46 protein-coding genes and 1 pseudogene (1 of these 47 only partly in view) are annotated in these 57,671 nt (G+C 70.4%); 17 read left to right on the forward strand and 30 right to left on the reverse strand.

Features of this window, described 5'->3' with window-relative positions:
* Positions 1 to 74: 74 nt before the first annotated feature.
* From AB0F15_RS21515 to AB0F15_RS21525, 3 genes are all read left to right on the forward strand, one after another.
* Positions 75 to 2,150, forward strand: a complete 2,076-nt coding sequence (locus AB0F15_RS21515; protein ID WP_360272866.1) for an alpha-L-rhamnosidase C-terminal domain-containing protein — start codon at positions 75 to 77, stop codon at positions 2,148 to 2,150.
* Between the two features lie 37 nt (positions 2,151 to 2,187).
* Complete coding sequence (locus AB0F15_RS21520) at positions 2,188 to 3,192, forward strand: GDSL-type esterase/lipase family protein (RefSeq protein ID WP_360272869.1); 1,005 nt, start codon at positions 2,188 to 2,190, stop codon at positions 3,190 to 3,192.
* A 118-nt stretch (positions 3,193 to 3,310) separates the two neighbouring features.
* Positions 3,311 to 4,195, forward strand: coding sequence for an alpha/beta hydrolase (locus AB0F15_RS21525; RefSeq protein WP_360272872.1), 885 nt, complete (start codon positions 3,311 to 3,313; stop codon positions 4,193 to 4,195).
* A 187-nt stretch (positions 4,196 to 4,382) separates the two neighbouring features.
* Here AB0F15_RS21525 and AB0F15_RS21530 read toward each other — a convergent pair whose 3' ends face one another.
* The 10 genes from AB0F15_RS21530 to AB0F15_RS21575 form a co-directional block, all read right to left on the reverse strand.
* Positions 4,383 to 4,877, reverse strand: coding sequence for a hypothetical protein (locus AB0F15_RS21530; RefSeq protein WP_360272875.1), 495 nt, complete (start codon positions 4,875 to 4,877; stop codon positions 4,383 to 4,385).
* A gap of 33 nt (positions 4,878 to 4,910) precedes the next feature.
* On the reverse strand, positions 4,911 to 5,216 hold the full coding sequence (locus tag AB0F15_RS21535) for a hypothetical protein (RefSeq protein ID WP_360272878.1): 306 nt from the start codon (positions 5,214 to 5,216) through the stop codon (positions 4,911 to 4,913).
* Between the two features lie 11 nt (positions 5,217 to 5,227).
* On the reverse strand, positions 5,228 to 5,410 hold the full coding sequence (locus AB0F15_RS21540; protein WP_360272881.1) for a hypothetical protein: 183 nt from the start codon (positions 5,408 to 5,410) through the stop codon (positions 5,228 to 5,230).
* A 1,170-nt stretch (positions 5,411 to 6,580) separates the two neighbouring features.
* The gene (locus tag AB0F15_RS21545; protein WP_360272884.1) at positions 6,581 to 6,994 is read right to left on the reverse strand and encodes a hypothetical protein; all 414 of its coding nucleotides are present in this window, start codon (positions 6,992 to 6,994) and stop codon (positions 6,581 to 6,583) included.
* 173 nt (positions 6,995 to 7,167) lie between these two features.
* Positions 7,168 to 9,927 carry a bifunctional YncE family protein/alkaline phosphatase family protein gene (locus AB0F15_RS21550; RefSeq protein WP_360272887.1) on the reverse strand — a complete coding sequence of 920 codons (2,760 nt, stop codon included), beginning with the start codon at positions 9,925 to 9,927 and terminating at the stop codon, positions 7,168 to 7,170.
* A gap of 5 nt (positions 9,928 to 9,932) precedes the next feature.
* Positions 9,933 to 11,291, reverse strand: coding sequence for an ABC transporter permease (locus AB0F15_RS21555; RefSeq protein WP_360272890.1), 1,359 nt, complete (start codon positions 11,289 to 11,291; stop codon positions 9,933 to 9,935).
* Positions 11,288 to 12,229 (reverse strand): ABC transporter ATP-binding protein, encoded by a 942-nt coding sequence (locus AB0F15_RS21560; RefSeq protein ID WP_360272893.1) that lies wholly within the window; start codon positions 12,227 to 12,229, stop codon positions 11,288 to 11,290. Before AB0F15_RS21560 ends, AB0F15_RS21555 begins: the two co-directional genes overlap by 4 nt.
* Positions 12,230 to 12,441: 212 nt before the next feature.
* Entirely contained in the window at positions 12,442 to 12,840 is a 399-nt protein-coding gene (locus tag AB0F15_RS21565; protein WP_360272896.1) for a VOC family protein, read from the reverse strand.
* Complete coding sequence (locus AB0F15_RS21570) at positions 12,837 to 13,613, reverse strand: metalloregulator ArsR/SmtB family transcription factor (protein ID WP_360272899.1); 777 nt, start codon at positions 13,611 to 13,613, stop codon at positions 12,837 to 12,839. Before AB0F15_RS21570 ends, AB0F15_RS21565 begins: the two co-directional genes overlap by 4 nt.
* A gap of 90 nt (positions 13,614 to 13,703) precedes the next feature.
* Positions 13,704 to 14,084, reverse strand: a complete 381-nt coding sequence (locus AB0F15_RS21575) for a metalloregulator ArsR/SmtB family transcription factor (RefSeq protein ID WP_360272902.1) — start codon at positions 14,082 to 14,084, stop codon at positions 13,704 to 13,706.
* A gap of 100 nt (positions 14,085 to 14,184) precedes the next feature.
* Here AB0F15_RS21575 and AB0F15_RS21580 point away from each other — a divergent pair, with 100 nt between their 5' ends.
* From AB0F15_RS21580 to AB0F15_RS21595, 4 genes are all read left to right on the forward strand, one after another.
* Positions 14,185 to 15,216, forward strand: coding sequence for a cation diffusion facilitator family transporter (locus AB0F15_RS21580; RefSeq protein WP_360272905.1), 1,032 nt, complete (start codon positions 14,185 to 14,187; stop codon positions 15,214 to 15,216).
* Between the two features lie 74 nt (positions 15,217 to 15,290).
* Positions 15,291 to 15,710 carry a hypothetical protein gene (locus tag AB0F15_RS21585; protein WP_360272908.1) on the forward strand — a complete coding sequence of 140 codons (420 nt, stop codon included), beginning with the start codon at positions 15,291 to 15,293 and terminating at the stop codon, positions 15,708 to 15,710.
* Between the two features lie 62 nt (positions 15,711 to 15,772).
* Positions 15,773 to 16,384 carry a DUF305 domain-containing protein gene (locus AB0F15_RS21590; protein ID WP_360272911.1) on the forward strand — a complete coding sequence of 204 codons (612 nt, stop codon included), beginning with the start codon at positions 15,773 to 15,775 and terminating at the stop codon, positions 16,382 to 16,384.
* A 165-nt stretch (positions 16,385 to 16,549) separates the two neighbouring features.
* On the forward strand, positions 16,550 to 17,623 hold the full coding sequence (locus tag AB0F15_RS21595) for a hypothetical protein (protein WP_360272914.1): 1,074 nt from the start codon (positions 16,550 to 16,552) through the stop codon (positions 17,621 to 17,623).
* Here the strand turns inward: AB0F15_RS21595 and AB0F15_RS21600 are convergent.
* Positions 17,613 to 20,381, reverse strand: coding sequence for an AAA family ATPase (locus AB0F15_RS21600; protein ID WP_360272917.1), 2,769 nt, complete (start codon positions 20,379 to 20,381; stop codon positions 17,613 to 17,615). The genes AB0F15_RS21595 and AB0F15_RS21600 overlap by 11 nt on opposite strands.
* On the opposite strand from AB0F15_RS21600, the pseudogene AB0F15_RS21605 reads away from it, so the two are divergent.
* Both AB0F15_RS21605 and AB0F15_RS21610 read left to right on the forward strand, forming a co-directional pair.
* Positions 20,269 to 20,805 (forward strand): annotated as a pseudogene (locus AB0F15_RS21605) (LacI family DNA-binding transcriptional regulator); the annotation flags it as partial. The gene AB0F15_RS21600 and the pseudogene AB0F15_RS21605 sit on opposite strands and share 113 nt — an antisense overlap.
* A 14-nt stretch (positions 20,806 to 20,819) precedes the next feature.
* Complete coding sequence (locus AB0F15_RS21610; RefSeq protein WP_360273017.1) at positions 20,820 to 21,290, forward strand: hypothetical protein; 471 nt, start codon at positions 20,820 to 20,822, stop codon at positions 21,288 to 21,290.
* A 104-nt stretch (positions 21,291 to 21,394) separates the two neighbouring features.
* On the opposite strand, the gene AB0F15_RS21615 is transcribed toward AB0F15_RS21610, so the two are convergent.
* The 6 genes from AB0F15_RS21615 to AB0F15_RS21640 form a co-directional block, all read right to left on the reverse strand.
* Positions 21,395 to 22,678, reverse strand: coding sequence for a ricin-type beta-trefoil lectin domain protein (locus AB0F15_RS21615; RefSeq protein WP_360272920.1), 1,284 nt, complete (start codon positions 22,676 to 22,678; stop codon positions 21,395 to 21,397).
* Between the two features lie 98 nt (positions 22,679 to 22,776).
* Positions 22,777 to 23,787, reverse strand: a complete 1,011-nt coding sequence (locus AB0F15_RS21620; protein WP_360272923.1) for a GDSL-type esterase/lipase family protein — start codon at positions 23,785 to 23,787, stop codon at positions 22,777 to 22,779.
* A 144-nt stretch (positions 23,788 to 23,931) separates the two neighbouring features.
* Entirely contained in the window at positions 23,932 to 25,281 is a 1,350-nt protein-coding gene (locus AB0F15_RS21625) for a sugar ABC transporter substrate-binding protein (RefSeq protein WP_360272925.1), read from the reverse strand.
* 20 nt (positions 25,282 to 25,301) lie between these two features.
* Positions 25,302 to 26,186 carry a carbohydrate ABC transporter permease gene (locus tag AB0F15_RS21630; RefSeq protein ID WP_360272928.1) on the reverse strand — a complete coding sequence of 295 codons (885 nt, stop codon included), beginning with the start codon at positions 26,184 to 26,186 and terminating at the stop codon, positions 25,302 to 25,304.
* Entirely contained in the window at positions 26,183 to 27,061 is an 879-nt protein-coding gene (locus AB0F15_RS21635) for a sugar ABC transporter permease (protein WP_360272931.1), read from the reverse strand. The genes AB0F15_RS21630 and AB0F15_RS21635 overlap by 4 nt, the downstream gene beginning before the upstream one ends.
* A gap of 10 nt (positions 27,062 to 27,071) precedes the next feature.
* Entirely contained in the window at positions 27,072 to 29,231 is a 2,160-nt protein-coding gene (locus tag AB0F15_RS21640; RefSeq protein WP_360273011.1) for an alpha-galactosidase, read from the reverse strand.
* Positions 29,232 to 29,357: 126 nt separating this feature from the next.
* Between AB0F15_RS21640 and AB0F15_RS21645 the strand changes: the two genes are divergently transcribed.
* Together AB0F15_RS21645 and AB0F15_RS21650 are read left to right on the forward strand one after the other, a co-directional pair.
* Positions 29,358 to 30,521 (forward strand): ROK family transcriptional regulator, encoded by a 1,164-nt coding sequence (locus AB0F15_RS21645; protein ID WP_360272934.1) that lies wholly within the window; start codon positions 29,358 to 29,360, stop codon positions 30,519 to 30,521.
* A gap of 101 nt (positions 30,522 to 30,622) precedes the next feature.
* Positions 30,623 to 31,720, forward strand: coding sequence for a ricin-type beta-trefoil lectin domain protein (locus AB0F15_RS21650; RefSeq protein ID WP_360272936.1), 1,098 nt, complete (start codon positions 30,623 to 30,625; stop codon positions 31,718 to 31,720).
* Between the two features lie 45 nt (positions 31,721 to 31,765).
* On the opposite strand, the gene AB0F15_RS21655 is transcribed toward AB0F15_RS21650, so the two are convergent.
* From AB0F15_RS21655 to AB0F15_RS21690, 8 genes are all read right to left on the reverse strand, one after another.
* Positions 31,766 to 32,767: a LacI family DNA-binding transcriptional regulator gene (locus AB0F15_RS21655; protein WP_360272938.1), complete on the reverse strand. Its 1,002-nt coding sequence runs from the start codon at positions 32,765 to 32,767 to the stop codon at positions 31,766 to 31,768.
* 134 nt (positions 32,768 to 32,901) lie between these two features.
* Complete coding sequence (locus AB0F15_RS21660) at positions 32,902 to 34,353, reverse strand: glycosyl hydrolase (protein WP_360272940.1); 1,452 nt, start codon at positions 34,351 to 34,353, stop codon at positions 32,902 to 32,904.
* 263 nt (positions 34,354 to 34,616) lie between these two features.
* Positions 34,617 to 35,462, reverse strand: coding sequence for a substrate-binding domain-containing protein (locus AB0F15_RS21665; protein WP_360272942.1), 846 nt, complete (start codon positions 35,460 to 35,462; stop codon positions 34,617 to 34,619).
* Positions 35,463 to 37,901 (reverse strand): glycoside hydrolase family 2 protein, encoded by a 2,439-nt coding sequence (locus AB0F15_RS21670; protein WP_360272944.1) that lies wholly within the window; start codon positions 37,899 to 37,901, stop codon positions 35,463 to 35,465.
* A gap of 128 nt (positions 37,902 to 38,029) precedes the next feature.
* Entirely contained in the window at positions 38,030 to 38,992 is a 963-nt protein-coding gene (locus AB0F15_RS21675; protein WP_360272947.1) for an oligopeptide/dipeptide ABC transporter ATP-binding protein, read from the reverse strand.
* Positions 38,989 to 40,803, reverse strand: a complete 1,815-nt coding sequence (locus AB0F15_RS21680) for a dipeptide/oligopeptide/nickel ABC transporter permease/ATP-binding protein (protein WP_360272950.1) — start codon at positions 40,801 to 40,803, stop codon at positions 38,989 to 38,991. The genes AB0F15_RS21675 and AB0F15_RS21680 overlap by 4 nt, the downstream gene beginning before the upstream one ends.
* A 14-nt stretch (positions 40,804 to 40,817) precedes the next feature.
* On the reverse strand, positions 40,818 to 41,807 hold the full coding sequence (locus tag AB0F15_RS21685) for an ABC transporter permease (RefSeq protein WP_360272952.1): 990 nt from the start codon (positions 41,805 to 41,807) through the stop codon (positions 40,818 to 40,820).
* A gap of 10 nt (positions 41,808 to 41,817) precedes the next feature.
* The gene (locus AB0F15_RS21690) at positions 41,818 to 43,500 is read right to left on the reverse strand and encodes an ABC transporter substrate-binding protein (protein WP_360272955.1); all 1,683 of its coding nucleotides are present in this window, start codon (positions 43,498 to 43,500) and stop codon (positions 41,818 to 41,820) included.
* 195 nt (positions 43,501 to 43,695) lie between these two features.
* On the opposite strand from AB0F15_RS21690, the gene AB0F15_RS21695 reads away from it, so the two are divergent.
* Positions 43,696 to 44,973, forward strand: a complete 1,278-nt coding sequence (locus AB0F15_RS21695) for an ROK family transcriptional regulator (protein WP_360272958.1) — start codon at positions 43,696 to 43,698, stop codon at positions 44,971 to 44,973.
* A gap of 5 nt (positions 44,974 to 44,978) precedes the next feature.
* Here the strand turns inward: AB0F15_RS21695 and AB0F15_RS21700 are convergent, their stop codons facing one another.
* The 3 genes from AB0F15_RS21700 to AB0F15_RS21710 all read right to left on the reverse strand — a co-directional run bounded on the left by AB0F15_RS21700 (position 44,979) and on the right by AB0F15_RS21710 (position 48,867).
* Positions 44,979 to 46,214: an AGE family epimerase/isomerase gene (locus AB0F15_RS21700; RefSeq protein ID WP_360272961.1), complete on the reverse strand. Its 1,236-nt coding sequence runs from the start codon at positions 46,212 to 46,214 to the stop codon at positions 44,979 to 44,981.
* Between the two features lie 111 nt (positions 46,215 to 46,325).
* Positions 46,326 to 47,831, reverse strand: coding sequence for a family 43 glycosylhydrolase (locus AB0F15_RS21705; RefSeq protein ID WP_360272963.1), 1,506 nt, complete (start codon positions 47,829 to 47,831; stop codon positions 46,326 to 46,328).
* Between the two features lie 73 nt (positions 47,832 to 47,904).
* Complete coding sequence (locus AB0F15_RS21710) at positions 47,905 to 48,867, reverse strand: arabinan endo-1,5-alpha-L-arabinosidase (protein WP_360272965.1); 963 nt, start codon at positions 48,865 to 48,867, stop codon at positions 47,905 to 47,907.
* A gap of 291 nt (positions 48,868 to 49,158) precedes the next feature.
* Here AB0F15_RS21710 and AB0F15_RS21715 point away from each other — a divergent pair, with 291 nt between their 5' ends.
* The 3 genes from AB0F15_RS21715 to AB0F15_RS21725 all read left to right on the forward strand — a co-directional run bounded on the left by AB0F15_RS21715 (position 49,159) and on the right by AB0F15_RS21725 (position 53,357).
* On the forward strand, positions 49,159 to 50,214 hold the full coding sequence (locus tag AB0F15_RS21715; RefSeq protein WP_360272969.1) for a LacI family DNA-binding transcriptional regulator: 1,056 nt from the start codon (positions 49,159 to 49,161) through the stop codon (positions 50,212 to 50,214).
* A 264-nt stretch (positions 50,215 to 50,478) separates the two neighbouring features.
* On the forward strand, positions 50,479 to 51,879 hold the full coding sequence (locus AB0F15_RS21720; protein WP_360272972.1) for a glycosyl hydrolase: 1,401 nt from the start codon (positions 50,479 to 50,481) through the stop codon (positions 51,877 to 51,879).
* A 20-nt stretch (positions 51,880 to 51,899) separates the two neighbouring features.
* Positions 51,900 to 53,357 (forward strand): ricin-type beta-trefoil lectin domain protein, encoded by a 1,458-nt coding sequence (locus AB0F15_RS21725; RefSeq protein ID WP_360272974.1) that lies wholly within the window; start codon positions 51,900 to 51,902, stop codon positions 53,355 to 53,357.
* A gap of 352 nt (positions 53,358 to 53,709) precedes the next feature.
* Here AB0F15_RS21725 and AB0F15_RS21730 read toward each other — a convergent pair whose 3' ends face one another.
* Both AB0F15_RS21730 and AB0F15_RS21735 read right to left on the reverse strand, forming a co-directional pair.
* Positions 53,710 to 54,375: a polysaccharide deacetylase family protein gene (locus AB0F15_RS21730; RefSeq protein ID WP_360272977.1), complete on the reverse strand. Its 666-nt coding sequence runs from the start codon at positions 54,373 to 54,375 to the stop codon at positions 53,710 to 53,712.
* Between the two features lie 23 nt (positions 54,376 to 54,398).
* Positions 54,399 to 55,694, reverse strand: a complete 1,296-nt coding sequence (locus AB0F15_RS21735) for a PHB depolymerase family esterase (protein WP_360272979.1) — start codon at positions 55,692 to 55,694, stop codon at positions 54,399 to 54,401.
* 422 nt (positions 55,695 to 56,116) lie between these two features.
* Here AB0F15_RS21735 and AB0F15_RS21740 point away from each other — a divergent pair, with 422 nt between their 5' ends.
* Positions 56,117 to 56,986 carry a hypothetical protein gene (locus tag AB0F15_RS21740; protein WP_360272982.1) on the forward strand — a complete coding sequence of 290 codons (870 nt, stop codon included), beginning with the start codon at positions 56,117 to 56,119 and terminating at the stop codon, positions 56,984 to 56,986.
* Between the two features lie 166 nt (positions 56,987 to 57,152).
* A protein-coding gene (locus tag AB0F15_RS21745; RefSeq protein WP_360272984.1) for a GNAT family N-acetyltransferase crosses the window boundary here: on the forward strand, positions 57,153 to 57,671 show its 5' portion. The gene runs 30 nt beyond the window's last position; 519 of the gene's 549 nt are visible here — the first part of the coding sequence; the start codon lies at positions 57,153 to 57,155; the stop codon falls past the right edge of the window.

Below are 57,671 nucleotides of genomic sequence, written 5' to 3' on the forward strand. Positions count from 1 at the left end.
GGACCAAGTAAGCGCTTTCCCATTGCCGCCGGCCGACGCGGTTGTCCGAGACCCTCACCATGAGAGGACCGACGATGAGCAGACGATCGAGTCGCCGTCGAAGCGGACAGCTCGCCGCACTTTCGGTGGTGGCGCTGGCCGCGGCGATGGTGAGCGGCGGCCGGGCCGCCGCGGACTCCTCGCCCTGGCCGGCGAACCCCGGCTGGCAGCAGTACGTCCAGGGACCGGCCACGCCGAACGTGGCCCCGGTCGCCGTGGTGCGCACCTCGGGCACCGTCACCAACCCCGGCGCGCTGGTCTCAGGTGGGAGCGGCAGCACCAAGCTGACCATGATGCCCGGCGGCCCCGCACCGGTGATTCTCCTCGACTACGGCAAGGACGTCGGCGGCTTCCCGTACTTCACGGTGACGGCAGCGAGTGGCAGCCCGGTGTTGCGCGCCGCCTACAGCGAGGGACAGCAGTTCATGAGCGCCAAGGGTGACGGCGGGGGCGCGTTCAACGCGGGCGACAAGTCCCGAGCCAACAGCTACACCGTCCGCGCGCCCGGAACGATCACCCACAGCTTGATCCAGGGCGGCGAACGGTTCCAGGAGATCACGCTCACCTCCCCCGGCTCCGTCACGATCAGCGCGGCCGGCATCCGGTTCAGCGCTTACCGCGCGACCGCGAACGAGTACCAGGGGTACTTCATGTCCAGCTCGGACGAGCTGAACAAGATCTGGTACGCCGGCGCCTACACCAACCAGCTCAGCATGCTGCCCCCGGGGACGGGGGGCGTCAGCCCGTTGCCCCTGATCCTGGACGGAGCCAAGCGGGATCGCAACGTCTGGATCGGGGACATCTATGCGGAGGGCCCGACGAACTACGTCAGCCTGGGCACCAACGGTAACGAGTACCTCAAGCAATCCCTCCGGCTGCTCGGCAGCCACCAGCTCAGCAGCGGCTTCGTCACCGGGTGCCTGGCGCCGCAGACACCCGTGCACACCGGCCCGCCCATCCCGGGCACGACCTCGTGCTACTCGACGAGCTACTCCCTGTACTTCACCCCCGACCTGGCCGACTACTACCGCGCCACCGGCGACCTCGCCTTCGCCCGGCAGCAGTTCCCGATCGTGCAGCGGCAGCTCGGCTGGAACGCCTCACGGCTCAACTCGCTGGGCCTGCTGGTCACCGACACCAGCGACGGCCTGGACTGGGACTGGTACGACGGCACCAAAACCGGCGCGGTGAGCATGTACAACATGTTGTACTTCCGCAACCTGACCGAGGCCGCCTACTTGGCGCGGGAGACGGGGCAGCCCGATCTCGCGACGCAGTACACGAACAAGGCGGCGGCCCTGCGCACCGCGATCAACACCACCCTCTTCAACTCCCGCACCGGCGTCTACGACCTCAGCGACAAAAAGCGCGGCACCGTCGCCCAGGACGCCAACGCCGCCGCGGTCACGTTCGGCGTCGCGCCGGCCGGCGCCGTTCCCGGCATCCTCACCAAACTGAAGTCCGCCCTCTGGGGACCCCACGGCCCGCAGCCCTTCTCCGCCGACACCGGCTACTCCAAGCTGGTCAGCCCGTTCGTCTCCGGATTCGAGTTGCGCGCCCGGCTGACCGCCGGTGACACGACCGGCGCGCTGCAGTTGCTGAGTGATGTCTGGGGCCAGATGGTCAGGCCCGGCCCGAACCACACCGGCGCCCTGTGGGAGAACCTGAACCCCGACGGCACCATCCCGAAGGGCAGCACGAGCCTGGCACATGGCTGGGCGTCCGCCCCCACCTCGGAGCTGACCGCCCGCGTGCTCGGCGCCCGGCCGGTCGGCGCCGGGTACGCCACCTGGATCGTCCAGCCGCAGCCGGGATCACTGACCTGGACCGTGGGGCAGGTGCCCACCCCGCACGGGCCGCTGGCGGTCAAGTGGGGCCGCACGAGTGGCGGCGGGTTCGACATGGACGTCACCGCCCCGAACGGGACCAGCGGCACCATCGCCGTCCCGGCCGACGGCCCGAACGTTGTCATCACCGTGAACGGAACGAGCGTCTGGGACCGCGGAACATTCACCGCCGGTGCGGGAGTCAGCAGTGCACGCAGCGACGGGTCCTACGTCTCCCTGTCCATCAGCGCCCCGGGCACCTACCGCGTGGCCGCTGATCGCTGAACCCCAACGACCACATCCTTTCCACTCAGGAGACACCATGCTCATCCCCGTCGTCGGCGCACTGCTCGCCCTGTCCGTGCTTCCCGGCTCCGCCACCACGGCGGACGCCGTCGACTACTCCTTCACCGTCGCGCCCGGCGACTACGAGGTCACGGTGACCCTGGGCAGCGCGAGCCAGGCTGCGCAGACCGGTGTCCAGGTGGAGGCCCGCCGCACCGTGCTCGCGCCCGTGAGCACCCGTGCGGGCGAGTTCCGCCGGGAGGTGCTGGCGGTGAACGTCCGCAGCCCGGAAAGCATGCCCACCGGCGAAGAAGGGACGGGGACGCCCGGCCTGCAGGTCCACCTCACGGGGAGCCACCCGGCCGCGATGAGCGTCTCCGTCGCGCCCGTGCGGCGGCCGCGGCTGTTCGTGGTGAGCGACTCCACCGCGTCGGACTGGCTCAAAGGCCCGAAGCGGGGCTGGGCGCAGGAACTACCCCAGCTGCTGCGCCCGGGGATCGTGGTGGCCAACTACGCGGACTCGGGCGAGAGCACCGGGAGCTGGTTGAGCAATCCGCGGCTGTTCGCCACCGTGAAGCCGTTGATCCAGCCCGGCGACGAAGTGCTGATCCAGCTGGCGCACAACGACAAGACCACACCGGAGAGCACCTTTCGGGCCAACCTGGGCAAGCTCGTCGACGGCGTCCACCAGCGTGGCGGGCTGCCGGTCCTGGTCACCCCGCCGGTACGACACTCCTTCGGCTCCACCGGCAAACTCACCCCGACCGGCCTGATCGTCAACAACCTCGGCGTCGACCTGCCCGCGGTGATCCGCGACGTCGCGGGCAAGCTGCGCGTGCCGCTGATCGACCTCACCGCACGCAGCCAGGCGCTGCTGGAGCAACTCGGCGAAACCGCGTCCTGGCCGCTGTACCTGACGGTCCAGCACGACGGTGTTCAGGACTACGCGCACTTCTCCGAATACGGCGGAACGGTCATGGCCGGTCTCACCACCTCGGGCATGGCCGACGCGCACCTGCCCGCCGCGGCGTTCCTGCGCTGAGGCGCCGCTGCAGTGGACCGCGACCGGCGGCGCCCAGCAGCAGTGGCAGGTGATCCGGGCGTAACGGTCCGCCCCGTCAGCACAAGAGCCAACACCACCAACCCACACGGAGTCGTCCATGACCATGCAACGACGTACTTTCCTGCGTGCCGGCGCCGCCGGAGCAGCGGGCCTCGGCCTCGGCCTGCTCGGCGCGGGACAGGCACTCGCCACCGTCACGCCGCTGGGCGCGCCGGCCACCACGTTCGCCGTGGGCGTCCGCCAGTACAACTGGACGCGCGGCAACCGCCCGATCACCACCTACGTCTACTACCCCGCCAAGGGCACGCCCGGCGGCGGACCCGTCACCAACGCCCCCGTTGCCGACGGCGTGTTCCCCCTCTGCGAATACACCCACGGCAGCGGTGGCAGCCCGCAGGGCTCCCTCTCACACATCCAGCCCCTGGCCGCAGCGGGCTTCATCGTGCCGGCACCCTACTTCCGCAACGCGAACATCGGCGACACCTACAACGGCAACCTCGGCAGAGACGTCTCCGAAGTCATCACGAGGACCTTGGCGCTCAACACGGCCGACGACCCGCTGCGGGGCCACCTCAACACCACGCCGGGCGTAGGTGTGTACGGCTACTCGATGGGCGGCATGACCACGCACAGCCTGCTCACCATCGCACCCGACCCCCGGATCACCGCAGCCGTCGCCATGTCCTGCGTGGACATGGGCAACCCAGCCCCCTCCGTCAAAGCCAAAGTCCTCTTCATCCACGGAGACCGGGACCAGCTCTGCCCCTACTCCTCCGCCCGCCAGGCCTACCGGGAACTGCCGCGGCCCAAGGCGTTCCTCACCATGCGTGGCGCGGACCACAGCAGCTACTTCCGGGACACCCGCGCCCGCAACACCTTCGTGGACTGGATGCGCTGGGGCCTGTACGCCGACACGACCGCCCGCGACCGCCTCCGCACCGACGCCTCCTCCAGCGGCACCACCTGGGAAGCAGAACTGTAGCGAGGAAACGCCGACGTCACCCCCGTAGCCGATGGCCACCGGGCCACCTAGCACGTCCGGGACCTCAGCTCATCTCGCGGACCGCGGCAGTCGCAGCGGTCGCGAAAGCGCAGAGGCATGGTTTTCCTGGTGCCCGGTTGGGCGACAACCACGTGGTCGCCGGCCTCGTGGTTGTCGCCGGTTGCCTCTAGCGGACGGCCTGGAACTGGGCGGTCCAGGTCGTGTGGAAGGTCATGGCCTGGCAGCGAATGTCCGTGTCGTCCTTCATCTTCACGGCGTCGGTCAGCTTGTACGGGAAGTTGGCCTCGCTCACCGCGAGCGTGGGCAGTAGCGGGTCCGCGCCGGCCACGGACAGTTGGAGCTGACCTTGGCAGTAGGGTTTGTCGGCGACGTTCCCGACGGTGTCGATCACGACATCACCGGGGGTCACGGACAACAGCTTGATCTTCACGTTGGCGTTCGGGTTGGACAGGGTCAGGGTGACGTAGGCCTTCTCGCCGGGCAGCAGCGTGCCGACCTGCGCACCGGTCACCGTGGCGGGGGTCATCGCCTCGGCGGAGCCGGACACGCCGCTTGCGGTGCTGTCCTGAACGAAGGCGGCGACCGCGAAACCACCGACTCCCACCAGTGCGCCGACAGTGGCGACGACGAGAGCGGACTTGGCCTTGTTGTTGATTCGCATGGAACTTCTCCTTCGATTGACTGGGCTCGGTGCTCAGGGTTCGGTCGTTGGTGCCGGTTCGCTGGTGCTGGGTGTCACCTCGGTGGGCGTGCTGCTTGTCGGCGTGGCTGTCGTGGCAGGGATGACCGGCTCCGCCGACTGTGTGGCGGACGGCGTCGTTGCTCCGATCTCCGGCGTCGGTTCCGGCGTGGCGGATCGGCCGGGTCCCCAGTTGCCGGCCTTGCCGTCGACCGTCGCGGTGACCACGATCAGATCGAACCCCGTGGCCCCCGCCACGCCAGTGGCGGAAAAGGCAACGGCCATCAGGGCAATGACGCCGGTTTGGCGGAAGGTACGCATGGGCATGCCCTTCAGGGCTGGATTTCCGGCGTTATGACGCCATCCTGGGGATCGAGCACTGCGGGCTCATATCGGGTTTCGGTGCTGTTCGATGCGCTCGTCGTCTCGGCCGCAGCCAAGCTTTGAACCTTTTTCTTCGTATCCCATACGTCGGGGTCGCGACGTTCTCTGTTACGAATATCGGTGCGCGACACCGAAATCGTGATAAATGTCGTCAAATTCGCGTTGAAAACGAACTGTACATGAAATGCGTTCGTGAACGCACCGGGCCGAGGCCGTGGGCGCCGGTCGTGCCAGGCCGCGCACCACCTGCCGAGGCTCGCCGGAGAGTGGGCGTGCGTCCGTTCAAGGGACAGCACCGGAGCCGACGAAACGTGGGTCAACCCGGGATCGACCAGAACGGCCGCGCCTCGAGTGAAAGCGCGGCCGTTCCGCGCTGGGGGCGAGGTTTGCCTCGAATTCCGCGCGTGTTGCCAATACGTCGAGTGGCGTTATCCGCCGACGCTGCGAAAGCCGGTTCTGCCGTCGGTGGCGATTTGTTCTCGTTCGGATGATTGACCGCGGTACTCCCCATCAATCCGGCTGAGGCGTTGAGGTGTGCCGGCCGGATTCGGCGCTCTATCAGCGCCGAAGGGTGGTGGCCGACGCAGTGAGCACGGTGTAGGCACGAAGCCGGAACGACCGGAAGGTCGTGGAGCCCCCGCAACCGGCCGCACCTCGCGCAACGCTGACTACGCGTCGCGGGCTTCGTCGGCGCGAACACCACCTCGAACCCGCGGCTCCCATCGGCGGAGCAGGCGGCGACCTGGTAGCTCCCGTCCTCGCGGCGGTGCAACGAAGCCGCTCCCCCGTAGCCGAGCGCGAGACCGTCCGAACTCACCGACACCGGCTCGGTGAGCACCCGTTCCGGAAGGATCGACACGTCCTGGTCGAGCACCTCCAGGTGGCCCGACGCAGATTGGGCTCGACCATGTCGTTCTCACGCAGCAGCTCACGACCGATCCGAAGACCGGCCGGGGACAACGCGGAGTTCCAGCCGTACCGGCCGGCCGCCACGTCGTACAGGCCCCAGGTGACCACGTGCCCCCGCACCACATCCGCTGACCCGCCCGCGTCGTCCTGATGAGCGGAGGCGACGAACACCGCGAACCCGGAGAATTCCCGGCCGTCCGGATCGGTCACGTGGACGCTCGGACGTGGGCGCAGCAGCAGTCGTCATACCTGGACTTCTAGCAGGGCACTGGCCACATCCCACACTCCACAACGGAAAGATCCCTCCGCGGGGCAATCCGTCACGCGAACGGACGATAGCCGTCGACATCGGACGGTTTCCGGCTTCGGGGAAACTTCGATTCACCGCTGGGTCAGGGCCGGTGCAGGTAGCCGGACACGCGGATCCGCAGGTCCCGGATGTCCGCCGCCGCCACGGTGAAGCAGGTGACCGCCTGGTAGCCGGCTGCCGGACCAGCTCGCCCGGCCGGACCGGCCAGGTAGACGAATCCGTCCTCGGTGTCACGCCACGGCGTTCCCCAGGCCGGCCCCGGCCGGCTCGCCGCCCGCCCACGCCAGTACCCCGGTGTCTTCATCACCTCACCCAGCGCCGCCCGCAGCCCCGGCAACGAGGTGCCGAGCACGCCCAGCCCCCGGCCGGGCCACACCCGCGGCAACTCGCCCAGCGCGGTCAGGTTCTCGGACGGCGGACTGAACCGGAAGATCGCCCGGTGGTCCCGGACCTCCGCAGTCCACGCCCCCATCCGAGGGGTGACGGTAACGATCATCGGCCGATGATCACCTCAGGCAGCGAAGGCAGGTTACGGCTGTCCACGGCACCACTCTCGCACGACAGACCGCGCACGGCCGCCCGATCACCCCACGACCACACCACCGTGGCCCGCGACCGAGCACGGCGAGCCCTGCGTCGGTGACGCCGGCGCAGGGCTTGCCGTGTTCGTCAGCCGTCGGACTCCGCCGAGGGGAGGTAGGCACCCGGTACCTCGCCCGGGGCGTACAGCCGGCTTTCCCCCGGGTAGGGCAGCTGCCAGCCGTGGGTCTGGTACCACGTGAAGTGGTTCAGCTGCGCGGGATTGGCGTAGTCGGCGACGGCGTCCGGGCCGGTGAGGCGCTGGTGCGTGGTCCACTCCTGCCACTGGGCCGCCAGCTGGTGCCGGTCTGCCGGCACGGCGGACGACGGCACCGGCGCGGCCGCCGGGTCGGGCGGGGCCGGGGTGTCCGCGCCGCAGGACGGCTGGGTGGCCAGCCCCGCGGTCAGCGAGGTGCGGTTCGGCAGCGCGGTGAACGGCGTGTAGTCCGGCTTCGGCGTGAACGCCGCGCTCATCGGCGTCGCCGCGCTGTCCTTCTGGTTCATCGGGCGGACGCCGAGGATCTGCTCGATCGTGCGGATCATCGTGATCTGCGAGTAGTAGTGGCTGTCCACGACGCCGTGCCGGGCGTACGGGCTGATGATCTGCACCGGCGCCCGGTGGCCGTCGACGTGGTCCAAGCCGGCCTGGGAGTCGTCCTCGACGACGAAGATCGCCGAGTCCTTCCAGTACGGGCTGTGCGAGATCGTGTCGACGATCCGGCCGACCGCGAGGTCGTTGTCGGCGACCTGGGCGGCCGCGTTCGGCGGGCCGCCGGTGTGGTCGCTGGACAGCCAGAACATGTTCAGGTTCGCCGGCCCGTGCTTCTCGAAGTCGTCCTTCCAGATCTGGTAGCGGTAGACGTCCGGCACCGAGGTGTCGAACTTCGGGAAGCCCGGCACGGACACGTTGTTCAGCGAGGGGATCGGCGAGGACGACACCAGCGGGTAGGCGCTCGGCTGACCGGTCACCGCCATGTTCCTGCTGTCGCAGTACAGGTTCTGCCAGTTCGCGCCGGCGGGCTTGGTCAGGAACTGCTGGAACTCCCCGAAGTCGCGCACCGACTTCCCGGCCGCCTGCGCGCCGGTCCAGAGGAACCCGGAGCTCTGGTGGCCGAGGGCGTCGTCCTCCGTGTCGTAGCTGCGCAGGTACTCCCCCGCCGACGACTCGGTGTACTCCGGGTTGTCGGCCTGCATCAGCCAGTTGTGGCCCTCGGCGGAGTTCGTGCCGATGTCGTAGGTGTTGTCGTACAACCCGAACTGCCGCTCCAGCGCGTGCTGGTTCGGCGTCACGTTCTCGCCGAACTGCGCCACGGCCGGGTCGCCGTTGCCGCGCTTGTCGTCGCCGAAGACCTGGTCGTAGGTCCGGTTCTCCTTGACCAGCAGGAAGACGTGCTTGATCGTCGACGGGTCGCCGAGCCGCTGCGGCACCGGCACCGGCTTCCGGTAACCGCGGTCCTGCGCCGTCTGGACGGACCCCGGCGTCCAGCCGTTCTGCCGGAAGACCTGCGCGGTGTAGCCGCGGATCGCGCGGTCGTCCGGCAGCCGGAACCGCTGCACGCTGGCGGTCGTGTCGTGGGTGGCGTGCCCGGCCGCCGTCGTGGGACGGCGGGCGTCGATGCCGCGGGTGTTGGATACCACGACGTCCTGCCCGACGGTGGTGATCGCCGTCGGGAAGTAGTCCGTGGGCAGCAGGCCGACGTAGCTCACGGGTTCCTGCGCGCGGTGGTAGCGGTAGACGGCGACCGCGTTCGCCCGGCCCAGCGTGACCAGCAGGTGGCCGTCGTCGGTGAGGGTGACGCCGTCCGGCTCGTACCCGACCGTGGCTTCCGGCCACGGCTGGGTCGCGATGGTCTGAACCACCTTGTCGCGGCCGGTGTCGATGACCGAGACGCTGTTGCTCGCGGTGTTGGTGACGAAGACCGTGGCGCCCTTGGCGTAGACCGCGGTCGGGTGCAGACCCACGTCGATGGTCGCCGGTGTCGCGGCCGGGCGCGCCAGGTCGATGACGCTGACCGTGCCGCTGGTGGTCGCGCCGGTGAACGGGCTGGCCGGCACCTGCGTGGTGTAGGAGTTCAACGTCGGTTCGCCGGGCCGCGCCGGGCGGCCGCCTTCGTTGCCGACGTACAGCTTGTTCCCGACCCGGATCAGGTCGCGCGGCGCGTTGCCGACGGCCCAGCTCTGCCGGATCGCGCCGGTCGCCGCGTCGAGGGCGACGACCCGGTTCTGGCCGTTGACGGCGGCGTAGACGGTGGAGCCGTCCGGGGAGAACACCGCCTGCGCCACCAGCGCGTGCTTCGGGCCGTCCGCCGGGATCTTGACCGGCACCGGCGCGGCCACGGTGCCGTCGGGTTGCACGGTGAAGCGGGTGTACCCGTCGGTCTGCGCCAGCCACAGCGTCTTGCCGTCCGGCGAGTACGACGGTCCCTCCTGCCCCACGTCGTTGCCGGGGATGCGCAGGTTCGCCGTCGCGGCGGTGCCGACGAGCTGCTGCACCTGCCAGCTCTTCAGGTCGACGATGGTGAGCGCGATCCCGCCGTCGGTGGTCAGCGCGGCCAGGTGGCTGCCGTCCGGGCTGAGGGCCGACGCCATGATCTTGCCGTTGTTCACGACCAGGCGATCGCCGATCGGCTTGAGGTACTGGTCGGCCGACACGACCTGACCGTGGTCGGTGACGTCGCCGACGTGGTCGGTCCCGAACTGCTGCGTCGAGGCGACGCCGCTTCCGGTGCCGGTGACGAGGAGCACGAGCGTGGCGGCACCGGCCGTCGCGAAGCGGAGCCGGCGACCATTGACGTGGCCGAGAAGGCCGGAGCGGCGCTTCCCGGCCCGCCTTCGGCGTGTGACCTGCATCGGGGTCATCCCTTCGGGGTGGAGGAGAGCAGCTCGACGTTGCCGTCGAACTGCCAGAGCGGGTTGGGCTGGTCCCCGGCCGGGGTCCGCACCTGGAAGTAGCCGTTCACTTCTTTCGGTCCGTCGCCGTCGGCGACGTACCGCCCGTCCGAGGTGACGTCGAGCTGGTAGACGGCCGACCCGGTCGCCTCGACGCCGGGGAGGTGCCACGAGACGACGCAGCGCCAGTCGTTGCCGGGTCCTTCGGCGGCGACCAGGCCGTCGCCCTTGGTGCACGCGGCCGTGGCCGCCAGCTGCGCCTCGGGGACGTCGGGCCGGTTGAGCTGCCCGGTCTGCAGGCGGTAGAGGTGGGCGAACGCGGTGGCGACCGACTGCTGCACCTTGTCCGGCCCGATCCCGGATCCCGTGGCCGGCGTCGCCACGGCGATGGTCCCGGCCGTGACGGCCAGCAGCGCGGCCAACGGCAGGGCCCCGACGGTGACCGCGCGCCGCCCGGCTCCGTCGTGCGCGGAGTTGGTGAAGTCGCGGCGCACGAACAGCCAGTACGCCAGCGTGGTCGCGACGAGCGCCCACCCGAGGCTGACGCCGATCCCGATCCCGAGCGGGCCCAGCTGCGCCGGGGTGGCGAACAAGCCGTTCCAGGCGACGAAGGTCCAGGTGGGCAAGGCGAGGCGCAGGGCGACCGGCAGCGGCAACGTCTGCGCGAGAGCCATCGCCAGCGCGACGACGGCGGGCAGCAGCAGGCCCATCGGCGACCGGCCCCCCACCACGGACCCGAGCAGACCCACCGCCGCGAGCGCCAGCGTCGGGGCGAGCACGCAGACCCACGCGAGGAGCACCCGCCCGGCGGCGTCCGCGGGCCCCAGCAAGTGACCGTCCAGCCCCACCAGCGGCCGGTCGCCCACCGCCACGACACCGCCCGCCACCGCGGACACGGCCATCCCGGCGACCAGCACCAGGATGACGGTCAGGCTGGCCAGGGCCTTGGCCACGAAGATCCGCCGGGTGGACCGGACCGCCACGAGCAGGTGGCGCCAGGTGCCGAGCCGGTCTTCGGACGCGAACACGTCACCGGCGACCACCGACGTCAGCAGCGGAAGCGCGTAGGTGCCCGCGAACCCCAGCATCACCAGCGGCCCGGCCCACCCCGTGGCGTTCATCCAGCGGCCGAACAGGGTGTCGACGGGCAGCGAGGTCTGCCGGCTGACCGCGGCGACGAACAGCGCCGGAGCGAGCCAGCAGGCGAGGACCAGCAGCCGGACCCGCCACTGGGCCACCAGCTTGACCAGCTCGAAACGGTAGGCGCGCGGCACCGAGACGGCACCGCCGCCCGCCACGGGAGCCCCGGCGACAGCGGCGGTCATCGGCCGGCCTCCCGCGGTCCGGTGAGAGCGAGGAACGCGGCCTCGAGCGGCGACACCACCGGGGCGAGCTCGCGCACCGCGACGTCCGCCCGCACGATCCGCGCCACCAGCTCGTCGAGCACGGGCACCGGCGCGCGCACCACCAGCACGTCGGCGTCACGCCGTGCGTCACCGCCGTCGACCAGCCGCAGGCCGCGCGTCTCGCCGGCCAGCCGGCGGGCCGCGACGACGTCGGAGGTGCGCAGCCGGTAGTCGAGTTCGCGGTTCTCGGCGGACAGCTTGGCCGGCGGGCCGGAGAAGACGACCCGGCCGGTGGCGAGGATGGTGACCTCCGTGCACAGTGCCTCGAGGTCGTCCATCCGGTGGCTGGAGAGCACGACGGCGGTCCCCTCGGCGGCCAGCCGGTCGAGCACGCCGTGGACGTGGTTCTTGCCCGCGGGATCCAGGCCGTTGGCCGGCTCGTCGAGCACGAGCAGCCGGGGCTTGGCCAGCAGGGCGGCCGCGAGCCCGAGCCGCTGGCGCATGCCGAGCGAGAATCCCCGGACCCGGTCACCCGCGACGTCCGTGAGACCCACCTGCTCCAGGACGTCGTCGATCCCCGCGGCCGGCGCGCCACGGCCTCGCAGCGCCACCAGCGCGGCCAGGTTCTGGCGGGCGGTCAGCGCCGGGTAGAGGCCGGGGCCGTCCACGAACCCCGCGACACCGTCCGGCGCGGCCGGCGCCCGGCCCACCGGCGTCCCGAGGATTTCCAGCCGCCCCTCGTCGGCGACGGCCAGGCCCAGCAGCAACCCGAGCAACGTCGTCTTCCCGGCGCCGTTCGGGCCGACCAGCCCGTGGATCCGTCCCGCCGTCACGTCCAGCTCGACGCCGTCGAGCGCGACGACGTCACCGAAGCACTTCGTGATCCCGCGCGCTCGGACCACCACGGGTGCGTCCATCACTTCCATCGCCTTCTTCCCGGCCTCGCGCCGAGAAACTTAGGCAGGGCAAGTGACACCGGCGGGCGTGCCGGGTGAACGTTCCCCGAACGCGAGTCGTCCGGTGCTCACAGCCTCCGTGAAATGTCCGAGTTGTGTGCCTTCCGGGCACGGCATGAGTGGCGAACGTCAGGGCGGCGAGCAGACCGGCCCCGCGGCTTGCGCGGCAGTGGTCAGCGGGACCGTGGTGGCCGGGCGGCGGGCTGGAACAGTTCGACCGGATTCCCGGCCGGGTCGTCGAACACGATCTGCCGTCCACCGGGCCCGGTCACGACGTCGCTGCGGAACCGCACGCCGGCCTCGCGGAGCCGGGTGATCTCGGTGTCGAGGTCGTCGACCACGAAGTGGATCCGGTTCCAGCCGCCCGGGCTCGGGCGGGTGCCGTCGGGCATCGCGCGTCCGGCCGAGCTGGCCGGGCCGCTCAGCAGCAGCCGGAGCCGGCCGCGGGTGACGTCGGCGAACGCGGGCAACGCGGTGAAGTGCTCCGAGAAGCCGAGGTGCTGGGTGTAGAACTCGACGGCGGCTGCGACGTCGTCGACCAGGTAACGCACGCTGACCAGGTCTTCGGTCATGCTCCGAGCTCCTCGCTCTGCGGGCCGGGACCGCCGTTCGGCGGCTCGAATCGGCGGATCAGGAACCTGATCCGGCCGTCCAGTTCCGCGGCGACGCGGCGGAACGCCGGATACGTGTCGCCGGCCGCGTCGGCTTCGCGCGCCGGATCGGGGATGCTCCAGTGGATCACCGGTGGCCGGCCGGGCAGTGGCGGGCACACCTCGCGGACGCGGTCGCACAGGCTGATCACCCAGTCGAACCGCTGTCCCCCGACGGCGTCGAGGTGGGTCGGCTCGTGGGTGAGCGTGATGCCGTACTCGCCCATCACGCGGACCGCGTCGGGATGCAGGGGTTTCGGATGACTGCCCGCGCTGACCGATTCCGCATCGGCCCGGTGCCGCAGCAACGCGGCCGCCATCGGCGATCGTCCGCTGTTGCCGGTGCACACGAACAACACCCGCCGCCGCGCCCCGGTCCGCGTCGGCGGGACGGGGGCGGCCAGGCCGGGATGCAGCAGCGTCCCGGCCTGCGCCAGTGCGTCTGCGCAGCGCTCGAGATCGAGGTGGTAGTAGGTGTCGCGGCCGTCGAAGCTGCTCCGCCGGGCCCTCACCAACTCCGCGGAGCGGAGCTTGCGCAGGTGGTAGGACACCAGGTTCTGGGACTGCCCGACCGCCTCGACCAGTTCCCGCACCCGCCGGTCACCGGCGGCCAGCTCCCGCATGAGCCGCCAGCGCAGCGGGTCGCTCGCCAACCGGACGAACGGCGGCGGGACTGCTTCGTCGAGGATCGGCACCCGGACAATTTACATCAACTCACATTGATATATCCAGAGGCGGCCGCAGGCATTCGCCGGGCCCACACCCCTCCGGGATCGCGGCTGCCGCTAAACCCTGGTGCCCGCGGGCCGGTGTGCTTGCCGGTGGTGCCCGCCGTCTCCGGGGATGTCCCGGTCCAGGTGGTCGGCGTGGTGCAGTGCCTGCGCCAGCAGGCCGTGGACGTGGCTGTCCGCCGCCGAGTAGTAGACGAAAGTGCCTTCCCGCCGGCCTTTCACGAGGCCGGCCAGCCGCAGCTTGGCCAGGTGCTGGCTCACCGCCGTCGGCGACGCTCCGGCCAGCTCGGCCAGGCACGCCACCGACGACTCGCCCTGCAGCAGCGCCCACAGCACCTTGATCCGGGTCGGGTCGGCCAGCATGCGGAACGACTCCGCGGCCAAGTGCACCTGCTCGTCGGCAGGCATGTCGAACTCGGGCAGCGACTCGTGCATGGCGCCACGATACCTTCCCAGTCGACTGCCTACGTATCTGCATGAGTGCGCAGGTAAGATGTCAGCGCGAGACCGCGGGAAGCAGAAAGGCACGGCAACGATGACGCACGACCACCACGGCCATGGGCACGGCCAAGACGGCGACACCAGGTTCACGGCGAGGCTGTGGCACCAGGTGCGTCACGCGGTCACGCCGCACAGCCACGACTCCGCCGACCGCGTCGACCGCGCCCTCGAAACCAGCGAGCGCGGCTTGCGTGCCCTCACCTGGTCCTTCGCCGGCCTGTTCGTGACCGCCGTGGCGCAGCTGACGCTGGTCGTCGTCACCGGCTCGGTCGCACTGCTGGGCGACACGATCCACAACTTCGCCGACGCGCTGACCGCCATCCCGATCGGCATCGCGTTCCTGCTCGGCCGGCGGCCGGCCAGCCGCCGCTACCCCTACGGATTCGGCCGGGCGGAAGACCTCGCCGGGCTCGCCGTGGTGCTGGTGATCGCCGCATCCGCCGTGGTCGCCGGCTACGAATCCGTGGTGCGGCTGCTGCACCCGCAGCCGGTGCAGCACCTGTGGGTGGTCGCCGTCGCGGGAGTGATCGGCTTCGCCGGCAACGAGCTCGTCGCCCGGTACCGGATCACCGTCGGCCGCCGGATCGGCTCCGCCGCACTGGTCGCCGACGGCCTGCACGCCCGCACCGACGGATTCACCTCACTGGCCGTCGTGCTCGGCGCGCTCGGCGTCGCGCTCGGGTTCCCCGCGGCCGACCCGGTCATCGGGCTGGGCATCACCGTCGCGATCCTGTTCGTGTTGCGCGACGCCGCCAAAGAAGTCTTCCGCCGCCTGATGGACGCGGTCGACCCGGCCACCGTCGACCTGGTCGAAGAAACCGCCCGGACCGTGCCGGGTGTCCTCGACTCGTCCCAAGTGCGCCTGCGGTGGATCGGGCACTGCCTGCACGCCGAACTCGCGATCGCCGTCGACAGCACACTGACGGTCGACCGTGCCCACCAGCTCGCCCACGACGTCGAGCACGCCCTCATGCACGACATCCCCCGGCTCACCGAGGCCGTCGTCCACACCGAACCCGGCACCGGAGCAGACGAGACCCACCGCGGGCCGGCCCATCCCCGCTGAACGACCTTCCGGTCGTCCAGCGGGGAAACCGGCCGACGACAGCGGGACCCGAACCCGATTGCTACGGTGGAGCGGTGACGGTGACCCGGCTCGGCCAGGCGCAGCAGGTCCTCCTGCTGTGCGCCCTCGCCGTCTGCGTCATGGCGATGCACCACATCAGCCTGTCCCACGGCATGCCCGGCACCGCATCGGCCACGGCCGCACACGTCGTGCCGGGCGGTGCGCCCGGCATGGCCGATCCCGCACCGGGCAGCGAATCCGGTGAACACCGGCCGGGCATGCCCACCGGCCTGCACGACCTGCTCCACCTCTGCCTGGCCGTGCTGTACGCCGCCGGGGCCCTCCTGCTGGCCCTGGGCGCTTTCCTGGTTGTCTCGTGGCTCACCACGAGCTTCCCGCGATCTTCCGGCCTGCGCGGCTCGCCGCGCCGCGGACGGCCGCCTGACCGAGGCGGCCGCGAAATCCTGACCTCCCTTTGTGTCCTGCGCACGTGATCGACCCGGCCCGGTACCCGGTCCTGTCGAATTCACCCACGCACCACAGAGAAGGATTTGTCATGCGCAAAACCGTCCTCATCGGCGGCATCGCCCTCGCTTCCGCCGTGCTTCTCGGCGCCTGCAGCAGCAACGACTCCCCGTCCGCAATGGACCACAGCGCGTCCGCGCCGGCGCCGGCTCCCTCCACGCAAGCGGCCGCCGGCCACAACGCCGACGACGTGGCCTTCGCCCAGCAGATGGTCCCGCACCACAGCCAGGCGCTGGACATGGCGAAGCTGGTTCCGTCGCGCAGCACCGATCCGAAGGTCATCGACCTCGCGAGCCGCATCGCGAAGGCGCAGGACCCGGAGATCCAGCAGATGCAGGGCTGGCTGAGCACTTGGGGCACCGGCATGCCGGGCATGACCCACGAGTCGATGCCGGGCATGAGCGGATCGATGCCCGGCATGATGTCCGGCGACGACCTGAAGCAGCTTGAAGCCGCCAAGGGCACCGAGTTCGACAAGATGTGGCTAACCATGATGATCCAGCATCACCAGGGCGCGATCGACATGGCCAAGACCGAACTGTCCAAGGGCGGCAACGCCGACGCGAAGGCGCTGGCCCGGAAGATCATCGACGCCCAGCAGGCCGAGATCACCGAAATGCAGGGCCTGCTCGGCCAGAGCTGATCACGGATCCCCGGGGCGGTTCGCCGCCGCCCCGGGGATCGGGTCGTGCCGGAATGCAGGGTCTTGCGTAGGGATTTCCCCAATATTCAGCGGTGGTCCGCGACCGTAACGTCGTTCGCGTCGGTCAGCCGGCCGACGGGAACGACCATCAAAAATGGGGAAAACATGTTTTCTTTGCAGGGGGCGAGGCCCGCATCGCTGACGTCGGTCGATGACAGCCTGACGTTCAACTCGTCCGACTTGAGCGCCGACTGGGTCGCGGCCGCCAGCGAGACCCATCTGTACGTGCAGACCGTGGCCAAGGCGATCGCGCAGCAGAAGGGGTTGAACATCGGCGATCCGAACCTCTACGGCCAGCAGGGCTGGTACGACGCGCTGACGGCGGCGCTGGCGACCTACACCGACTGGGTGGAGATCGTCGGCGAGAAGGACGTCCAGGTCAACAACTCGACGCACAGCGGGTCGATCAACCTCTCGGCGATCATGGGCACGATCATGTCGTTGTACCTGGGGCCGACCGCCGCCGCCGAGTGGTCCACGCTCAACGAGCTGCTGGGCAAGGCTTCGGACCCGGGCGTCAGCGATTTCATGAACTTCTGGTGGAGCCACGTCAAAAAGAGCACCAAGAACACGGGCATGAGCGTCGGCCCGAACGTCAAGACCACGGACAGCCAGATCCAGTGGGCGATCTGCTACTACTCCATGACGCACATCATCGACGACTGGCGCACGATGTTCGTGGCGTCGAAGTACGAAGAGTTCGATGTGAGTGCCGTCGGTCTCACGCTGACGATGGACTACGACAACTACGTCCGCTACGCGCAGTCCGCCGTCCAGACCTACCTGGGCAACGACATCGGGACCAAGATCATCACCGCCCCGGTGCCCAAGTCCGTGCTCGGCGGCGCACCGGTCCAGCGTTCACTCAGCAGCGTCATCCTCAACGCGCCGCGACCGGTGTCGGACTCTCCGCTCGGAGCGGAGTCCAAGGACCTCCGGAAAGTCCGCGTCGACAACCCGCGGGACAATTCGACGCTGGTCAGCGACGTCACTGGAGTCCTCACGGAGGACGACGGCGTACTCACGGAGCTGCGAGTGGACGGTTTCCGGGCGGCCACCGTGCCGGTGGTGGGCCAGCAGTACGTCATCTCCGGTCAGGACAAGGGAACCGGGACGTCGTTCAAGCTGACGTTGAAGTGCCGCTCCGCCGGCCCGGAGTCGTACTTCGTCAGGCCGTGATCGGCCGGCCGGCGTGGGAGACGCGTCCTGCGCCGGCCAGCTGCACGGCGAGCTGGGTACGGGAGCGGACGCCCAGTTTGCGGTAAGCCCGGGACAGGTGCGCCTCGACGGTCTTCTCGCTCAGGTAGAGGCGTTCGGCGATCTGCCGGTTGGTCAGGCCGGCCGTGGCGAGTTCGGCCACCTGCTGTTCCGCCGGGGTGAAGGCGGGCGACGCGGCCGGGGTGGCATCCTGCAGCGCCGCGCCGATCCGGCGGCCCAGCTCGGCAGCACCGCACCGGGCGGCCAGGTCGGCGGCGCGGGTCAGTGTGGCCCGGCCCTCGGCGCGATCTTCGTCGAGCAGCAGTGTGCCCAGGTCGCTCAGAGTCCTGGCCAGTTCCAGCCGGCCCTGGCCGCGTTCCAGCAACGCGGCCGACTCCGTGAGCAACGCGCGGGCCTCGACACGCGTCGGGGCCAGTTCGGCGGCGCTCCGCAGCGCGATGCCGACGTGCCGGGCCACCCCGAACGACCTGGCCAGCCGGAGTTCCTCGGTGACCAGCGCCGCCGCCCGTTCCCGGTCACCGAGCCGGGCGTGTGCTTCGGCGGCACGCAGCCGCCACGGTACGTCCGGCATCCGCGTGGCGCCCCACCGCTCGTAGGACTGCTCGCACTGCAGCGCGTCGGCGAGCTTCGCGCGGGGATCACGGTGGGCCCGGGTCCGGGCGTCCAGCAGCCACAGGTCCAGGCCGGACTTCGGGTCGACGCTCGCCGGCGGCACGTCGTCGCCGGCTTGGCCCGCTTCGATCCGCAGGTGCAGTTCGGTCGCGTCCCGGGCCGATTCCGCGAAGTGCGGAGAGCGCAGGTCCCGACCGGCCTTTTCGACGTGCTCGGCCGCCGGCACGAGGTCACCGCGCAGGAACGCGATCCGGGCCAGGAACGCGTGGGCCAGTGGCAACGGGAACAGCAGTCCACGGTGGACGGCCGCGTCCAGTGCCCGGCCGAGGTGGTGCTGGGCTTCGGCGAGGCAGTCGACGACCATGAGGGCCTGGAGCGCGGCCCAGATCGCGGTCCGTTCCAGCCGCAGCCGGTCGCCGGCCAGAGCCCGCCGCGCGAGCGTGGCCGCCTCGTCCGCCTGGCCGGCCAAAACGGCCTCCATGGCCAGCTGGGCGTCCTCGACGGCCGGCGACCGGCCCGGTCGCTGCCGGAACGCCGCCAGGTGGGCGACCAGCCGCGACCGGGACCCGAGGTGGACGCGTTCGGTGCCGATCCGCTCGGCCTCCAGCTCGGCCACGAGCTCGTCGGGCACGCCGGGCGGCAGCTGGTCGGCCGCCATCGCGAGCAGGTCGATCGCCTCGTCCGTCGCACCGCACGCGTTGCGCAGCCGCGCGAGGCTGAACGCGACCAGTGACCGTTGGGCCGGCGAGTCGGCCAGTGCCAGTGCCGCTCTCAGGTGGGTGTCGGCCTCCCGGGTCGCCAGCCGGTGGGCCTCGGAGTTCCCCAGCAGGCGGTACACCTCGGACCGCACCGCCCGCGGCGGCGATTCGCGCAGCGCGCGGCGCAGGTAGACGGCAGCGTTGTCCGGGGATCCCTGCCGCCGGGCCGCCTCCGCTGCGGCGATCAGCACGGCGACCTTGCCGGGGTCGGCGTCCGGTGTGGTGCGCAGCAGGTGCGACGCCACCCGTTCGACGGGCAGGGCGGCCTCGGTCAGCACCTTGGCCGCCCGTTCGTGCCGCGCACTGCGCTCGGACGGCGGGATGGTGCCCAGCACCACGTCCCGCACCACGGCGTGGACGAACGCGGGCGGGTCGTCGCGCTCGAAGACGCCGCTCCGCACGAGGCGCTCGGCCGCGTCGGCGGTCTGGGCCGGAGTGACTTCCGCCTGCCGGGCCACCAGGTCCAGGCTCATGCCGTCGCCGAGCACGGCGACCGCGACGGCGACCGCGCGCACTTCGGCGGGTTGCCGTCGCAGGCGCGCCACCAGGTGCCGGCGCAGCGCGTCCGGCCCGGCCGCGGCGACCGAGGCCGATGCCGCCGCGTCCGGCCGGATGCCCTGAGCGGCCAGCACACCGAGCAGTCCGTGCACGAACAGCGGGTTGCCCTTGGTGATCGCGTGGCAGGCGGCGCGGAACTCGGCCGCCGGCTCCTGCCCGGTCGTGTCCCGGACCAGCGCGCCGACGGCCGTCTCGCTCAGGTTCCCCGGTTCCAGCACCACACCGGTGGCCGCGATGTCGTCCAGCAGGCAGTCGTCCCGCTCCCCGCCGCGGCAGGTGATCACCAGTGCTGCGGCGACGCTGTCCAGCCGGCGGGCCAGGAAACCGAGGAACTGCAGAGACGGCACGTCCAGCCACTGCGCATCGTCGACCAGCAGGGCGACCGGCCCGGTCGCGGCGAGGTTGACCAGCAGCCAGTACAGACCGTCCAGCAGCGGGTGGATCGAGTGCGGCGGATCGTCAGCCGGCGTGAACAGCCGCTCGGCCACCCGGGCAGCCCCCCTGAACAGCTCGGCGCCGCCGGGGCCGGCCAGCACCGGGCCGAACAGCTGTTGCACGGCGCCGAAGGTGAAGTCTCGTTCCAGTTCCGCACCGCGGGCCGACAGCACGGTGCATTCCCCCATCGCGGCGCGGACGTGCCTCAGCAGTGTCGACTTGCCGACCCCCGCGGCCGCCTCGATGACAACCACACCTCCGCGGCCGGCCGCCAGGCCACGGAGCGTCAGATCCAGTGTGTCCAGCTCGAAATCCCGCTCCAGCAACGCATCCGCCACCCCGTCCGCCTCCGGCATCCGACCTCCCGCGCCGCGGCACAGGAGTAGCCGTGGCGGCTCCGAGATACGCAAGTCATGCGTACGGCCCAATGGCACTGGCCTGACTTCAGGTCAGCCCGCATCGTGTCCGTCATGCGCGAGATCCGGGCGTAGCTCGAGACGCTCCTGGAGTCCGCGTCGGCGGCTCCCGAGTGGCGTTGAGCGCCCGAGCCCGCCCGCACCGCACCACCTGCCCCGAACGACGAGCCGCAGCTGGAAGACCCGCTTTGACGGCGCGATCCGCACCGATCACGATGTCAGGGTGACACGACGTTCCTCCGCCTCGCCCAGCATCCGCGACGTCGCAGCCGCCGCGGGTGTCTCCTACCAGACCGTGTCACGGGTGCTGAACGACTCACCCAACGTCAACCCCGGCACCCGGCGGCAGGTCCGGGAGATCATCGAACGGCTGGGCAGGTGCGCGACGCCGCCGCCGACCGGCGCGCGGTCGGCGTCGAAGCCGAGTCGGGCCGGCTCGCGGGCGGGGCGGCGGCAACGCCCGGCCCCTGGGCATCCGGCGGCTCCTCCGTCGGCTGGCTGGGCAACGGCGGCACGGTGACCATTCCGCGCGCCGACCCGGTCCGGCCGCCCGGGCAGTACGACCTCACGGTCGCCTACGCCCAGGCCGAGAAGAACACCGGACACCCGTACAACACCGACACCATCACCCGCACCCTCGTGGCGACCGAAGCGGGCGGCACGACGACGCCGGCACCCTACCGGCACAACTACACGTGGGACGGTTTCTGGCCGGAGACCTCACCGATCGACCTGACCACGGAAGGCGGCGCGCTCACCTTCGGCAACCCCGCCGCCTGGGGACCGAACGTCGGCTGGCTCCAGCTCGCCCCGTTGGTCGTCGCGAACACGGTGGCGCCCCTGCGGTGATCGAGCGGTGCCTGGCCGGGTTGCCGTCACCCGGCCCCTGAAGTACAGGCCCGGGACCGCTGCCGGGACCGGGGAGGCGGCGGCGGGCCGCCTCCCCGGTCTCGTCATGCCCGGCGGGTCCAGACCTGGTTGGAGGCGCCGGTGCAGTTCCACACGATGACCGGGGTGTTGTCGGCGGTACCCGCGCCGGACGCGTCGAGACAGGCACCGGCCTGGGCGTTGGTGATCGTGCCGCCGGCGTTGAGCGTCCACTTCTGCCTGTTGCCGCCGCTGCACGAGTTGATCGTCACCGCGGTCCCCGGCTGCCCGCTGCCCGCGTCCATGCACTTCGCGCCGTCGTAGACCCGCAGTTCGCCGGCCGCGGTCGGGGTCCAGCGCTGGTTGGTGCCGCCGTTGCAGGTCCAGACGACCAGCGCGGTGCCGTTCGCCTGGGACGCGTTCGGCACGTCGACGCACTTGCCGGAGCCCGCGCCGACCAGGCTGACGGCCTGGTCGCCCGGCCCGGGGTCACCGCCGCCCGGGACGTCGAGCGGGCAGGTGCTGCGGTACCCCGAAATGCCGGTCGAATCCGCCAGGGACGGGCACAGGAACTTGCTGTAGCGAGTGTCGTGGTCGACGAAGATCTTCAGCCAGGGGATGACCCGCCGCATCATCACCGAGTTCGACGACGTCGGGAAGCCGTGTCCCGCCCCGGTCAGTTCGAGGTAGCCCTTCTCCACCCCGGCCGGAATGCCGTTGTAGAGGCTCTGGACGCTCGACGGGCTGACCGTCCCGTCGTTCTGCCCGGCCAGCAACAGGGTGGGGACCCGGTCGGTGGTCAGGTTCTGCGACGGGCTGAACGGCGCCAGCCCGACCGCCGCCCACAAGGACGGCCGGTGCAGCGCCGCGTACATCGCACCGCCGCCGCCCATCGAGTGACCCATCACCGCCAGGCGGTTCGGGTCGACCCGGTCCCGCACCGGGCTGCGCTGGGTCAGGTAGTCCAGCGCCGCCAGCAACTGGGTGCCCCGGGCGGTGTCGTAGTCGGTCCGGCTGAGGGTGTCGATCCCGATGACGACGAACCCGAACGACGCCAGCCACGGCCCCATCCACGCCCCTTCCGCCGCCCAGGTGGCCGTGTAGCCCGGCACGATCGCGATCGCCCCGAACCTGCCCTGGGAAGTGTCGGTCGGGTAGTAGATCTTCCCCGCGGCGAAGCCGTTGCCACCGCCCACGCTCTGCTCCGCGGTCGCGAAGGTGCCCCGCGTCGCCGCGACGCTCGCCGTGGTCGGGTCCGGACCGCGCTGGTACGGGTTGTCAGCGGCGGAAGCCGGCCGGGTAGCGGCCGGTGTGACGATCCCGAGGACGACCGCGGCGGCCGCGAGCGCCCAGCTGAGTTTTCGGAACATGCGAACGTATCCCTTCCTTGACGTGCACCACGGGCGATCCACTCACTCGGCCGGGGCGAAACCGGGTCCGGCGGGCCGGTTCCGGGCGGTGCCGGAGCTCACCCGAGGACCGCGGCGAGCCGGGCAGCGATCTTCTGGTGCCCCGCGTCGTTGGGGTGGGTGCCGTCCGCGGTGTCGGTGGCCGGGTCGATCCAGCCTTCGGTGGAGACGTACCGGACACGAGTGTCCCCGGCGTTGTTCCGGGCGGCCACCGCGGCCTTCGTCTCGGTGACGTACCACTTCTTGAAGATCTCCATCGCGGAGATGGTGGCGTTCGGGTACTTCGCGCGGATGCGTTGCAGCAGCGTCACGTACGCGGTCTGGAACTGGGCGCCGGACACGTTGTGGCCCTTGTCGTTGGTGCCGAGGTTGATCACCACGTCACTGACCTGGTAGCGGGAAAAGTCCCAGTCCGGCGTGCTGGTGTCCAACCCCGTCTTGAAGTACCGGTCCCGCATGCCGATGCACCCGTCGGACGACGGGTACAGGCAGACACTGGGGCGGGCGATCTCGGTGTGCGCGGCGCCCAGCTTCTCCCCGGTCAGCCAGCCGTAGGCGGTCAGCGCCTCCTTGGACGACTTGTAGCCCGCCGTGATCGAGTCGCCGACGAACTCGATGATCCGCGTCGGCACGCTCACCGCGACGGTGTGCGCACCGGAATCGAGGACCACGCCCTGGAAGACCTCGTCACCGTGGTAGGAACCGGCGTCCTGGCGGTAGGCCACCCGCAGCGTGTGGGTGCCCGACGGCAGCCGGGACGGGGTCAGGTTCACCGTCCCGGCGACGCCCTTGTACGACACCCAGCCGCCGCCGTCCACCTTCGCGTACAGGTCGACGCTGCTGCGCTGCCGCAGTTTCACCGTGGTGCCGGTGAACCCGATCACCGCGTACGCGCCCGTCCACCCGGGCACGTACGCACCCGCCGACCGGGTGTCCCACCGCCCGAAGTACCGGATGTTCGAGTCGGACGGCGAGCCGTCACCCGTGGCGGCCGCGGCCGGCTGCACCACCGTGCTCACCACGGCCACCACCGCGACCGCCAGCGTTGCTACCCGCGACCTCGTGTCCATCGGCATGATCCGTCCGTTTCTGTTGGGTCACACAGAAAGAAAACGCTTTCCCGAAAGTACACAGTCAGCTCGTCGAAATGTGTGAACGTGCACAGAAACGGGGGACAAATTTTCGACTGCAACTGAACGATAAGCGCCGGGACCCTACTGCGTGAAGAGCGCGTCGACCTGGTGGTTGGCCGCCTTGAGCGAGTCCGGTTCGGCGGTGAGGCTCATGATCGCGTCCATCGCCGGGTTCATCACCGCCTGCAGCTCGGTCCAGTGCTGGGCGACCGGGGCCAGGTGCGTGCTGGTGTGGTCGATCGGTACCTGGAACGACGCCGTGTCGATGCCCTGCTTGGCGAACGCGTCCTTCGAGATCCGCGCCGAGGACTCCACCGCGGGGAAGGCGATCCCCTCCGCCGCGGTCAGGTCCTGGCAGGCCTTGGACCCGAGGAACGCCACCAGCTTCTTGGCTTCGTCCGGGTGCTTGGTACCGGCCGCGATGTTGTCGGCGAGCCCGTTGAACATCGACGCGCGCTGGCCGTTCGGGCCGGCGGGCACCGGGGCGATCGTCGTCTTCACGCCCTTCAGCTGGAAATACGTCTTCGTGTTCCAGCTGCCCTCGGTGACCATCGCGTACTTGCCCGCGCCGTAGTTGTCGGGCTGGCGCCCCACCTTGCCGCCGCCCGCCACCTGGAGCGTCGGCATGTACCCCTTCTTCGCCAACGACTGGAACCAGCCGATCGTCTCGAGGAACTTCGGGTCGCCGTAGTTCCACCGGGTGCCCCACGGGTTCTTGTCGGCGTGGGTCCAGCCGTCGCTGAAGGCGTACTGGCTCCACTCCGTCTGCCCGAAGCCGCCGCCGGAACCGTTCAAGCCCAGGCCGTACACCGCGACGTTCGCCTTGTCGAACCCGGGCTGGTCGCCGCGGACGCCCTTCTTGTCGACCGTCAGGTGTGCGATGGTCTTCTCGTACGTCCCGCCGTCCCGCGGGTTCCAGGCCATCGAGTCCAGCTGCTGCGCCGTGACCCCGGCGTCGTCGAGCATCTTCTGGTTCGCGAAGACCGCGACGGTGTCGTAGTCCTTCGGCAGGCCGTAGCGCTTGCCGTCCTGGCCGACCCACAGGTCGGCCAGGCCCTTGCGGTAGCTCGAGAGGTCGGCCTGCTTCGACTCGACGACGTCGTCGATCGGCAGGATCTGGTTCTGGCCGGCCAGCTCGGGATAGTGGTTGAGGTGGGAGACGAACACGTCGGGGCCTTCACCGGACACCAGGCCGGCGGTGAGAGTGGTCCAGTAGTCGTCCCACCCGTACTGGGTGATCTTGACCCCGATCCCCGGGTTCGCGCTCGTGAAGGCATCCGCGCACTTCTGGTACCCGGGCTGCTGCGCCGAGTCCCAGAGCCAGTAGTTCAGGGTGACGTCTCCGGAGCTGCCTGCCGTGCTCGAGCAACCGGCCAGGGCGAGGACGCTCGCCGCCGCGGCGGTGACGAACCGGCTTCGTTGCCACTTCATCGGGATTCCTTTCCGCCGGGCTACTTCAGCCCGGTCGAGCCGATCGAGTTGATGACGCGCCTGCCGAGCAGCGCGAAGAGCACGAGGATGGGGAGGGCGGAGACCAGGGTCGCCGCCATGAGGCCGGCCCAGTCCGGATTTCCCTGTGGCGTCTGGGACCGGAACACGCCGAGCGCGACCGTGAGCACGCGCACGTCGTCGGCCTTGCCGACCAGCAGCGGCCAGAAGTAGTCGTTCCAGGACGTGACGTAGGTGAGGATGGCCAATGTGGACAGTGGGGCGGAGCTCATCGGCAGGATGAGCCGGAAGAAGATGCGGGGGCGGCCCGCGCCGTCGAGGATGGCGGCTTCTTCGAGTTCCCGCGGGATCGCGAGGAAGAACTGGCGCAGGAAGAACACCGCGAACGGTGCCATCAGCAGGCCGGGCAGGACGATGCCGAGGAAGGTGTTCAGCAGTCCGAGGTCCCGCATGAGGACGAAGTTCGGCAGGATGGTGAAGATCGGCGGCACCATCATCGCCGAGAGGAAGAGGAAGAACACCGCATTGCGCCCCGGCCACCGCAACCGGGCGAACGCGTAGGCCGCCATGGCGCTGAAGAACGTCTGGCACACCGTGGTGGAGGTCGCGACGATCACGGAGTTGCGGAGGTAGAGCCAGAAGTGCAGCGAAGCACCCGAGCCGCCGTCGGCTCGGGCTTCGGCCGGCGTCGCCAGCCCGAACACGCGTTTCCAGCCACCCAGGCTGAACCCGGCCGGGAGCAGGTCGCCGCTGCCGGCCGCGAGGGCGCCGTTGCTGGAGAACGACGTCCGCAGCATCCAGTAGAAGGGGAACAACGTCACCAGCAGGACCAGACCGAGGATGATCCACGCGATCGTCCGGCCGATCCCCCGCGGCTCGCTCCTCACGCCAGGTCCGACTGGCCGGCCCGGGTGAGCCGCAGCTGCAGGAGACTCACCGCGGCGAGCACGGCGAACAGCACGACCGACACCGCCGAGGCGTAGCCGAACTTGAACCGGCCGAAGGCGAGTTCGTAGATGTAGTAGTAGATGACGCGCGTCGAATTGACCGGACCGCCCTGGGTGGTGACGGCGACGGTGTCGAACGTCTGGAACGAGCCGACCACGCTGACGACGAGGACCAGGGCCAGCACCGGGCGCAGCAGCGGGAGCGTGACCCGCCAGAACATCTTCGCCTCGGTCGCCCCGTCGATCGCCGCGGCCTCGTACACGGTCTTGGGGATCGTCTGCAGTCCGGCGAAGATGAGCAGTGCGGTGTAGCCCAGGTGCCGCCAGACGTTGACCAGGGCGATCGTCGGGATGGCCAGCGCCTGGTCGCCGAAGAACGCCATCCGCGGCAGGCCGAGCCAGTCGAGCACCTGGTTCCCGATGCCGAGCTGGTAGTCCAGGATCCAGAACCAGACGAGCGCGACGATCACGTTCGCCACCAGGTACGGCGTGAGGATCAGGCCGCGGATCACCATGGACCGCGTCAGCCGGTGCATGAGCACCGCGACCCCCAGCGCGAGGACGGTCTGCACGCCGATGTTGAGCACGACGTACTCGAGGGTGACCCACAGGGCGTTCCAGAAGACCGGGTCCGCGGCCAGCTGCCGGTAGTTGCCGGCGCCGACGAACTTCCCGGGCCGGAAGACGCTGAAGTCGGTGAAACTGTAGAAGAGCCCGCGCACCGCGGGAACGAGGGTGAAGGCGAGCAGGCCGGCCGCGGCGGGCGCGACGAACAGCCAGGCCGCGCGCGTTTCCCTGGCCGGCAGGAACTTCACCGCCACCTCCTCAGCGCTCGGCGATCACGTGGATCAGCTGCAGCTGTTCCGGCCGCAGTGCCGGTGCCTGGAGCCCGGCCGCGGCCAGCGTGGCGCCGGACAACGTCACCGGCCGGTCCGACCAGTCCGGGAACACGGGCAGCCCGTGCCGCCGCACCCGCTCGACGGCGGAGAGGAACTGCACGGTGTACCGAGTCCCGGCGGCCAGCCCGGGCAGCCGGACGCGTCCGGGCGGTGCCCAGGCGCCGGTCTGCAGGGCGACGAACGCGAAGATCGCTTCGGTCCGGTCCTGGGCGACGACGCCGTGCAGCCAGTGCGCCGGGTCGGGGTGGTCGCCGCGGACGACGGTGCCGCTGTGCAGCAGCGGCCGGAACCGCTTGTGCAGAGCGATCCAGGCGGTGAGTTCGGCGAGTTCGGTTTCGCTCGCCGACGTCAGGTCCCATTCCATGCCGAAGTGCCCGAAGAACGCGGTGCCGGCGCGGAAGTCGAGCGTGTGCGTGCGGCCGGTGGTGTGCGCCGTCGGCGCGCCGACGTGCGAACCCAGCATTTCCGGGGGCAGCAGCAGACCGGTCCAGCGCTGGATGTGCTGCCGCTCCAGCGCGTCCAGGCAGTCGCTGGCCCAGATCCGCTCGGTACGGGCGAGGATTTCGAGGTCGGCGCGGCCACCGCCCGACGAACAGGACTCGATTTCCAGGCCCGGGTGCTTGGCGCGGAGCTCGTCCAGCAGCCGGTAGAGGGCGCGGGTCTGGTCGTGGACCCCGGCCGTGCCGCTCGCGGTGTGTCCCGCGTCGACGAGGTCGCGGTTGTGGTCCCACTTGAGGTAGCCGACGCCGTACTCGGTGACCAGCGCGTCGAGGCGCTCCAGCACGTAGGCGTAGGCATCCGGGCGGGAGATGTCGAGCACCTGCTGGCGCCGCGCCTCGGGCGGGAGCCGCCCGTCCGGCCGGAGGAGCCACCCCGGGTGGGCCCGCGCGAGGTCTGAGTCCGGGTTGACCATCTCGGGTTCGACCCAGAGCCCGAACTGCATGCCGAGCGAGCGGACGTGGTCGGCGATCGGGCGCAGGCCGTCCGGCCACACCTGTTCGTCGACGAACCAGTCGCCCAGTCCGGCGTCGTCGGCCCGGCGGCCGCGGAACCAGCCGTCGTCGAGGGTGAACCGTTCCGCGCCGACCCGCGCGGCGAGCCCGGCGAGCTCACGCAGTTTCGCCGGATCGTGGTCGAAGTACACCGCTTCCCAGGTGTTCAGCGCGATGGGCCGCGGTGAACCGGGGTGCTCGGGCCGGCTCCGCAGGTCCGCGTGGAACCGCGCGGACAGCGCGTCCATGCCGTCGCCGTGGGAACCCAGTAGCGTCGGAGAGGCGTACGACTCCCCCGGGGAGAGGATCATCTCGCCGGGAAGCAGGATCTCGCCGCCGGCGAGGATCGCGGCGCCCGCGGCGTCACGCTCGGCGTAGGTGGTGTGGTTGCCGCTCCAAGCGGTGTGCACGCCCCACACCTCGCCCCGGCGGAAGCCGAAGCCCGGCTCGCCGGCGAGCAGCAGCAGGGTCGCGTCGAGGCCGGTCCGGCCGCGGCGTCCGCTGCGCACGTAGGAGCCCAGCATGAACGGGTGCCGTTGCGGGGCGCGCTCGCGCAGGTGCCGGCCGGTGAAGTCGAGCAGTTCGAGCGCGGTCGTCGGGACCGGCAGGTTGAGGGTCAGCGAGTCGAGGACGTAGTCGTCGTCGCCGATGTTCGTCACCGTCGCGCCCAGCCGCACCACGCCCGACGGCGAGAGCGCCACGCGCAGCTCGAGCGCCAGTCCGGCGGCGGTGTCCTGCGCGGCGGTGATCAGGGTGCCGTCCGCCGTCAGGTCCACCGCGGTCTTCGTGAACAGCGGGGTGAACGCGCGCCCGGCCCGGCTGCCGGCGATACCGGGGGTTCCCGCCCAGCCGGTGGCGGCCTCGGCCAGCACGCCGACGGGGAGCGGGTCGTCGATGCTGTTGGAGACGACCGGCGGCCGGGCCGCACGCACCAGCTCGCCCAGTTCGGCTTCGGTGGGCCGGCCGAGATCCGCGCCCCAGTACACGACGCGGGGCAGACGTTCGCCGGTCGCGTCGAGCACCAGGCTGGTGCCGGCGGCGGCGAGGTGAACCACGCCCGGGCTCGCCGGCTCGTCGCCCGCGGTGAACGTCATCGTCAGCACCCAGTTAGTTTCATCACAACACTAACGGGTGTCAAGGAGCTGGTTGGCGGCTCGTTCCGGCCCGACTTTGTTTCAAGAGCGACATAACTGCGCCCTTGTGCGAGGTACGCTCGGCCGGTGAGTTCCGGAACCCGCGAAGGCCGGGCACGGGCGGCAGCGCCCTGGCCGCAGCTGCCCGAGGCCGCCCGTCAGGTGCTCCTCGAGGTGCTCATCCACGGCCCCATCCCGCGCGCCGAGATCGCCGCGCGGCTGCAGGTGTCGCGGCCGACGCTCAGCAGGATCACCCGTCAGCTCTTCGACGACGGCCTCCTGGTCGAAGGCGGGACGGAGCTGCGTTCGACGACCGGGCGCCCTTCGGAGCTGCTGCACGTCAACGGCGCCGCCCGGCACTTCTTCGGCGTGAAACTCACCGGTGACCACCTCTACGCCGTGGTCACCGACCTCACCGCCGAGGTCGTGGCGTCGGTGGCCACGCCCCTGCGGTCGGCGGACGTCACCGAGGTCGTCGGCCAGATCACCGAAGTCGCCGCTGCCTTGGGGGCCGCGTTCCCGGACCTGACCGCCGCGGGCGTGACACTGGCCGGCACGGTGCGGTCGGGGTCGGTGCACGGGTCCGCGTACCTGGACTGGTCCGGCGTTCCGCTCGCCGGCCTCGTCGCCGAGGCGACCGGCCTGCCCACCGCCGTGGACAACGACGTCCAGGCACTGACCGCGGCCGAGCACTGGTTCGGCGCCGGTGCCGGGCTGCGGTCGCTGGTCCTCGTCACGATCGGCGTCGGCATCGGCTGCGGCCTGGTGCTCAACGGCGAACTCGTCGAGGGCGCGCACGGCACCGTGGGACGGGCCGCTCACCTCGTCGTCGACCAGTCCGGGCCGGTGTGCGACCTCGGGCACCGCGGCTGCGCCGCCAGCTACCTGCTGAACGCAGCGATCGTGCGGGCACTCGGTGCCGCGGATTACGCCGACGCCGTCGCGCGGGCACGGGCGGGTGACCCCGCGGCGCGCCGGGTGTTCGGCGACGCGGGTTTCGCCCTCGGCATCATCATCGGCACGGTCGCCAACCTCGTCGACCCGCAGAAGGTCCTGCTGACCGGTGACGGGCTGCCGCTCTACGAGGTGGCGGCCGACCGGGTGCGGGAAGGCATCGGGAAGTCCTACGAACCGGATCCGGCGCAGCTCGACCTCGACGTGCAAAGCTTCGACTTCGGCGAATGGGCGCGTTCCGGGGCGGCACTGGCCATCCGCGCCGCGCTCACCGGCCGGACCGCCAGCGCCCGCTGAGGCTTTACAACGCGATCCGGCCCCGCTAACGTCTTCGTCGCCTGAGAGCGCTTCCAAGTCGACCGTCCACAGTGGATGGCCGATCGCCCTCAGGAGGTATCGTGCACAGATTCCTCGGCTACTGCGCACTCGTGCTCACCGCGCTGATCGCCGTTCTCACCGTTCCCACGACCGCGTCCGCCGCCACCCCCACGCGCATCATGGCGCTCGGCGACTCGATCACCGGCTCGCCCGGCTGCTGGCGCGCGCTGCTCTGGCGGCACCTGCAGACCACCGGGTACACGAACACCGACTTCGTCGGCACGCTGCCGGCCCCCGGCTGCGGGTTCTCCTACGACGGGGAAAACGAAGGCCACGGCGGCTACCTGGCCACCGGCATCGCGAACAACAACCAGCTGCCCGGGTGGCTCGGCGCGACCCGGCCGGACATCGTGCTCATGCACCTGGGCACCAACGACGTCTGGAGCAACATCGGCACCACGACGATCCTCGACGCCTACACCCGCCTGCTCGGCCAGATGCGGGCGAGCAACCCGGCGATGAAGGTGATCGTGGCGAAGATCCTGCCGATGAACCCGGCGAACTGTTCCGCGTGCGGCCAGCGCGTCGTCGCCCTCGACAACGCCATCCCCGGCTGGGCTCAGGCCCATTCGACGGCCGCGTCCCCCATCACGGTCGTCGACCAGTGGACCGGGTTCAACACCGCCGCCGACACCGTCGACGGCGTCCACCCGAACAGCACGACCGGGATCCAGAAGATGGAAGCCCGGTGGTACCCGGCGCTGACCGCGGCCCTCGGCGGCAGCACGCCGGCCGGCTCCACCGTGGTGGGTGTCCAGTCCGGCCGGTGTCTCGACGTCGTCGGCGCCGGCACGGCCAACGGGACCAAGCTCCAGCTCTGGGACTGCAACGGCCAATCGAACCAGGCGTGGACGTTCGGCTCGGCCGGCGAAATCCGGGGCGGGAGCGGCCGCTGCCTCGACGTCGCGAACCAAGGCACGGCACCGGGCACCGCGGTCGACATCTGGGACTGCACCGGCCAGGCCAACCAGCAGTGGACGCTCAACGCCGACGGCTCGATCACCGGACGGCAGTCCGGCCTCTGCCTCGACGCCGGCGGTCAGCAGACGGCCAACGGAACCGCGGTGGCGCTCTGGACCTGCAACGGCCAAGCGAACCAGCGCTGGTTCCGGCGCTGAAGGACCGCACGCGGACCGGGCCTGTCCCGGTCCGCGTGTTGGGGGTCACCGCCGGGGCACCGGGCCGGTGCTCCCCCGGACCGCGAACACCGGAGCCGAGGTGGCCGTGTCGGCTGCGGTCCCGCCGTCGATCACCCTCCGGAGCACGGCCGCCGCCAGCGCACCGAGCTCGGCGATCGGCCGGTGCACCGCGGACAACGCCGGGCGGACGAGCCGGCAGAGCGCCGAGTCGTCCCACGCGACGACGGACAGGTCCGCCGGCACCCCGAAACCCAGTCCCTGCGCGGCCGCCAGGCCTCCCACGGCCATGACTTCGTTGTCGAACACCAACGCGGTCGGGGGCCGCTTCGACTTCAGGATGCGGCGAGTCGTGTCCGCGCCGCCGTCATCGGTGTAGTCGGCGTAGACCGTGCGCGCGTCCGCCAGGCCCAGCCGGCCCGCCGCGGCGGCGAACGCTTCGGTCCGGCTCCGCGTCTGCAAGAACGATTCGGGACCGGCGACGCGGACCACGGACCGGTGCCCGAGGGCGGCCAGGTATTCGAGCACGCCCCGCATCGCCTGCCGGTCGTCCATCCACACCGAAGGCACATCGGACCGGCCCAGCGGACCGCCGAGCGCGACGGCGGGCAAGCCGATCGCGGCGAGTTCGTCCGGCCGCGTGTCACCGATCCGGAGGTCGAGCAGGAGGACGCCGCCCACGGTCTGCTCGCCGTGCCAGCGCCGGTAGATCTCCAGTTCGGCGGAGTGACCCGGGGCGGCCTGGATCAGCAGTGACGCCGAGCCCGTCACCAGCTCCCGCTGGATCCCGGACATCAGCGCGCCGAAGAACGGCCCGCCGGTGAGCGCGGCCGCCGGCCGGTTGACCACCATTCCCAGCGCCCCGGACCGGCGGACGTGGCGGTGGGTGCCGCCGCCCGGCGTCCAGCCGAGCTGCCGGGCGATCTCGACGACCCGGTTGCGCGTCGCCTCGGAGACGCCGCGGCGGCCGTTGAGCGCGTAGGAGACGGCCCCCTGGGACACGCCGGCGCGCGCGGCGATTTCCCTCATGGTCGGATGCTTCATCGCACCTCCGAAAAACCGCTCGAATCGTAGGCCACGCAGTCACAAATCGTGGCGAATTCGCCGGCAGCCAACCCGGACGGAATCCGTCCGGGGTGGCTGCCGGGTTCGCGGGAATCGGTTCACTTCAGGCTGGGTACTTCGTCCCTGGTCACGACGTACGAGCTGGTGTACGTCTTTTGCAGCTGACTGATCGAGTTGTGCGAGGTGTTGGTCAGCCAGTCGGTGTGCCAGGTGTTGAACATGACCCACCGCGTGTTCGACGACTGGAGCTGGTCCGGGTCGGGAATCGGGCCGTTCTCGTGCAGGGCGATCGGAATCGTGCTGCCGACGATGTTCCTGGTGGCGTTGAACAGCCCGGTCTGCGGTCCGTAGTCACCGGCGTAGGTGTCCGAGCCTGCGATGTCCACGGTGGACTTTCCGGGGTAGAACGACGAGTCGGGCTGACCGTTGTACGGCAGCAGCCAGATCAGGTTGTCGAGCCCCTTGGTGTTCGTCAGGTAGTTGTACTCGAACTGCCACAGCCGCTTGTACTGGGAGCCACCCTCCTTGCTCCACCAGAACCAGGTTCCCCCGGCTTCGTGGAACGGGCGCCACAGCACGGGAACCGCGGCGTTCTCCATGATCTGCAGCTGGGCCGCGGCGTGGTCCAGCCGCTGGACGAACGAGGCGTACTCGGCCGTTCCCGGCGTGAGCACCGCGTTGATCGACACGGCCATCTGGCTGCCTTCGTAGGTGTCCGGCTTCGTCGGCGCGCCCATGTGGTAGCCGACCATCGGGATGCCACCGGCGTTCCACCAGGACACACCGCGGCTGCCGACGCCGTCCTGTTCGATGTCCATCCCGCGGATCGCCGGGTACTTGCCCGTGTGGTCGTGGATGTAGTTCATCTCGTATTCGGAGCCGGCCACCCAGGTGGACTCCTCCTGTCCCGAGATGATGTGGTTGCCGTACTGGCTGTAGAAGTAGCAGAGCAGCTTCTTCGCCTGGGCCGTCGCGCGCGGGTTGACGGGATTGGCCGCGCAGGTGCCGCCGGGCGGGGTCGATCCGCCGCCGTTGAGACTCCACCGCTGGTTGGACTGGCCGTGGCAGGTCCAGAGCGCCACCGCCGTGCCGTTCGCCGTCGCCGCCGACGTCACGTCGGCGCACAATCCCGACTGGGCACCGAAGATGCTGCCGTCGGAACGCAGGGTGAACTTCTGGTTCGCCGCACCGGTGCAGGTCTGGATCTGCAGCTTCGTGCCGGCGGCGGTCTGGCTGCCGACGGCGTCCAGGCACCTCGCACCGCCGAACACCCGCAGTTCGCCCGCGTCCGTGAGGGTCCACTGCTGGTTGGCCTGGCCGTTGCAGTCCCAGATCTGGATCCCGGTGCCGGCGGTCTGCACGTTGCCGGCCACATCGAGGCAGCGGGCGGAAGCCGCGCTGACGAGAGATCCGGTCTGGGCCGCCGAGGCGGTTCCGCCGGTGACGAGCAGGGGGACGACGAGAGCCGACGCCGCCAGTGCCCGGGCGGCTCTCCTCCCCCGGCGGCCGGGCCGGCTTCGTGCCTGCGGCGAACTTCGAGGGAACGACATCGCATCTCCTTTGACCGCGATGAAGGCCGGCCCGCCTCGAAGCGGGCCCGGCATGAGGGGATGACAGCGTCTGAGAGCGCTTCCAGTAGGAAACTCTAACAACCACCCCGGCACCGGGAAACCCCGCGGGAATAAGTTCGCGCAGGAAACTTAAGACGTTTAGCTCGCGACGCGAACAATCGCGCAGCACGGAATTCGGAGTTGTCGGCAGGCAATGCCGGCCTGCGTCCTGAATGCCTTGTTCAGGACACCGCCGGAAGGGTTCAGCCCAGCGGAGCGGTGCTGGCGCGCAGCACGCACTTCGCGGTCGGCGACCAGCGTTCGGTGACCGGGCCGCCGTCGACCAGCTCCAGCACCGATTCGGCCACCGAGACGCCGTACTGGTGCACGTCGATGCTCATCGTGGTCAGCGACGGCGTGGCCAGCCGGCACAGGGTCGAGTCGTCCCAGGCGATGATGCTGAGCTGCTCCGGAACCCGGACCCCGAGCTCCTTGGCGGCGGCGAGCCCCGCCAGTGCCATCACGTCGTTGTCGTAGAGGACGGCGGTCGGTGGCGCACCGCCGGAAAGCAGCTCGGTGGTGCGTTTCGCCCCGGACTCCTCCGAATAGTCGCCCTCGGCGATGAGCGGCTCGATGCCCGCCGCACGGCAGCCGGCGACGAGCGCTTCGGTGCGGGCCCGGGTGTGCAGCAGCTGCTCGGGCCCGGTCACCCGGGCGATGCGCCGGTGCCCGAGGTCGAGCAGGACCTGCAGGGCTTCCCGGACCGGCCCGGCGTTGTCGGTGCGCACGGCCGGGAAGCCGTGGCCGTCCTCCGGTTCGCCGACCAGGACCGCCGGCAGGTGGAGTGACCGCAGCAGAGCCGGCCGGGGGTCGTCGTGGACGAGGTTGACCACGACGGTCGCCTCCACCATCCGCTGCGCGGCCCACCGCCGGTACGCCGCCAGCTCCGCGTCCTGAGTGGACACCACGTGCAGCAGCAGCGACAGATCCCACTCCGCGAGCTGCTGTTCGATGCCCGCGATGAACTCCATGAAGAACGGCTCGGTGCCGAGCAGCCGGGGTGGGCGGGCCAGCACCAGGCCGATCGCGCCGGACGGGTGGGGGCTCACCTAGGACCTCACCGGAGTGCCGAGCGCGTTCGCCGAGCGCAGCACCAGCGGGTCGGCGAACGCGGCCGGGTCCACTGTGGCCGCGGAGCGCACCAGGAACGACCGCGTTTCGCCGGGCAGCAGGGTGACCAGCATGTCGTCGACGACGGCGTCGGGCGCGACGCGGTCGGCCAGCAGCGCGACGTCGCGGGCCAGCGCGGACGCGGTGACGTCGACGCGGTACCCGCCCGCCACGGCCGCGGCCGCCACGGTCAGGGCCCCGGGTTCGTAGTCGTGCTCGAGGTCTTCACCGAAGACGTGCACGAGCCGGGTCTCCTCGGTCGTCGCCACGAGCACCTCCGCTTCGGTCCCGGCCGGTGCCAGCTCGGCTGTCGAACGGGCCGGCACGGTGAACCGCAGTGTACGACGCCCGGTGACCTGTCCGGCGACCGTCCGCGTTTCCAGCTCGAGATCACCCGACCAGGGCGTGGCCGTGTCGTTGACCGCGATGACGACGTCTTCGCCGTCGCGCGGCTGGACCGTCAGCAGCCGGGGGGCGAACGCGTGCTTGAGGGCGTACCACAACGGCTTGAGCCGTTCGTCGGAGTCGATCGCGGCCCAGGAGGTGACCGGCCAGCAGTCGTTGAGCTGCCAGACGACCGCCCCGGCGGTGCGCGGCCACCACGACCGGAAGTGTTCGATCCCGAAGGCGACCGCGCGGGCCTGGTTGAGCTGGGTCGCCCAGTGCCAGTCGGGGAACGCCTCCGGGCGCGGCAGGTGGGCCGCGAGACCGCGGTCGAGCTTGCCGTTGCCGTCTTCGGCTTTCTGGTGCCGCAGGAACGCCGGCGAGGTCGGCGTGAGCGGGTCGTCGTGGATCCACCGGGTCAGGGTCGCCCACGTGGGCGGGCCCTGGAAGCCGAACTCCGAGCAGAACCGCGGGATGTGGTCGCGGTAGTGGGTGTAGTCGATCCGGTTCCACACCTCCCACTCGTGCCGGGTGCCGTGGTCGGGGTCGTTGGGGTGGACTTCGCCCGGGCTGTACGGGCTCCCGGGTGCGTAGTGGCGGGTCGGGTCGAGCTCGGCGACGATGGCGGGCAGCAGCTCGGTGTAGTACTTCAGGCCCCACGTGCGGCCGTCGAGCTGGTCGGGCCAGCCCCAGTCGGCGAACCCCCAGAGGTTCTCGTTGTTGCCGTTCCACAGGGCGAGGGAGGCGTGCGGCGTCAGCCGGGCGACGTTCTCCCGCGCCTCCGCCTCGACCTCCGTCCACAGTGGCTCTTCTTCGGGGTACGAGGCGCAGGCGAAGGGGAAGTCCTGCCACACCAGGACGCCGCGTTCGTCACAGACGTCGTAGAAGTCTTCGGTCTCGTAGATCCCGCCGCCCCAGACGCGCAGCAGGTTGAGGTTCGCCCCGAGGGCCTGGTCGACCCGGCGGGCGAGCCGGTCGCGGGTGATCCGGGTGAGGAAGTGGTCGTCGGGGATCCAGTTGGCGCCCTTGGCGAACACCGGCGTGCCGTTGACCACGAAGGTGAACGGGGTGCCGATCTCGTCCGGTGCGGTGTCGACGGTGATGGTCCGGAACCCGATGCGGCGCCGGTAGGAGTCGATCGCGGTCCCCGCCTCGACGAGGTCGGCTTCGAGGTCGTACAGCGGGTGGTCGCCGTACCCCGCGGGCCACCACAGCCGGACGTCCGGCACCGTGAGCGTCACCTTCCCCGCGGGGGCACCCGGTTCGACGACGGCGCGCGCGGTCCGGTTCGCGGCCGGGATCGACACGACCAGCTCGAGCCGCTCGCCGGCGGTGGCGTGCTCGACGTCCGCGTGGACCGTGACGCGGCCGGTGCCGTCCCCGTCGACCGTCACCAGCGGCCGCACGGTCGCGAGCCGGGCGGTGGTCCACCGCTCGAGCCGGACCGGCTTCCAGATGCCCGCCGTCTGCAGGTCCGGCCCCCAGTCCCAGCCGAACGAACAGGCCATCTTGCGGATCATGTTGAACGGGCTGGCGTAGGCGTGGTCGCGCCAGCCCAGGTCCGCCTCGACCGCCTCGGCGTGGGTCAGCGCGCTCGCGATCTCGACGATCAGGGTGTTCGTGCCGTCCCGCAGTGCCTCGCGGACGTCGAAGCGGTACGTGCGGTGCATGTTGGCGGCCCGCCCGAGCGGCCGGCCGTTGAGGGTCACGGTCGCCACGGTGTCGAGGCCGTCGAAGACGAGATCGGTGCGTTCGGCCGGAGCCGGCGCCGATGACTCGAACTCGAGCGTGTAGCGCCAGCCGGCCCGGTGCATCCACGCCACGCCGGCCTCGGCGGTGTCGCGGTACGGATCATCGATCAGGCCGGCGGCCAGCAGGTCCAGGTGGGCGGAGCCCGGCACGGTGGCGGGCAGCGCGCGCGCCCGGACCGGGTCCGGAACCGGACCGCTGACGGCCTCGATCCGCCAGCCGTCGTGCAGTTCCTGGCGGTTCATCTCCGGCGCTCCTAACGCGGCAGGGGTGGCGACGTCGTCGCGGCTCGGTCGTCGAGTCGCACGCTGGATTGTTACTCAAGTGACTTAACTAAGTCAACGGCTTTATGGTCCAGACAACCCCTGTGGGGTCACTCCTCCGCCCCGTAGAACCAGCAGCGCGCGAAGTGCCCGGCGCCGACCTTCTCCTCCACCGGCGTGGTGGCACAGATGTCCATCGCCCAGCGGCAGCGGTCGCGGAACGTGCAGCCGCTGTGCACGCCGTGACCGAGTCCGCCGCCGACCGGATCGGGCTGCTCGGCCACCACCGTCCCCCGCTTGTCCGGATCGGGCGCGGCCGCCGCCAGCAGCTGCGTGTACGGGTGCTTCGGCCGCAGGATCACCTCCGAGGCCGGGCCGCGTTCGACGATCCGGCCGCGGTAGAGCACCGCGATGTCGTCGGCGAAGTGCCGGGCCGTGGCCAGGTCGTGCGTGATGTACAGCACGGCCAGGTCGTCCTCGCGCTGCAGCCGCGCCAGCAGGTTGAGCACCCCGAGGCGGATGGAGACGTCGAGCATCGACACCGGCTCGTCCGCGATCACGACCTTCGCCCCCGGCGCGAGGGCCCTGGCGATCGCCACGCGCTGGCGCTGCCCGCCGGACAGTTCGTGCGGCCGCCGCCTCGCGATTTCGTCCGCCGGCGTCAGGTTGACCCGCTCCAGCAGGCGCAGGACCTGCCGCCAGGTGTCCTCACGGCCCTTCGCGCGCCCGTGCAGCAGCAACGGCCGTGCCAGGTGGTGCTCGACGGTGTGGAAGGGGTTCAGCGACGCGAACGGGTCCTGGAAGACCATCTGCACGTGGTCGCGGTAGGTCCGGCCGGGCACCTCGGCGCCGTCGTCGGCGCTGAGCACGATCCGGCCGGACGTCGGCGTGTCGAGCCGCGCGACCATCCGGGCGATCGTCGACTTCCCCGACCCGGACTCGCCCACCAGCGCCGTGGTCCGGCCGGGCGTCAGCACGAACGACACGTCGTCGACCGCGCGCAGCCGGGACCGGCGCACACCGTCGCGGACCCGGAAGTCCTTGACCAGATCACGGACCACCAGCTCGGTCATCGGACACCTCCGTCGGCGAGGGCCTGGTCGCGCAGGAACGCCCCGCGCTCCCCGGTCAGGCTCGGGAACGACCCGAGCAGCGTCCGGGTGTAGGGGTGCGACGGCGAGTGGTACAGCTGCCCGGCCGCGGCGTATTCGACGATCTCGCCGTCCTTCATCACCGCGATCCGGTCGGCGATCTCCAGCAGCAGCGGCAGGTCGTGGGTGATGAGGATGACGGCGAACCCGAACTCGTCCCGCAGCCGCAGGATCTCCTTCAGGATGCCGCGCTGCACCACGACGTCGAGCGCGGTCGTGGGCTCGTCCATGATCATCACCTGCGGGTCGAGCAGCAGCGCCATCGCGATCATCACGCGCTGCCGCATCCCGCCCGACAGTTCGTGCGGGTACGCGCCCAGCCGGCCGGGGTCGACGCCGACCAGCCGCAGGACCTCCTCGCACTTGGCTTTCCGCTGCGCCTTCGGCATGTCCGGGCGGTGGGTGGTCAGGACGTCGGCCAGCTGCGAACGCACGGTGGTCACCGGGTTCAGCGCGTTCATCGCGCCCTGGAAGACCATCGAGAGGCGGTCCCAGCGGAACGCGCGCAACTGCTCGCGTTCCAGGGCCAGCACGTCGATGTCCGAGCCGTCGCGGTCGTGCAGGACGACCGTGCCCGCGGTGACCTCCGCGGGTGGGCGGTGCAGCCGGTTGATCGCGTAGGCCAGGGTCGTCTTCCCGCAGCCCGACTCCCCCGCCAGGCCGAGGATCTCGCCGCGCCGGAGCGTGAGGGACACGTCCTTGACCGCGTGGACCGGGGTCGCGGTGCGGTAGACGACGTCGAGGTGGTCGACGCTCAGCACGACGTCGTCCCCGGCCTCGGCCACCGCACGGGGTTCCGGCCGTTCGGCCCGGCGCCGCCGGCCCGCCACCCGCAGCTTCGGGTTGATGATCTCGTCGATGCTGAAGTTGATCAGCGAGAGCCCGCAGCCGAACAGCGCGATGACCAGCCCGGGCGGGACGAACCACCACCAGGCCGACCGCTGGAGGGCGAACCCGTTCTGCGCGAAGTAGAGCATCGTTCCCAGCGTCGAAGAGTTCGACGCACCGAGGCCGAGGAACGACAGCCCGGCCTCGGACAGGATCGCCGCGATCACCGCGAACACGAACTGCGACGCCAGCAGCGGCAGCAGGTTGGGCAGGATCTCGACGGTCACGATCCGCCAGCGCTTCTCCCCCGCGACGCGCGCCGCGGCGACGTAGTCGCGGTTGCGCAGCGACAGCGTCTGGGCGCGCAGGACCCGGGCCGAAGCCGCCCACCCGGTGATGGCCAGGACGAGCGCGACCGTCCACGCGCCGCGGGACTCGGGCGGCACGAACCCGGCGATGACGATCACCAGCGGCAGCCCGGGGATGACCAGCATGATGTTGGAGAACAGCGAAAACACTTCGTCGACGGCGCCGCCCGCGTAGGCGCCGATGACGCCGAAGAACGCGGAGAGCACCGTCGCCAGCACCCCGACGATCAGGCCGATCTGGAGGGAGCCGCGGGTGGCGTACGCCAGCTGCGCGAAGACGTCCTGCCCGGTCTGGGTGAGGCCGAGGAGGTGGCCGTGGCCCGGCGGGGCGAGGCCCGCGTCCCGGATGGCGTCGGGGTCGCCGACGAACAACGGGCCGAAGACGCCGAACAGCGCGATGACGACGACCAGGCCGAGGCCGACGCCCAGGCGGGGCGACCACGCCGGCAGCACCGCGCGCAGCCCGCTGATGCGGCCCCGGCGGACGGGCGTCAGCACCGGCGCGCCGGTGGTGGTTTCGGGGCTGAGATTCGTCACGAGGCGGTCCCTTCTCAGGCCCGGGCGCGGGTGCGGGCGTCGATCAGCCCGTACAGCAGGTCGATCACGAGGTTGGCACCGAGCACGGCCACGGTGATGATCAGGAAGATGCCCTGCATCAGCGCGTAGTCGTTGTTCTGCACCGCCTGCAGCAGCTTCGAGCCGATCCCGGGGTAGGCGAACACCTGCTCGGTGACGATCGATCCGGACACGACGAAGCCGAGCGAAATCGCGAACCCGGCAACGGACGGCAGGACCGCGTTCCGGGCGGCGTAGCGCAGCATCACGCGCCCATCCCGCAGTCCTTTGGCCTGCGCGGTGAGCACGTAGTCCTCCGACCCGGTGGACACCATCATGTTGCGCATGCCGAGCAGCCACCCGCCGACCGAAGAGACGACGATGGTGAGGGCGGGCAGTGTGCCGTGGTAAATGGCGGATCCGAGGAAGTCGGCGTTCCACCCGGGATCGAGGGCCACGTCGTAGCCGCCGAGGAGCGGGAACCAGCCGAGGGCGCCGGCGAGCAGGGCCGCCAGCAGCAGCGCCAGCCAGAAGTACGGCACCGCGGCCAGTACCGTGGTCCCCGGCACGAGGGCGTCCAGCCACGTCCCGCGCTTCCAGCCGACGAACATGCCGAGCCCGACGCCGAGCACGAACGACAGCAGCGTCGCGATGCCGACCAGGACGACCGTCCAGGGCAGCGCCTGGGCGATCACGTCGGAGACCTTGGCGGGGAAGACGCTGACCGACACGCCGAGGTCGCCGTGCGCCAGCCGGCCCAGGTAGCTGACGTACTGGGCCCACAGCGACTCGTCGCTGTGGGTGCCGAGCAGCAGCTCGTAGGCGCGGCGCACCGACGGATCGGGCGTCGCGCCGCGCTGGGCCAGCTTCGCGAGCAGGACGTCCACCGGGTTGCCGGGCAGCAGGCGCGGGATCAGGAAGTTGAGCGTCAGCGCCGCCCACAGGGCCACCACGTAGAACGCCAGTTTCCGGACGTAGTAGTTCATGGCTCGCCGGTCACTGACCCGCGGGCTTGAGCGTCTTGTAGATCTGAGCCTGGTCCGGCCGGTTCCACACGGCCGGGAAGGCGTACAGGTTGTCCTTGCTCGGCCAGCCGGTGAACTTGTCCGAGTGGTACTCGCTGGTCGTGCCGCCGGTCAGGATCGGGATGTAGGGCATGTCCTGCTCGACCCGGGTCTGGACGACGTCGAAGTAGGGCTGCCGCTTCGCCGCGTCGGTCGAGTCGATGCCCTTGACGGCGTTGAGCGCCGCGTCGACTTCCGCGTTGGAGTAGCGGCTGTAGTTCGGGTAGGCCGACTCGCCGACCTTGGCGGTGGTCTCGGTCGAGAAGTAGTAGTTGTAGTCGTAGAACGGGTCCGCCGACGGGCCCTGGTTCATCGCGTCGATCAGCAGCTGGAAGCGGCCGCGGACGCGCGCGTCGGCCCATTCGTTGTAGGACACCTGCTGGGCGAGCAGCTTGATCCCGGCGGGCAGCAGCTGCTGGGCCATGGTGTTGATGGCGGTGATGTAGTCGGTCCAGCCCGAGGGCACCTGGACCGTCAGCTCCAGCGGCTTGCCGTCCTTGGCGAAGAGGCCGTCCGGGCCCTTCACGTAGCCCGCGCCCTGCAGGAGCCCGGCCGAGCGGGCCAGGTCGGGCGACTTCGGGGCGAGCTTCTCCTGCAGCTTCGGCGACACGTACTTGGCGTCGCGGCCCAGCAGCGTGAACCCGGGCGAGATGTCCGAGGCGGTGTCCTCGAAGGCCAGCGAGTTGAGCTGGGTGCGGTTGATCGCGTAGTAGATCGCCTTCCGGACGGCCGGGTCGGTCTGCGGACCGGCGCAGCCGAGGGCGGCGTTCGAACAGGCCGTGAGGTTCATCTGGTTCATCGGGACGGTGATGGCCTGGTAGCCCGGGTAGTTCTTCGCGACGTCCTTGATGTCTGGGACCGGCCCGGTCTGCCAGTCGATCTGCTTGCTCTTAAGCGCGTCCGCGCCGGACTGGTTGCCGGCCAGGGCGAGGTAGCGGATCCGCTTCACCGCGGGCTCGCCGCCCCAGTAGCCGGGGTTGGCCTTGAACGTGAACGCCTGCGGCTTGAACTCCTCGAGCACGAACGGGCCGGTGCCGACCGGCTGCGCGATCACGTCGTTGGCCGGGTCCGGGATCTTCGACCACAGGTGCTGGGGAACGATGAAGGTCTTGCCGAGCACCTGCGGGCCCTGCATGAACGCCGGCTTCGCGAAGGTGATCTTGACGTGGGTGTCGTCGGTGGCGACGGCCTTGCCGTCGTAGCCGGTGGTGTTGATGGTCTTGTTCTTCGCGACCATGTCGAGCGTGAACGCGACGTCCTTGGCGGTGAACGGCGTGCCGTCGGAGAACTTGACGTTCGGCCGCAGGGTGACCAGCAGCTCGGTGCCGTCGGCGTTCCAGGCGAAGTCGGTGCCCAGCAGCGGGACGGGCTTCGCGTCCTGGGTGATGTTGTAGAAGAACAGCGGTTCGAAGATCGTCCCCGGGCCCTCCATCGTGCTGGAGGAGAACGGGTTGAAGTTGATCTGGTAGTCGCCCGACTGACCGGTGTAGGAGACCAGCGTGCTGTCCGCGGCGGATCCGCCGCCCGACGACCCGCACCCCGTGACGAGCGTCGTGGCCGTGACCGTGGCGAGCAGGGCGCCGCACACCCGGCGACGCGTTGAGTGAACCGACATCAAGTCCTCCTGGCTGGGCTGCGTTGACCTCCGCCGAGCACGACACAAGACTGGAGGCATTGTTAAGTCATCGAAGAAATTAAGTCAAGACTTTCGAAGGCATCAGCTCGCCGCTCCAGCCTCGCCTGGACCACCTGGACGGCAGCCCTTTGCTACCCTTCGCGCAGCGAACTAAGTAAGTGGCCGGGAGGTCGGATGAGTGTGCCCGCCAGGACGACCCCGCACACCAGCAGCCGGGCCGCGGTCCTCGACGTCATCCGGGCCGCCGGCACCATCAGCCGGGTCAGCCTGATCGACGCCACCGGCCTGACCGGTGCCACGATCTCCACCGTCGTCCGCGGCCTCATCGACGACGACCTGGTCCGCGAGACCGGCCGCGCCGCCTCCACCGGCGGCAAGCGCCGGGTCCTGTTGCAGCTGAACCCGTCCGCCCGGTACGCCGTGGGCATTCACCTCGACCACGCCAGTATCACGTACGTGGTCACCGACCTGGCGGGAGCCGTGGTCGCGCGCATCTCCCGGCCCGGCGCGGGGAACGCCGCTCCGGAAGCGGTGGTGAAGCGGATGACCGAGGAGGCCTGGGCGCTCGTCGCGAGCGCCGCCGTCGACCGCGAGCGCCTGCTGGGGTTCGGACTGGTCTTCCCCGGTCCGCTCAGCGCCAACGACGGAATGGCGATCACCCCACCGGCCATGCGGCGGTGGGCGGACTTCCCGCTCGGCGGCGAGCTGCGCCGGGCCGTCGGGCTGCCGGTCGTGCTCGACAACGACGCGACCGCCGCGGCGCTCGGCGAACACTGGTCCGGCGGCGTCGGCATGCCGGCCACCTTCGCCGCGCTGTACATGGGCAGCGGTATCGGTGCCGGGCTGATCGTCAACGGGCTCAGCTACCGGGGCGGGAGCGGCAACACCGGCGAAGTGGGCCACATCTGCCTCGACCTGGACGGTCCCGAGTGCTGGTGCGGAGCGCGCGGGTGCCTCGAAGTCCTCGCCGGGCCGGCCGCGGTCGTGGCCTCGGCGCGCGCCGACCGGCGGCTCGCCCGCGCCGCCGGGCTGTCCCGGCGCGACCCCACCCAGGATCACTCGGTGATCCCGGACTTCGCCGCGGTCAGCCGGGCCGCGCGCCGCGGCGACGAGGGCGCGGTCGCCCTGCTCGAACGCTCGGCCCGCTACGTCGCCGTCGCCGTGCGGAACCTCGCGAACATCATGGACCTCGAAGCCGTGGTCCTCACCGGATCCAGCTTCGCCATCGCCGGGCCGAGCTACCTGCCGGCAGTCGAACGGGAACTGGACAGGACGTTCTTCGCCCGCGCCAACCACACCGTCGAAATGCGGCTGTCCCGGGCGGCGGCGACGGCGCCGGCGATCGGCGCCGCCGCGATGGTGCTGCAGTCCGAGCTCGTGCCCCTGCACAGCGGCCTGCGGCTGCCGGAGAACCTCCAGCCGTCCGAACCCCCGCTGCTGCCTGCCTCCTGACCCGTTCAAGCGCGGCCACGGCCGGTGACCAGGCCACCGGCGAACGACGCGCACGCGGGCAGCAGGGTGATCAGCGCGGCCTGGTAGGCGTGGTAGACGTCGGGTTTGCCCGCCCACACGGTGGCCGCCGGGGCGTTGCCGTGGTCGAGTTCGTGGTGCCACGACCCGTTTTCCCGGTCCACGAGGTACTTGTCCGCGTAGTCGCACCACCGCCGGAACCAGGACAGGTACTGCGCGTCCCCGGTCGCCTGGTGCAGCACCCACGCCGCGGCCATCGCCTCGGCCGCGACCCAGTGCAGGCGGCTGCGCACCACCGGCGTCCCCGCGAAGTCCGTGGTGTAGACGAAGCCGTCCGCGCCATCGGCCGACCAGCCGTCCCGGACCGCGGTGCCGAACAGGGCACGGGCACTCTCGAGCAGCCAGTCCGGTGCGCCGGTACCCAGCGCGGTCCGCACGTGCACCGCCAGCCGGGCCCATTCGAAGAGGTGCCCGATGGTGACGCCGTAGGGCCGGAACGGGTGGTCCGGGTGATCGCGGTTGTACCCGGGCACCTCGGCCCACTCCGCCGTGAAGTGTTCGGGCAGCCGCCAGCCGTGCCCGCGGGCGACCTGGCCGACGAGGCGGCCGACGATGCGGATGGCGCGGTCGAGCAACCGCGGGTCGCCGGTGACCTCCGCGGCCGCGAGCAGGGCTTCCACGGCGTGCATGTTGGCGTTGGCCCCGCGGTAGGGCTCGAGCCGCGTCCACGCCCGGTCCCAGACGTCGGCCGCCAGCCCCGCCTCCGGCTCCCAGAAGCGCTGGTCGAACACGGTCAGTGCTTCGTCGAGCAGGCCGCGGGCGCCGTCGATCCCGGCGGAAGCCGCGCTCGCTGCGGCGAGGATGACGAAGGCGTGCTCGTAAGCGCGTTTCTCGGTGCCGGCCGGGCCGGTCGCGGTGGCCGACGCGAACCAGCCACCGTGCTCGCCGTCGTGCAACAGGCCGTTCAGCGCGGCGATACCGTGCTCCGCGAGCTCGGTGTGCCCGGTTCGCCCTTCGGCGACGGCGAGGGCGAAGACGTGCGTCATGCGGCACGTGATCCAGGTTTCGACCGGTCGCTCGGGGACCGGCCGGCCTTGCTCGTCCAGCCAGGCGAAGCCGCCTTCGGGGTGCCGGGAAGCGCGGGCGAACGCCAGCAGCCGATCCGGCTCGGCGGCCAACCAGGCCGGCACCACCTCGGCGGTGGGCAGACGGCTTGCGGGCACCTGACCTCCTCGTTCGGCAGGATCGACGGTTCGGCTCATCTTACTTCATTCATCTATCAAAGCAAGAAGCCGAACCGTCGCCGAGCTCGCCTCAGTCTTCCGCCTGGAGAATCAGCCGCCCTGTGTCAGGCTGAAGTCGTCGACGTTCACCCAGTTCCCCGCGTTCGCGTCGGAGAACACGCCCACCTGGATCGACCCGTTCGTCACCGTGATGCCGGAGACGGTGACCTTCGTCCAGCTGCCGATCGACCGGTTGATCGAGGAATTCACCTCGCTCCCGCCGAAGTTCTTGGCGAAGACGGTCGCCTTCTTCTGGCCGCCGCTGCTCTTCACCCAGGCCGACAGCGTGTACGTGCCGTTCGGCAGCAAGATGTTCTGGTACCTGCTCGCGGTGTAGGCGGACGACGAACTCTGCGTGATCGCCCAGCGCCCGGTGTGGCCGCCGAGGGAGTTGCTGTTGACGGTGCCGCCGGTGGTGGTCCAGCCGGCGAGCGCGCTCTGCGCGACCCGGTCGGCCTCGGCCCCCGGGTTCAGCACGTAGTTGTTGCCGCCGCCCACCGACCACGTCCCCGCGGCGGCGTCGACCGTCCACTGGCTCAGTGAACGGAACACCGGCGTCGTCCCGCTGAACGTGACCGGCACCCAGTCGTTGTAGCCGATCCCGTTGCCGGCGAAGTCGCTCCAGCGGTCGCCGCCGAACATGACGAACGAGCCCGCGGAACCGGTCACCGTGAACGCCAGGCCGGTCTGGGTGACGTGCGAGAAGTCGGCGTCGGTCCCCTGCAGCACGAACTCCGCGGAGTACGGGCCCATGATGTTCTTCGCGGTGATGCAGTACGTGTGGGACGCGTTCCAGCCGTGCAGATCGGACGAACAGAAGTAGTAGGTCCCGTTCTGCTTGAACATGATGTTGCCTTCACGACCGCCCGAAGAACTGTTGAAGACGTTCGTGGCCGTTTCGACGTGCAGGAAGTCCGAGGTGCGCAACGGCGAGACGTACAGGTGCGACCGGCCGCTCTTGTTGCTGTAGACCAGGTACGCCTTGCCGTCGTCGTCGGTGAAGACCGACTGGTCCCCCGACATGCCGGTGGAGACACCGCCGATGCTCGACTGGGTGCCCGCCCGGGTGAAGTGGCCGTTCGGGGTGCTGCTCGTGGCGAACACCAGCCCGCCGTCGAGCTGGGAAATCAGCACGAACTTGCCCGTGGCGGCGTTGCGCGCGACGCCGACCCGCCCGACCCAGCCCGCTCCCCCGAGATCCGCGGCGGTCAGTGCGTTGCCCTCCAACTTCCAGTTCGCCAGATCCGTGGACGAGTAGATCGTGATCGCACTGAACGAAGTGTTGCTGTTCTTCCCGGCGGCCGGGTTGCTGTAGTAGCTGACCGCGCCGCCGTACCTGACGCCGTACCAGTAGTAGGTACCGCCGACCTTCAGCACCCCGCCACCCTGGGAGTAGACCGGGTTCCCCGAGGTGTCCTTCCAGAACACGTCGTTCTGGATCGTGGCTCCCGCGGCGGCTTGCGGCACGGCCGCGTCGGCGCCGGCGACCGGCGTCAGCGCCGCCGCAAGGGGAAGCAGAACCGCGAAGATCGCTCGACGTAACGTTTTCTTTGGCATTTCCCGTCTCCATTTGGGCAGCTTTGAGAAGCGCTTTCCCCCATCGAATCTGGTGAACGCGCCCGGAGGTGCTTCAGGCGACGTGCGGCCAGCCGGCCGAGTCGTAGGTCAAGCGGTTGACACCCAGCAGCGACGCGCCGTTGTCGGCGTAGTAGTGGTAGAAGAGCAGATCGCCGTCGGTGTCGGCGAGCACGGCTTCGTGGCCCGGGCCGTGGACACTGCCGTGCCCGGCCAGGATCTCCGTGCCACCGCCCGAAGTCATCGCCACCCCGGCGCGGTCGGTGTAGGGACCGGTGACGCTCGTGGAACGGCCCACCATCACCCGGTACGTGCTCGACGCACCGCGGCAGCACAGGTCGAACGACACGTACTGGTAGTAGTACTGGCCGTGCTTGACGATGAAGGGCGCCTCGATCGCACCGCCGCCGCGTCCGGCGATGGCGGTCATGCCGGTGCCCTGGCGCAGCCCCGTCGCGGGGTTCAGCTGGATCAGCTTGATGCCCGACCAGAACGAGCCGAAGTCCAGCCACCACCGGCCCTGCTCGTCGACCGTCAGATTCGGGTCGATGGCGTTGAAGTTGTCGCTGGTGCGGGATTCGACGACCAGGCCGCGGTTGGTCCACGTGTCGGAGCCGCCGGAGGGACTGGTGGCCAGGAAGATTGCCGAGCGGTTGGAGCCGAACGTGGAGGCCGCGTAGTACAGGTAGTACTGGCCGTTGTGGTAGGAGATGTCCGGCGCCCACAGGCTGCGGCTGCCCTTGGTGTAGGTGGTCGTCCACGGCGCACCGTTCGGGAACACCGAACCGGCGTTGCGGAACGCGGTGCGGTCGGCGGACGTCTTGAGCGCGATGTTGTCCCCGGTGTGCGCCACCAGGTAGCTGCCGTCCGGGCGTTTGACGACGCTGGGGTCGTGCACGCCGACGTCCCCCGTGACGCGGCCGGGATTCGGGTACCCGGCCGCGGCGGCGGCCGGCGTGACGAGGAGTGCCGTCGCGAACAGGATGATGGCGACGAACCGTGATCGAGCGACCGACATGGTGCCTCCGTTGGCAATCCGATGATGGTGACGCTGACGAACTCACGGCTGCAAAGCGCTCGCGTCCGAGAGTAGCCGAGTCATTGCAACGTCGACAAGACCGTTGCGGACCCGCGTTTGAAAGCGCTTCCCGGAAATCGCGAACGCCGTTTCGCGCCGCCCCGCGGCCTCGGGTGTCCGGCGCCGCGACGGGTCATCGCCGGGCCTCGTCGCCGACGGCACGGCCGACACCACCCGCCCGCGGCCCCGTTCCCGCGCCGCACGCCGATCACCGGGTAATAGGGTGGGTGCATGGGGCAAGACGAGGGCGACAGCTCACAGCGGTCACGCCGGGCGAGCATCCGGCAGGTCGCCGCCGCCGCACGCGTGTCCACCTCCACCGTGAGCAACGTGCTGAACAACCCGGACGTCGTGGCCACGAGCACCCGGCGCCGCGTGGAGGACGCCATGGCCGAGGTGGGGTACGTCCGCAACGGCGCCGCCCGCCAGCTGCGCGGCGCACCGAGCACGATCGCCGGCTGCCTGCTGCTGGACACCGCCAACCCGTTCTTCGCCGAGGTCTCCCGCGGCATCGAGGACCGGCTCACCGAGGCGGGCTGCCTGCTCATCGTCGGCAGCACCGACTCACGCGCCACTCAGGAGAACACCTACCTGCGCATGATGGAGGAACTGGGCGTTCGCGGCATCCTGGTCAACCCGGCCGGTTCGCGACTGGACCGGCTGGTGCGGCTCAGCGGGCGCGGCACCCCGGTGGTCCTGGTCGACCACCCCCGCGCGGGTGCCGACCTCTGTGCGGTCGCCGTCGACGACGTGCACGGCGGCGGTGTGGCCGCCGACCACCTCCTGGCGCTCGGGCACCGGCGGATCGCCTTCCTGGGTGGCCGGGCGGGCGTCCGGTCGCTGCGAGACCGCGCGGAGGGGGTCCGCCGGTCGATAGCGAGGGCCGGGTTGGACGTCTCCTCGGCACTGGTCGAAATCGCGGTACCCGAGCCGTGCACGGTCGAGGTGGCCGACTCGGTCGTCGATCAGGTGCTCGCGGTGTCGCCGCGTCCGACCGCGGTCATCTGCTTCAACGACGTCGTCGCGTTGGGGCAGCTGCGCGGTTTGCGCCGGCGCGGCATTCCGGTGCCCGGGCAGATGTCGGTGATCGGGTACGACGACGTCCAGTTCGCGGAACAGCTCTCCCCCGCACTGACGACGGTCCGCCAGCCCAAGTACCAGCTCGGCCGCGCCGCCGCCGAGCTGCTGCTGGCCGAGGACCGGCCCGGCCACCAGCACCAGGAGATCCGGTTCACGCCGGAACTGGTCGTCCGTGCCTCCACCGCGCCGGTCGCGACCGGCGGCTGACCAGGGCCGAACCTCCCGCATTCGGCTCCACAGCCTGGTTCCGATGCCGTGGTTTCCGTTGCGCCGACCGGTCCTCCGCCCGGCCTGCCCGAGCAAAGGGACCGCCGGGGTATTGCCGGGAAGCGTTTTCCGGCGGTACGGTCACGACACCGGCCGGCCCAGAACCGACTCTCGGCCGAAGATCAATTGGAACGTCGCAAGTCGGCGCTCACCGGGCCCGTTGCCGCAGTACTCCACACAACGCAGTGCTTGGAGGAGACGATGATGCGTGTTCCCACCACCCCACGGGCCCGGCGCAGCCGATGGCTCGGTGTGCTGCCGGCCGCCGTCCTGGTGGGCGCGACCGTGCTCGGGGCCCCCGTCGCGTCCGCGGCGACCAGCGGCGCACTCGTCGGCACCGGTTCCGGCCGGTGCCTGGACGTGACCGGCGCGAGCCAGGCCGCCGGCACCGCACTGGAGATCTGGGACTGCCACGGCGGCGCCAACCAGAACTGGACGTCCACGACGGCCGGGGAACTGCGGGTCTACAACGGGACGATGTGCCTGCAAGCCCACGACAACCAGACGGCCGCCGGCACGAAGGTGGAGATCGGCACCTGCACCGGCGGCCAGAGCCAGAAGTGGCGGCTGGGCGGCGACGGCTCGATCGCCGGCGTGGCGTCCGGGCTGTGCCTGGACGTGTCGGGCGCCGCGACGGCGAACGGCGCGGCCGTCGTGCTGTGGAACTGCAACGGGCAGAGCAACCAGAGATGGTCGTTCAACGGAGGCGGCACCGGTCAGGATTGCAACGTCACAACCGTGGATCCGAACGCCACCCCGCAGGCCCGTCACCTGCTGTGCTACTTCTACAGCCAGTACGGCAACCACATCATCTCCGGCCAGCAGGAGACCAACGGCAGCGAGAACGAGTTCAGCTTCATCTACAACAACACCGGCAAGATCCCGGCGATCCGCGGGCTGGACATGTGCGACCGCCCCGGCGCCGTCGACCGCGCCGCCGCCTGGTGGAACGCCGGCGGCATCCCGATGATCGGCTGGCACGTCGGCGCACCGGCCACCAGCCGCTGCAACTACGGCGGCACCGCGTCGATCACCAACACCCTCACCCCCGGCACCCGGGAATACGCCTCCTACACCGCCGAACTGGACGAAGCGGCGAGCCAGCTGCTGCGCCTGCAGTCCCAGAACGTCGCCGTCCTGTGGCGGCCGTACCACGAGGCCGGCGGCACCTGGTTCTGGTGGAGCAAGGAAGGCGGCGCGCAGTACCAGCGGCTGTGGAAGTTCCAGTTCAACTACTTCGTCAACGTCAAGGGCATCCACAACCTGGTGTGGCTGTGGCCGGCCAACGGCGAACCGAACTCCTCGTTCTACCCCGGCAAGTCCTATGTGGACATCGGGGGCGCGGACACCTACGTCAACGACCACGGGCCGCTGACGTCGTTGTTCAACTCCACCCGCGGTGTCGTCGGTTCGACGATCCCGATCGCCCTGCACGAGAACGGCGCCATCCCCGACCCGGCCCAGCTCCAGTCCACCGGCACCCGCTGGGTCATGTTCATGACCTGGAACGGCACCTGGATCACCAGCCAGGACCCCGGCTTCCTGCGGACCACGTTCACCAGCTCCTACGTCGTCACCCGCGACGAGGTGCCCAGCCTCAAGTAACCCCCTGCCATGGAGGAAAGATGCGATCACCCCGACGCCGATCGAGGCGTGCCGCCTCGATCGGATTGGCCATCGCCCTGGTGCTGGGCTGCCTCGGCATCCAGGCCGGCACCGGCCCCGCGGCCCAGGCCACCACCAACCAGTTCCACGGCGTCAACTGGGCCGACTACCGGGACAACTTCCTGAACGACCCGAATGTCCCGATCGGATTGTCCACATCGGACAGTTATGCCACCACCTACGCGAAGGCCACCCCGATCCTCAAGGGCTTCCAGAGCCTGGGCGCCAACACGATCCGGTTCGGCATCAACCCGCAAACCACCTCGTCGTCCTGGTGGAACAGCCTCGTGGCGGCGTACGACGCGGCCGACGCGCTGGGCATGAACGTCATGATCGCCCCCTGGACGCCGCCGGACGGCAGCGGCCGGATCGCCAACGCGGCCGCCTTCAACACGATGTGGGACAAGGTCATCGCCAAGTACGGCGGCAACAGCCGCTTCTACTTCGACTTCATCAACGAGCCCTGGGGGTACACCGCCACCGAACTGACCAACCTCGCCGCCGCGTGGCTGGCGCGCTACCCCAGCGTGCCCCGCAGCCGGATGATCATCCCCGGCCTGTGGTCGGACATCGACCTGTGCGCCGTGGGCGCCGATTCGCGGCTGAGCGGCACGCTGCTGTCCATCCACATGTACACGCTCGGCGGGGAGACCCACCCCACCGAGGCCGACTGGATCGCCAGCTTCAAGGGCCGACTGTGCGGCTACGCCGACCGTGCCGTGCTCACCGAGTTCGGCGTGCCCATGAACACCGGAGCCAACTACAACGGCCCCCGCGACGGGAACAACAACGTCTCCTACTTCTACGCCCTCACCGACACCGTGCGCAGCCTGGGTATGGGATCGTTGCTGTGGACCGGGGTCAAGCGAGCGGACCAGACGGTCGGCCCGGGCCCGTGCTTCAACGCCTCCTGCGCGATCACCTCGCTCACCGGCACCGGCACCAACCTCTCGCTGACCGTCACCAACCAGTCCGGGCTCGACCGGCTGCGCTACGGCTGGGGGCTGCCCAGCGGTCCCGGCGGTGACACCTCCACCGGAGTGCTGCGCGGCGCCGGCTCCAACCGGTGCCTGGACGTGCCCGGAGCGGCCACCGCCAACGGCACCCTCCTGGCCATCTGGGACTGCAACGGCGGCACCAACCAGCAATGGACCCAGCTGGCCAACGGCGCGGTGCAGGTCTACGGCACCAAGTGCCTCGACGTACCCAACCACGCCACGGCTCCGGGCACGGCGGTCGAGATCTGGGACTGCAACGGCGGCACCAACCAGCAGTGGAACCTGACCGCCGACGGGACCGTCGTCGGCCGGGAATCCGGGCTCTGCCTGAGTGTCACGGGCGCGGGCACCGCGAATGGGACGGGAGCGGAGCTGCGAGCGTGCAGCGGCGCCGGCAACCAGCAGTGGAACCGCAAGTGACCAGCACCTGAGCGGCTCCGGGCCGCGGCGGACGTCAGGACCCTCACCGGTCAGCGGTGGGGATCCTGACGTCCCGGGCGGAGCACTGCCCCGGCGGTGGAGGCCGGGTCGCGACGTTGGCGAGCACCAGGTCCCGCTGCTGCGCGCCGCCGTGGCCGAGGAACGAGGTCACCACACTCGTGCCGGCGTTGCGAAGACCACGTGTTCCGGGACGCGGATGACGAGCCCGCTGAGCTGATCCCCGGCGGTCACATGGCAAGAGAACTTCGATACAGACCTAGTGCCCGCCGAGCCCAAGTGCCCATGCTCCAGCGTCGCGGGTCGCAGTCTCGCTTTCCCGCGCACCACGCGGTCAGCTCGGGGCGACCGCGCGGCCGGTCTGCGGGGAGATCATGCCCGCGCACAAGCCATGATCAGCCAGCACCTGCGCGATGCGCGGCAGCGCGGTCACCGTGTTGGCCGGCCCGTCGTGCATGAGGATGATCTGGCCGTTGGTGAGTTTGCCGTTGGCCTCCACGATCCGGTCGACGCTGACGCCACTCCAGTCCCCCGTGCTGCTGTCCCAGATGATCTCCCGCAGGCCGTACGCGGCTTCGACGGACCGCACCGTCGAGTTGCTCGACCCGAACGGCGGGCGGAACAGCTTCGGCGTACCGCCGCCGGCGCCGGCGATCGCCTGCTGGGTGCGGGAAATCTCCGAGTCGATCTGCGCCCTGGTCGACTGCGTCAGGTGCGGATGGGTGTAGCTGTGGTTGCCGATCCACATACCGGCGGCCACCTCCGCCCGCACGCCGGCCGGGTCGGCGGCGGCGAACCGGCCTTCGTTGAACATGGTGGCCCGCAGCCGATTCTGCTTGAGGGCGTTCAGCAAGGCCGGGGTGTTGCTCGTCGGGCCGTCGTCGAAGGTGAGCCCGACGTACCCCTTGCTGCAGGCGGCAGCGTACGAAGGACCGGCGTTGACGACGACGGCGGCAGCCACTGCGGCGGCGGTCAGTCCGATGGCGAGGAAACGGGGCATGGTCAGCGTCCTTTCGGCTCGGCTCAACGCCGGATCCACTTCTGGTTGGCTGTCCCGCTGCAGGTCCAGAGCGCGATCCGGGTGCCGTTCGCGGTGCCCTGGTTCGTCGCGTCCAGGCACAGGCCGGACTGCGTACCCTTGATCGACCCGTCGGACTGGGTGGCCCACTTCTGGTTGGCCTGGCCGTTGCAGTCCCAGATCTGGACCGTGGTGCCCGCGCTCGTGCCCTGCCCGGTGGCGTCGAGGCACTTGTCGCCGTAGACCCGCAGTTCACCGCCCGATGTGGACGTCCACTGCTGGTTGGTGCCGCCGTTGCAGTCCCACAGCTGCGCGGCGGCGCCGTTGGTGTGGCTCGCCGACGCGACGTCGAGGCACCGGCCGGACTGCGCGCCGACCAGCGAGGTGCCGGCCGGTTGCTGGCCGATGCCGAAGAAGCGGATCGCCTCGTCGGCGAGGATCTGCAGGTTGTGCGGCTGGCCCTGTTCCCGGATCGCCTCGACCTGGGAGCCGTAGCGGGTGCGGGTCCAGGTGCTGCGCGGGGTGTTGTACTCGGTCGAGGTCGGCGTGGCGCTCACGCCGAGCACGTTGGTCCACTGCTCGATCGCCTCGCCGAAGTTGGCGAAGCGCAGCACGTCGTCCTCGGTGCCGTGCCAGAGCTGCACCCGGGGACGGGGGCCGCTGTAGCCGGGGTAGGCGCCCCGCACCAGATCGCCCCACTGCTGCGCGGTCTTGTTGACGCGGCCCTCGGCGCAGTCGGTGTTCCACGACGCCGGACCGGCGAAGCAGCCGAACGGCACGCCCGCGAACGACGCGCCGGCCTGGAACACGTCCGGGTAGGAACCGAGCAGGACGTTGGTCATCATGCCGCCCGAGGAGTGCCCCGTGACGAACGTGCGGCCCGGGTCGCCGTTGTAGTGCTGCTGGACGTACTTGACCATCGACACGATGCCTTGCGCGTCGCCGCCGCCGTTGTGCGTCAGCACCGACGGGGAGTGGACGTCCCAGCAGCCGTCGGAGCTGACCGCCGACGGGTAGATCACGATGTACCCGTACCGGTCGGCCAGCGAGGCGTACTGCGTGCCGGTGTAGAAGTCCTGCGCGGTGCCGTGGCACCAGTGCACCCCGACCACGACGGCGGGCTTGGCCGCCACCGTCGCGGGCACGTACACGAACATCTTGATACCGCTGGGGTTGTAGCCGAAGTCCCTGACCTCCTGCAACGACGCGGCCTGAGCCGGGGCGGGCAGCAGCAGCGCCGCCAGGCAGGTCAGCAGGGTCGTGATGAAGATCGCCGCCGTCCTCGATGTGCCGTGTGCCATCTGAACGCCTGTCTCCTCGATGAGCGCGAGCGGACCGTGACACAACATTGTTAGATCACCGACGAAACAAAGTCAACCGCCGTGTCCAGCCCCAGCGGCGGACGCGGGGCGCCTCGGTCGTGACCCCCGCGGCCGGAGCACCGGCGCGACACGGAGGCGACGAAGAATGCAACTGAGGCAATGATTGCGCGCAGATCGACGGCGAGTATGCGATTTCCGTGCAGCACCTGACGATCCGGCAGAATTTCCGTTCACCATGAATACCGCCATACGGGGGCCTGGGGTATCGGCCACCCGAACCAAAGAGTAGGTTGGCGGTTGCCACCCCGGACCCTTGGTGCCGCACCAATTCCGCGTATTTCTCACCACCGGCGCACCGCGACGGCGGAAGATTCCCAGAATTTCCAGGAAAAGAAATCGCCATGCGACACGTCCGCACCATTGCCCAAGCCCTGTTCGGAATCACCGTCGCGACCGGAGGCCTGATCGCGCTGGCCCCCACCGCTCTGGCCATCACCATCCCGGTGGCCTGCAGCGAAAACGCCCTCGTCGCGGCGGTCAACCTGGCCAACTCCACCCCCACCGCCGACACCCTTGTCCTCGCCGGGGGCTGCACCTACGGCATCACCACCGCCCACGGCGGCGCCGCCAACGCCCTTCCGGTGATCACCACCCCGATCGAGCTGATCGGCCCCGCCACCGTCACCAACGCCTCCCTGCTGGGCCTGGGCATGTTCCGGATCGCCGAAGTCGGCCCGACCGGCAACCTCACCCTCACCACCGGGGTCGCCTTCACCCACGGCAACGTCCTCGGCGACGGCGGCGGCATCCTCAACCGCGGCGCGGTCACCCTCACCGGAAGCACCCTGACCGGCAACACCGCCTCCGGCAACGGCGGCGGCCTCGCCAACGCCGACACTCCCACCGGCACCGCGCCCGCCGCGACGTTCACCAACAGCCCGCTGTCCGGCAACACCACCCTGCTCGGCGACGGCGGCGCCCTCTACAACGGCCTCCGCGCCACCCTGACGGTCACCGGCGTTTCCGGCAGTCCACTGTTCATCACCGGCAACACCGCCGGCCGCGGCGGCGGAATCTCCGCCATCGGCTCCACCGCGACCACCCTCACCCAGACCGCCGTCACCGACAACCACGCACTGCTGCTCCTGGGCAATTCCGGCGGCGTCTACCGCCAAGGCGGCACCATGACCACCACCAGCTCGCCCATCACCGCCAACACCCCGAACAACTGTGTCGGCAGCGTTCCCGCGGTCCCCAACTGCACCGGGTGACCACCGCGCAGGCGCGCTGTCCGGGGTCGATCGAGACCGGGGTTCGCCCGACCGCAGGGTGTAGAGTCCGGAATACCGAGGACATTTCGCACCCCGGCGGCAGAGCCGGCGCCGTCCTCGGTTTTCCCCTCCACCTCGGTCGGTGCGACCGGAACGGGACAGCGGCATGGCAACGACCACCCCGCCGGTGAAGGCCCTCCTCGCCGACGGTGAGATCGCGTGGGTGCGCAGCCTCGACTCCGGGGACATCACGGAGGTCCAGGCCCTGCGGACCCGGCTGTCCGGCCAAGACCAGTACCGCCGGTTCTTCGGACTCGGTGTCATGGAACTGTCCGGACTCGCGACGCGGCTGGCGACCCGCTCGGGCGTCGGTCCGACCTCCGTGGGGTGTTTCCAGCACACCCGGCTGGTCGGCGTCGCCCAGTACGAGGTCGTCGACGACCCGGCCGAGGCGGAGATCTCCCTGGTCGTCGACAGCCGCGCCCCGGCCCTCGGTGTCGCGACGTTGCTGCTGCAACAGCTGGTCTTCTCGGCCGAACACGAAGGGGTGCGGGCTTTCGTCACCGATGTCGTGACGGAGGATTCGACGATGCTCGGCGTGTTCGCCGCACTGGGCATCCCGTTCCGGGTCCGGCAGAACGCGCCGGAGCGAACGGTCGCCCCCACCCTCGGGTCGGGCGAGGAC

Origin of the sequence: Amycolatopsis sp. NPDC026612, from assembly GCF_040638285.1 — a bacterium.
In the GTDB taxonomy this organism is placed as follows: domain Bacteria; phylum Actinomycetota; class Actinomycetes; order Mycobacteriales; family Pseudonocardiaceae; genus Amycolatopsis.

Excerpts from the sequence above, each read along its gene's own strand:
- AB0F15_RS21515 (WP_360272866.1), top strand. The coding sequence starts at position 75 with ATGAGCAGACGATCGAGTCGCCGTCGAAGCGGACAGCTCGCCGCACTT.
- AB0F15_RS21520 (WP_360272869.1), top strand. The coding sequence starts at position 2,188 with ATGCTCATCCCCGTCGTCGGCGCACTGCTCGCCCTGTCCGTGCTTCCC.
- AB0F15_RS21525 (WP_360272872.1), top strand. The coding sequence starts at position 3,311 with ATGACCATGCAACGACGTACTTTCCTGCGTGCCGGCGCCGCCGGAGCA.
- AB0F15_RS21530 (WP_360272875.1), bottom strand. The coding sequence starts at position 4,877 with ATGCGAATCAACAACAAGGCCAAGTCCGCTCTCGTCGTCGCCACTGTC.
- AB0F15_RS21535 (WP_360272878.1), bottom strand. The coding sequence starts at position 5,216 with ATGCGTACCTTCCGCCAAACCGGCGTCATTGCCCTGATGGCCGTTGCC.
- AB0F15_RS21545 (WP_360272884.1), bottom strand. The coding sequence starts at position 6,994 with ATGATCGTTACCGTCACCCCTCGGATGGGGGCGTGGACTGCGGAGGTC.
- AB0F15_RS21550 (WP_360272887.1), bottom strand. The coding sequence starts at position 9,927 with ATGCAGGTCACACGCCGAAGGCGGGCCGGGAAGCGCCGCTCCGGCCTT.
- AB0F15_RS21555 (WP_360272890.1), bottom strand. The coding sequence starts at position 11,291 with ATGACCGCCGCTGTCGCCGGGGCTCCCGTGGCGGGCGGCGGTGCCGTC.
- AB0F15_RS21560 (WP_360272893.1), bottom strand. The coding sequence starts at position 12,229 with ATGGACGCACCCGTGGTGGTCCGAGCGCGCGGGATCACGAAGTGCTTC.
- AB0F15_RS21565 (WP_360272896.1), bottom strand. The coding sequence starts at position 12,840 with ATGACCGAAGACCTGGTCAGCGTGCGTTACCTGGTCGACGACGTCGCA.
- AB0F15_RS21575 (WP_360272902.1), bottom strand. The coding sequence starts at position 14,084 with ATGCACGAGTCGCTGCCCGAGTTCGACATGCCTGCCGACGAGCAGGTG.
- AB0F15_RS21580 (WP_360272905.1), top strand. The coding sequence starts at position 14,185 with ATGACGCACGACCACCACGGCCATGGGCACGGCCAAGACGGCGACACC.
- AB0F15_RS21590 (WP_360272911.1), top strand. The coding sequence starts at position 15,773 with ATGCGCAAAACCGTCCTCATCGGCGGCATCGCCCTCGCTTCCGCCGTG.
- AB0F15_RS21595 (WP_360272914.1), top strand. The coding sequence starts at position 16,550 with ATGTTTTCTTTGCAGGGGGCGAGGCCCGCATCGCTGACGTCGGTCGAT.
- AB0F15_RS21600 (WP_360272917.1), bottom strand. The coding sequence starts at position 20,381 with ATGCCGGAGGCGGACGGGGTGGCGGATGCGTTGCTGGAGCGGGATTTC.
- AB0F15_RS21615 (WP_360272920.1), bottom strand. The coding sequence starts at position 22,678 with ATGTTCCGAAAACTCAGCTGGGCGCTCGCGGCCGCCGCGGTCGTCCTC.
- AB0F15_RS21620 (WP_360272923.1), bottom strand. The coding sequence starts at position 23,787 with ATGGACACGAGGTCGCGGGTAGCAACGCTGGCGGTCGCGGTGGTGGCC.
- AB0F15_RS21625 (WP_360272925.1), bottom strand. The coding sequence starts at position 25,281 with ATGAAGTGGCAACGAAGCCGGTTCGTCACCGCCGCGGCGGCGAGCGTC.
- AB0F15_RS21640 (WP_360273011.1), bottom strand. The coding sequence starts at position 29,231 with ATGACGTTCACCGCGGGCGACGAGCCGGCGAGCCCGGGCGTGGTTCAC.
- AB0F15_RS21655 (WP_360272938.1), bottom strand. The coding sequence starts at position 32,767 with ATGAGGGAAATCGCCGCGCGCGCCGGCGTGTCCCAGGGGGCCGTCTCC.
- AB0F15_RS21660 (WP_360272940.1), bottom strand. The coding sequence starts at position 34,353 with ATGTCGTTCCCTCGAAGTTCGCCGCAGGCACGAAGCCGGCCCGGCCGC.
- AB0F15_RS21670 (WP_360272944.1), bottom strand. The coding sequence starts at position 37,901 with ATGAACCGCCAGGAACTGCACGACGGCTGGCGGATCGAGGCCGTCAGC.
- AB0F15_RS21675 (WP_360272947.1), bottom strand. The coding sequence starts at position 38,992 with ATGACCGAGCTGGTGGTCCGTGATCTGGTCAAGGACTTCCGGGTCCGC.
- AB0F15_RS21685 (WP_360272952.1), bottom strand. The coding sequence starts at position 41,807 with ATGAACTACTACGTCCGGAAACTGGCGTTCTACGTGGTGGCCCTGTGG.
- AB0F15_RS21690 (WP_360272955.1), bottom strand. The coding sequence starts at position 43,500 with ATGTCGGTTCACTCAACGCGTCGCCGGGTGTGCGGCGCCCTGCTCGCC.
- AB0F15_RS21695 (WP_360272958.1), top strand. The coding sequence starts at position 43,696 with ATGAGTGTGCCCGCCAGGACGACCCCGCACACCAGCAGCCGGGCCGCG.
- AB0F15_RS21705 (WP_360272963.1), bottom strand. The coding sequence starts at position 47,831 with ATGCCAAAGAAAACGTTACGTCGAGCGATCTTCGCGGTTCTGCTTCCC.
- AB0F15_RS21710 (WP_360272965.1), bottom strand. The coding sequence starts at position 48,867 with ATGTCGGTCGCTCGATCACGGTTCGTCGCCATCATCCTGTTCGCGACG.
- AB0F15_RS21715 (WP_360272969.1), top strand. The coding sequence starts at position 49,159 with ATGGGGCAAGACGAGGGCGACAGCTCACAGCGGTCACGCCGGGCGAGC.
- AB0F15_RS21720 (WP_360272972.1), top strand. The coding sequence starts at position 50,479 with ATGCGTGTTCCCACCACCCCACGGGCCCGGCGCAGCCGATGGCTCGGT.
- AB0F15_RS21725 (WP_360272974.1), top strand. The coding sequence starts at position 51,900 with ATGCGATCACCCCGACGCCGATCGAGGCGTGCCGCCTCGATCGGATTG.
- AB0F15_RS21730 (WP_360272977.1), bottom strand. The coding sequence starts at position 54,375 with ATGCCCCGTTTCCTCGCCATCGGACTGACCGCCGCCGCAGTGGCTGCC.
- AB0F15_RS21735 (WP_360272979.1), bottom strand. The coding sequence starts at position 55,694 with ATGGCACACGGCACATCGAGGACGGCGGCGATCTTCATCACGACCCTG.
- AB0F15_RS21740 (WP_360272982.1), top strand. The coding sequence starts at position 56,117 with ATGCGACACGTCCGCACCATTGCCCAAGCCCTGTTCGGAATCACCGTC.